Genomic DNA, 54,852 nt, shown 5'->3' on the forward strand with positions numbered 1-54,852 from the left:
GGGGTATCCTGTCCTCCCTCGCCTGTGTTTGGTCCCAACAAAAGGGGGGGAGGGGGGGGGAGGGGGGGGTCCGCCCCCTGCTGCGGGGAAGGGGGGGGCCCGGCACCGTCCGTTTCCCCGCACATGCCCGACCCCCGACCCGACGTTCCGACGGGAGCTCCGACTTGCCCCGCCGCCCCACCGGCTGGACCCTCGCACTCGGCATCGCCCTGCCGGTCGGGGCCGCCACCACGCTCGCCCTGCCCGCCGCCCTCGCCGCGGCCGTCGACGCCGCCCTCGGCCACCGGCCCGAGTCCGGCGCCTTCGTGCGGCTCGCCCTCGTCCTGGGCGTGGCCGCCGCGGCCGACGCCACCGCCGCCGCGGCCGCCCCGGCCTGCTCCGCCGAGGCCACCGCCGCCCTGCGCGGGCGCCTCGTCCGCCACCTGCTCGCCCTCGGACCCGGCGGCCGGCTCCGCCACGGACCACCGCCCGGCGACCTCGCCGCCCGCCTGCTGGGCTCGGCCGGCGACGCGGGCGGCCGGCTGCCCGCCGTCCTCGGCGCGGCCACGGCGCTGCTCACCTCGGCGGGCGCGATCGTCGGGCTCGGGCTGCTGTCACCGTGGCTGGCGCTCGCCTTCTTCGCGGGCGTCGTCCCCGGCGTGGTGCTGATCCGGCTCTTCCTGCGCGAGGCCGGGCCGGTGTTCGCCCGCTACCAGGAGGTCCAGGCCGACCTTGCTGCCCGGCTCGGCGGCGCCCTCACCGGACTGCGCAGCATCCACGCCGCCGGCGCCGAACAGCGTGAGGCGGCACGGGTGTTGGCGCCGCTACCGGACCTGTCCGCCGCCGGGCTCGCGCTCTGGGCGGCGCAGCGGCGCACCGCCTGGCAGGCCACCCTGCTGATCGCGGTGGTCGAGGTCGCGGTGCTCGCCACCGCCGGGGCGCTCCTCGCGGGCGGCACCCTGGCTCCCGGGGCGCTCGCCGCCGCGGCCGGCTGGGCGGCCCTCGGCGCCGGGCTCTTCGAGCAGGTCGAGGCGCTGGTCGCGGTGGCGCACGCCCGCGCCGGGCAGGCCCGGGCCGACGAACTGCTGGCCGTCCGCCCGGCCGAACCCGGCCGGGCGGCCCTCCCCGCCGGCGGCTACGGGGAGGTCGTCCTGCGCGGCGTGGTGGTGCGCGACGGCGACCAGGTGCTGCTCGGCCCGCTCGACCTGACGATCCCCGGCGGCCGCACGGTCGCGCTGGTGGGACGCTCCGGCTCCGGCAAGTCCCTGCTGGCCGCGCTGCCCGGGCGGCTGCGCGACCCCGACGAGGGCGCCGTACTGATCGACGGCGTCCCGGTGGACGCGCTGGCCCCGTCCGAACTGCGGCACGCGGTCGGCTACGCCTTCGCCCGGCCCGCCCTGATCGGCCGTACGGTCCGCGACGCGCTGGCCGGCGCCGGCCCCGCCGAGGCGGCGGCCGCCCGCGCGGACGGCTTCCTCCAGCGGCTGCCCCGGGGCTGGGACACCCCGCTCGACGAACTCCGGCTCTCCGGCGGCGAACTGCAACGCCTCGGCCTGGCCCGGCTCCTGGCCCAGCCCGCCCGGGTCGTCGTCCTCGACGACGCCACCTCGGGTCTGGACCTCGCCACCGAGCACCTGGTCACCGAGGCCCTCGACCGCGCCACCCTCGGTCGCACCCGGCTGGTGGTCGCCCACCGCGCCGGCGTCGCCGCCCGCGCCGACCTCGTCGCCTGGCTCGACGCCGGCCGCCTGCGCGCCCTCGCCCCGCACGCCACCCTCCTCGCCGACCCCGACTACCGCGCCGCCCTGTCGGACACCGCCCTCCAGACGGCCGCCGTCTGATGGCCCGCCACCGCACCCCGCCCGACGGCGGCGCGGGAAGTCGGCCCTCTCGACTTCCCACGCAACCGCCCGCCCCGGCGCCCGGCACGAGGAGTCGGCATCGCCGACGGCCCGCAACAGCCGGAGCCCCGCACCGGCCCGGCGCGGGCCGACCGCCCGGCACCGGAAGTCGGCGTCGTCGACTTCCGGCGTCCGCCTCCCCCGGGTGGGTGCTGCTGTTCCGGCAACTGGCCGTCACGCGCGGGCCGCTGCTCCGGCTGCTCGGGTGGTCCGGGGTGGAGGCGCTGCCGCCGCTGCTGTCCGGGCTGCTCGTCTCGGCCGCCGTCGACCAGGGGTTCCTGGCCGGGCGGCCGGGGGCCGGGGTGGCCTGGCTGGCCGGGTTCGGCGCCTCGATGGCCGTCCGGGCGTACGCGGCGCGGGCCGGGTTCCCGCACCTGGCGGGGGTGGTGGAGCCGCTGCGGGACGCCCTGGTCGAGCGGGTGGTCCACAGCGCGCTCGCCCGGCCGTCGGCGGATCCGGCCGAGGTCGCCCGGCTCACCGAACAGGTCGAGTCCGCAAGGCAGTTGACCGCCACCCTGCTGCGCACCCTGCGCGGCGTCGGGGTCACCCTGGTCGCCGCCCTGGCCGGTCTGGCGCTGCTGGCGCCCGTCGTCCTGCCGCTGGTCCTGCTGCCGCTGCTCGCCGCCGGGTTCCTCTTCGCCCGTCTGCTGCGCCCGCTGGTGGCGCGGCGGCACGCGGTCGTGCTCGCCGAGGAGCGGCTGGCCGCCGAGGCGGGGCGGGCGCTGCACGGGTTGCGCGACGTGCAGGCCACGGGCACCCGGGAGCAGGTCGCCGAGGCACTGACCGGGGCCGCCCGGGCGAGCGCCGCTGCCTCCCGCGCCCTGGGTCGGGCCTCGGCCCTGCGCGCGCTGGTCGTGGCCCTCGGCGGCCGGCTGCCCGCCCTGGCCGTCCTCGCCGCCGCGCCGTGGCTGCTCGCCCGCGAGGCCCTGACCCCCGGCGAACTGCTCGGCGTCGCGACCTATCTGCTGCAGCAACTCGACCCGGCGGTGCGGACGTTGGCGGGTACGGTCGGCGGCTGGCTGCTCAACCTCGCCGTCGTCCTGGACCGCCTGGCGGCCACCACGATCGACCCGCCGGCGGACACCGCCCCCAGCGCGCTGCCGGGGAGAGCCGCGGGGCAGGAGCCGGAGGTACGGGTCAGCGGGTTGAGGTACGGGCACGGCGGGGCCGGGGCGCCGGTGCTGGAGGGGCTGGAGTTCGGGTTCGCGCCCGGGGAGCACGTGGCCGTGGTGGGAGTGAGCGGGGCGGGGAAGTCGACGCTGGCGGCCCTGCTGGCCGGGGTGCTGACGCCGACGGGCGGGGCCGTGTCGGTGGGCGGGGTGCGGCCGGACGGGCTGGCGGGGGCCGCGCGGGCGCGACTGGTGGCGTTGGTGCCGCAGGAGGCGTACGTGTTCCCGGGGCCGGTGCGGTCCAATCTGACCTGGCTCTCCCCGGAGGCCACGGAGGAGCAACTCGCCCGTGCCGTCCGCGTACTGGGGGCCGATCAGGTGGTCGCGCGGCTGGGCGGCCCGGAGGCCGTCCTGCGCGATCCGGGCGTGCTGTCGGGCGGGGAGCGGCAGTTGCTCGCGCTGGTGCGGACGTATCTGTCGCCGGCGCCGGTCGTGGTGCTGGACGAGGCGACCTGCCATCTGGACCCGCATGCGGAGGAGCGGGTCGAGCGGGCGTTCGCCGCCCGGCCAGGGACTCTCGTCGTGGTCGCGCACCGGATCAGTTCGGCCCTGCGCGCGGACCGGGTGCTGCTGCTGGACGGCGGGCGGGGGGTGCTCGCCCGGCACGGCGATCTTCAGGTGCTGTCCCCGCTGTACCGCGAGTTGGTCGGTCACTGGCTGGGTTCGACGGCGGGTCGCGCGTCATGATCTCGATAGGATCTCGTCCGTTCCGGCCGTTATGGTGGCCGGGGCACGGGCCGCGATCACCGGCTGTGGCGCGTACCGAGCGCCCGATCGGGGACCCGACCGCGCGCCGCCAAGCGCCGGCCGGGCGCCGATGACCTGCACCCTCCGCACGGAAAAGACGATTTCTGATGTCCGACACCCTCACCGCCTCCACCGGACCCGCGGCCAACGGGACCGACGCCGACGAGAGCACCGCCGGGTACACCTCGTCGCACGGCCGGCACCGGGGCCGTTCCGCCGCCGACGACAAGCCCGAGGCCGACCCGCACGGCCGGCACCGCGCCGCGGCGGACCGGGGCTGAGCACACCCGCACCGGAAGGGCCCGTCAGGGGGAGCACCCCCCGGCGGGCCCTCGTCGCGTTCGGGCAGGGCCCGCGGCTCAGCGCCCCAGCGTCACGACCGTGCGCAGCGCCTCGCCGCTGCGCATCTGGGCGATCGCCTCGTTGACGTCCGACAGGTCGACGCGGTGGCTGATCATGCCGTCGAGGTCGATCCGCCCGGCCCGCCACAGGTCGACGACCAGGGCGATGGTGCGGGCCACCTGCGCCCCGCCGTAGAGCGAGGGCAGCAGGCGCTTCTCGTTGAAGAACAGCTCGCCCATGGTGAACTGCGCGAGGTCGTCCTGCGCGCCGGCGCCGATCACCACGACCGCGCCGCCGCGCCGGGCCGCGTCGTAGCCGGCCCGGACGGTGGCGGACCGGCCGACGGCCTCGAAGACGTAGTCGAAGCCGCCGCCGGGCAGGCCCTTCGCCGTCGCCCTGAGGTCCTCGGGGGCGATCGCCTCGGTCGCGCCGAACGCCAGTGCCCGCTCGCGGCGCGAGACGACCGGGTCGACGACGGTGATCCGGGCGGCGCCGCAGACCCGGGCACCCTGCACGGTGGCGACCCCGACCCCGCCCGCGCCGATCACCGCGACGGAGGCGCCGGGTTCGACCCGGGCGGTGTTGACGGCGGCGCCGACGCCCGTGGTCACCCCGCAGCCGATCAGCGCGGCGGCCTCGTACGGCAGGTCGGCGGGCACCTTGATGACGGCGTCCGCAGCGACCACGACCTCCTCGGCGAACGCCCCGGTGCCGTAGAACCCGGAGGCCTCGACCGCCGCGCCGCCGTCCTCGAAGCGGAAGCCGGGCGCGCCGAGCCGCCGCAGGCTGGCGATGCACAGGTGGCCGCGGCCCCGCTCGCAGTGCGCGCAGCGGCCGCAGGGCGCCATCCAGCAGAGCACCACGCGGTCGCCGGGGGCGAGGCCGGCCACGCCCTCACCGACCTCCACGACCTCCCCGGCACCCTCGTGCCCGGGGACGAACGGCGCGGGCTGCGGCAGGACGCCGCTCATCGCCGAGAGGTCGGAGTGGCAGAGGCTGGCAGCGCGCATCCGGACCCGTACGGCGCCCGGCCCGAAGCCGACGGCCGTCACGTCCTCCCGGACGTCAAGGGTCTCCTGGCCGGTCTTGTGCAGGACGGCTGCGCGCATGGGGCTGCTCCCGGTGTGCCTCGTGTGCTCGGTTCTCCACGGTCGGGCCCGATTCTGACACGGGCGACCCGACCCGACTAGAACACGTTCCAGGGCCGCTGTGGTCCGCCCCTCTACCGTCGAGTAGGGTCCGGGGCGAACGCGTTCGCGCACGTCCCGAGCCCGAGGAGCACCGTCATGTCCGACCTGCTGGAGAGTGTCCGCCCGGCGGCCGAGGTGCTGGCGGCGTTCGAGGCGGCCACCGGATTCATGCCGGTGGACGAGGGGCTGGCGCTGTACGCGGCGGCGGTGACGGCGGCGCGGCGCACCGGGCTGCCGGTGCTGGAGATCGGCACCTACTGCGGTCGCTCGGCGGTCCTGCTGGCGGCGGCCGCCCGGGAGACCGGGACGACCGCGCTGACGGTGGACCACCACCGCGGCTCGGAGGAGCAGCAGCCCGGCTGGGAGTACCACGACCCGACGCTGGTGGACCCGGAGGTGGGGCTGATGGACACCCTGCCGCGGTTCCGCCGGACGCTGCACGCCGCCGGGCTGGAGGAGTACGTGGTGGCGCTGGTGGGCCGCTCGCCGCGGATCGCGGCGCTGTGGGGCCGGCCGCTGGCCCTGGTGTTCATCGACGGCGGGCACACCGACGAGCACGCGACCGGCGACTACGAGGGCTGGGCCCCGCACCTGGCGCCGGACGGGCTGCTGGTGGTGCACGACGTGTTCCCGGACCCGGCGGACGGCGGCCAGGCCCCGTACCGGGTGTACCTGCGGGCGCTGGCCGAGGGCTTCGAGGAGGTCTCGGTGACGGGCTCGCTGCGCGTCCTGCGCCGGACCGCCGCGAGCTAGCGCTAGCCGCTCACCACCCGCCGCCCACCGCCCGATCCGCCGGCCGAGCCGCCGCCCGATCCGCCGAGCGGCCCCACAGTCCTGCACGGATGCTCTAACGTCGTGCCGGAGCTGTCGGGCGGAGGTTCGAACGGTACGGTGTCCGCGCAGCACCAGGCAGAGCATCGGCGGACGGTGGGGGCTAGCGGCACATGACGGACCAGCACAACACCGCTCCGGCAGTCTGGGACCCCACCGCGCGCGGCGGCGCGGGCGGCTGGGTGCGCGGCCCGCAGCGACCCGCCGAGCCCACCCCGGCGCAGCCCGCCCCCGCCCAGCCCGCCGCACCGCGCCCCGGGGCCGCACCGCAGGACGGGGCCGCGCTGCCGCCCGCCACCGGCGCCGTCGGGGACCAGGGCCCGCCGCTGGGTGCCCGCCCGTACCTGGCCGCCCCGAAGCCGCCGTCCGTGCCGCCGCCGGCGCCGTTCCCCTCCCACGCGTCCGCGCAGACCCCGGGGCCCGGCTACGTGTCCGGCGAGGCCCCCGGCCCCGGCTACGTGTACCCGCCGCAGCCGCCCGCCGGCCCGCAGCAGCCCCCGTACGTCCCGTACCAGGGACAGCCCGACTACCCCGCCGACTACCCCTCCGGTTACCCCGCCGACTACGAGGACCCGGACGACGGGGACCGCCCGAACAACCGGAAGGCACCGCTGCTGATCGGCTTCGCGCTGCTCCTGGTGGTGGCGGTCGGCGGCGGCCTGCTGGTGGCCGCCCAGAACAGCGGCGACAAGAAGGACCAGGCCTCGCCCGCCCCGCCGTCCGCCTCCGCGACGTCCACCGGGAACCCGCCGACGGGCCCGGCGCCCACCGGTACGGACGCCGCGCCGAACGGCGCCACCGACCCGGCCTCGTCCGCCGCGGCGCCGTCCCCGACCGCGAGCGGTGCCGGCGCCAACGCCAAGACGCAGGCACAGGCCCTGGACGGCCTGCTCACCGAGGGCGAGAGCGCGAAGGCCCCGATCGGCAGCGCGGTCGCCAAGGTGAGCAGCTGCCCGGCGAAGGCCGACATCGAGAGCGCGGCGCAGGTGTTCGACAACGGCGCCAAGCAGCGCGACGAACTGCTGCGCAAGCTCGCCAAGCTGAGCGCCTCCGACGTGCCGGGCGGCGCGGACGCGATGGCGTCGCTGAAGTCCGCCTGGCAGCTGTCGGCCGACATCGACCGGGCGTACGCGAGCTGGGCGCGGGCGGTCGCCGGCCAGGGCTGCTCGGGCTCGGCCCCGAACACCGCCGACAAGAAGCGGGCCGACGAGCTCAACCCGCAGGCCACCCAGGCGAAGAAGGACTTCGCGGGCAAGTGGAAGCCGATCGCCGACACGTACGGCCTCACCCCGCGCACCCAGGACAGGATCTGATCCACCCGTGACCGGCCCGAACTCCCGACCGCCCCGCCGTTCCACCCTGCTGCGCGCCACCACGGCGGTGGGCGCGGCCGTTCCGCTCTGCCTGGCGGGCTGGCTGGGCTGGCAGTCCCTCGGCCACTCCGCGGCGGTGGGCGGCACCGCCGCGCCGGCCACCTCCCCGGCCGGAACCGCCACACCGGGCACCACCACCCCGGGAACCACCGCACTGGGAACCACCGCACCGGGAACCCCGGCCCAGACGCCGACGACCCCGGTGCCCCCGACCACCCCGACGACGCCCGCCCCGTCGAACACACCCGCCCCGTCGGACGCCCCGGTCTCCCCCACCGCGCTCACCGGCCGCACCATCCTGCTCGACCCCGGCCACAACCCCGGCAACTCCGCGCACACCGCCGAGATCAACCGCCTGGTCGACATCGGCAACTCCCGCAAGCAGTGCGACACCACCGGCACCGAGACCAACTCCGGCTACACCGAGGCCGAGTACACCCTGGACGTCTCCCACCGGGCCCGCGCCATCCTGGCCGCCCGCGGCGCGACGGTGGTGCTGGCGCAGGACGGCGACCGTCCGTGGGGCCCCTGCATCGACGAGCGCGCCCGGGCCGGCGCCGACGCGCACGCCGACGTGGCCCTGTCGGTGCACGGGGACGGCGGTCCGGCGGGCGGCAGCGGGTTCCACGTGATCCTCCCGGCGAAGGTGGCGGCCGGGAAGACGGACAACTCGGCGATCGTCGAGCCGTCGCGCCGGCTCGGCCTGCTGCTGCGCGAGCGCTTCCGCGCCGCGACGGGCGAGCCGTACGCGGACTACACCGCGAGCGACGGCCTGGACACCCGCTCCGACCTGGGGGGCCTGAACCTGTCCACGGTGCCGAAGGTGTTCATCGAGTGCGGTAACATGCGCAACCCGGTGGACGCCAAACGGATGACGGATCCTCAGTGGCGGCAGCGGGCGGCCCAGGGGATCGCCGACGCGCTGACGGCGTATCTGACCACCCGGTAAGGAAGTTGGGCCGGGGCGGCCGACGGCGTGCGCGCCGCCCGGGTCGCGCCTTTGGCAACGACTTCGCCCCATTCCCGGTCCCGCCGTGCACCGGCGGTGCGGTTGGGCCTAGGCTTCTGGTCCGTTCGGGAGTTTCGGCCGGTCAGCCCGACCGCACGAACCGCCGTCCACGACACGTCAACGAGGGGAACGTTAGTGAATCTGCGCGCTCTCACCAGGGGAGACGCCGCCGTCGCCGGCGCGGCCGTCCTGCTCTTCATCGCCTCCTTCCTGCCCTACTGGACGGTGGACTGCACCGGCCGGTACTGCGGCGACACATCGCAGAACGCGTGGAGCACCCAGCTGTTCCCCATCCTGCCGTCGATCTACCTGCTCGGCATCGCCGCCGCGGTGCTGATCCTGCTGCACCGCTTCCAGGGCGAGGCCGCGGCCGGGCGCCAGGTGCTCGGCCTGCGGCTGGACCAGTGGGGCATCGCCTTCGCCGTCGTCGCGCTGTGGACGGCGCTGTGGTCGCTGGGCGGCGGCCCGTCCGGCGGCAGCTTCGGGCACGGCTTCGGCGCCTGGCTCGGCCTCATCGCGCTGATCGTGCTGGCCGGTGCGGCCGCGGCCGCGCCGCTGGTGCCCGCGCTGAAGGCCCCGCTGGTCGCCGACCGTCCGGCGGCCGTCCCCTACCAGGGCGGCTACCCGGCCCCGGGCCAGCCGGTGCAGCCCGGCCAGTACGGCTACCCGGCCCCGGGCCAGGACCCGAACCAGGCCCCGGCGTACGGCGCCCAGCCCGGTGGCTACGGCTACCCGGCGGCCGGCCAGCCGCAGCCGGTGCAGGCCGGCCAGCCGCAGGACACGGCCGCCGCCCCGCAGCCGGTCCCGGCCGCGCAGCCGCAGCCGACCCCGGCCGCCCCGGCGGCCGACTTCGCACCGTTCTGGTTCGCCGTCCCGGCCCCGCGCTCGCTGGCGTCGAAGGACAACCCGGCGGGCGCCCCCGTCGGCGAGCTGGTGCCCGGCACCTGGTACCTGGCGGTCGAGCAGCGCGGCAGCGCGCTGGTCGCGCAGTTGCAGGACGGCACCGTCGGTCTGCTGGCCGACACCTCGGGCATCCAGCGCGGCTGACGCCCCCGCCGGTACGACGAAGGGGTGGGACCGGATCTCTCCGGTCCCACCCCTTCGCGTTGCCCGTACGAGCCTCAACCGTCGTACGGGCCTCAGCCGTCGTGCGGGCCTCAGCCGTTCGCACCGGCATCGGCCACGGCTACGGGCCTCAGCAGCAGTCCTGGACCACCAACCCGGCGGGCAACTGCTCCCCGCCGAAGACCGCGACCGTCGCCGGGTCGCCACCGAGCGCGGCGACCGCGAGCAGCAGCGCGCCGGCCGTCCAGGTGGTGCGCTCCTCCGGCCAGACGGCGTCGTCCTCGAAGACGTACCCGGTCCAGTAGGAGCCGTCCTCGTGCCGCAGGTGCTTCTGGATCCAGCGCAGGATCTCCACGGCGCGGTCGGAGCGGCCGATCGCCCAGAGCGCGAGGGCGAGTTCGGCGCTCTCGCCGCCGGTCACCCACGGGCGGTCGCTGACGCAGCGCACGCCGAGGCCGGGGACGACGAAGCGGTCCCAGTCCCGGTCGATCCGTTCCAGCGCCGCGTCGCCGCGCAGTCCGGTGCCGAGCACCGGGTAGTACCAGTCCATCGAGTAGCGGCCCTTGTCGAGGAACCGCTCGGGGTGGTGGGTGATGGCGTGCCCCAGCCGGCCGGCGGCGAGCTCCCAGTCGGGCTGCGGCTCCTCCAGGTACTCGGCGATGGCCAGCCCGCAGCGCAGCGCGTGCAGCATGCTGGACGAGCCGGTGAGCAGCGCCTCGTCGGTGGCGGTGCCGTCCTCGTCGAGGCGCCAGGCGATCGGGCCGCCGGGCAGCCGCTGGCCGACGATGAAGTCCAGGGCGCGCCGGACGACGGGCCAGATCCACTCCAGGAAGGCGTCGTCGCCGGCGCTGAGGTGGTGGTGCCAGACGCCGACGGCCACGTAGGCGCAGAAGTTGGTCTCCTTGGCCCGGTCGGTGACGGCGCCGTCGGTGTAGGCGGCGTACCAGGAGCCGTCCGGGTTCTGGGTGGCGGCGAGCCAGCGGTAGGCGGCCTCGGCGGCGGCGTGCTCGCCGGCGGTGTCGAGGGCCATGGCGGCCTCGGTGTGGTCCCACGGGTCGAGGTGGTGGCCGGCGAACCAGGGTATGGCGCCGTCGGGAAGCTGTTCGGCCAGGATGCTGCGGACGGTGCCGGCGGCCTGCTCGGCGTCGAGCACCCCGTCGAGCAGCAGTGCCTCGGGGACGGCGGCGGTCATGCGTCCACGCGCCCGGGCTCGGTCCGCCGCGGCTTGGACGCGTAGGCGACGAAGCTCTTGCCGATGACCGGGTTGAGCGCCCGTTCGGCGGCCTTGGTGAGGGTGCTGATCACCGGGGTGCCGACGATGTCCCAGACCAGCAGCTGGTGGTAGGCCTTGACCGGCAGCGCCTTGTCGTTGTTCACGCCGACCGCGCACTTGATCCACCAGTACGGCGAGTGCAGCGCGTGCGCGTGGTGGGTGCCGTAGGGCTCCAGGCCGGCGTCCTTGAGCTTGCCGAGCAGTTCGTCGCCCCGGTAGATCCGGATGTGGCCGCCCTCGACCTCGTGGTACTCGTCGGACAGCGTCCAGCAGATCTTCTCGGGCAGCCAGCGCGGCACGGTGACGGCGAGCAGCCCGCCCGGCTTGAGCACCCGGAACATCTCGTTGAGCACGCCCTTGTCGTCCGGTATGTGCTCCATCACCTCGGAGATGATGATCTTGTCGAAGTAGTCGTCCTCGAACGGCAGCGCCAGCGCGTTGCCCTCCATCGCGACCGCCGACGCGCCCTCCGGGGCCTCGCCGGCCTGCTCCATCGCGGCGAACCACTTCTGGACCTCGGCGATCTCCTCGGCGTTCTGGTCGAGGGCGATCACGTTGGCGCCGCGGCGGTAGCACTCGAACGCGTGCCGGCCCCCGCCGCAGCCCAGGTCGAGCACCCGGTCGCCGGGGGCGAGCGGGAAGCGCGAGAAATCGACGGTCAGCACTGCAGGGCTCCCATTCCTTTTGCTACCAAGCGGACTTGACGCCGCGTCAGTTCGATCCGCTACCGCTCCGCACCGGGCGGCCGGGGCCGCCGGGCGGGCGCCGCGCAGGGCGGCCGGAGCGACTCAGGGCACGTACCGCCAGCCCGGCCCGGAGCGGGCCCGGGCGCCGGCGCCGGTGGCGATCGCCGCCCGGTAGGCGTCGGCGGTCAGCTCGGCGGCCCGCGCCCAGGTGAACCGGGCCAGCACCCGCTCCCGGCCGGCCGCGCCGAGCCGGGCGCGCAGCCGCGGGTCGTCCAGCAGCCGGCCGAGCGCCGCCGCCAGCCGGTCCGGCTCCCCCGGCGGCACGGCCAGGCAGGTCTCCCCGTCCGGCCCGGCCACCTCGGGGATCGCGCCGCCGGTGGTGGCGACCAGCGGGGTGCCGGTGGCCATCGCCTCGGCGGCGGGCAGCGAGAAGCCCTCGTACAGCGACGGCACGCAGGCCGCCTCGGCCGAGCGGTAGAGGTCGACCAGCTCCTGGTCGGTCAGACCGCTGCGGAACTCGATGTGGTCCGCCAGCCCGAAGCGGCGCACCGCCTCCGCCACCGGGCCGTCCTCCTTCTGCGGCTTGCCGACCACCACCAGGTGCGCGGGGCGCTCGGTGCGCACCTTCGCCAGCGCCTCGACCAGGAACACCAGACCCTTGAGCGGGACGTCCGCGCTGGAGGTGGTGACGATCCGTCCGGGGACGCGGGCGATCTCCTCGGAGGGCGACCAGAGCCGGGTGTCGGCGCCGATCGGCACCACCGAGATCGCGCCCGGCGCGGCGCCCAGGTGCTCGGCGATCTCGCGCTGCGAGGTGCCGGAGACGGTGATCACGTGGTCCAGCCGGGCGGCGACCCGGCGCTGCATCCGGGTGAAGGCGTACCAGCGGCGCAGCGACAGCCGCTTGACCCGGGTGGTGGCCGCGTCCAGCTCCAACTGCCGGTCCACGGTGATCGGGTGATGGATCGTGGTGACCAGCGGGAAACCGTGCCGGGCCAGGCCGAGCAGGCCGTAGCCGAGCGTCTGGTTGTCGTGCACCACGTCGTAGCGGCCCTTGTGCCGGGCCAGGTACTGGCGGGCGCGCAGCGAGAAGGTCAACGGCTCGGGGAAGCCGCCGGTGCGCATGGTGGCGAACTCCAGCACGTCCACCGGGCTGCGGAACTCGCCGCGGGCGGGCGTGCGGAACGGGTCCTCGGCGCGGTAGAGGTCCAGGCTGGGCAGCTCGACCAGGCGCACCGAACCGGGGCCGTCGACCTCGTCCAGCACCGGGTACGGCTGGGCACCGATCACGTCCACGTGGTGGCCGAGCCTGGCCAGCTCACGGGAGAGGTGGCGCACGTACACGCCCTGACCGCCGCAGAAGGGGTCCCCGCGGTACGACAGCAGGGCAATCCGCAGCGGCTGCGCGGTCATCCTCGGGCCCTCATCTCTAGCTGCTATTCCTGTGCTGCTGCTGTCTCTGCGTTGGCGACGGCGCTGCCGCCGGTCGCTAAAGTAGATCAGGTTTCAGTGGCTGTGGAACTCGTCATCGACCATGTGAACAATGAGAGACCTCGAAGATACCGGCCCGTAGCTTTCCCTCAGGAGCCAGGGCTGGTGATTCCCGCCACGCCGACCCTGCCGACCTTGTGGAGCACGCCGCCACCCACGCGCCCCGGGAGCACTCCTTGCCGCCGCCGACCACCTCCACGAGCCCCACCACCCCGCCCCCCGCGCAGCCGGGCGAGCCGCCGCTGACCGCCCGCCAGGCCGAACGCCGGCGCCGGATCCTGCGGGCCGCCACCGCCCTGGCCGCCCGGGGCGGGTACGAGGCGGTCCAGATGCGGGAGGTCGCGGAGACCGCGCAGGTCGCCCTCGGCACGCTCTACCGGTACTTCCCCTCCAAGGTGCACCTGCTGGTCGCGGTCATGCTGGAGCAGTTGCAGGGCCTCCAGGAGCACATCCGGCGCCACCCGCCGACCGACCCCGAACCGGCCCCGCGGGTCGCCGACACACTCACCCGCGCCTTCCACGCGCTCCAGCGCGAGCCGCTGCTCGCCGAGGCGATGGTCCGGGCGCTGTCCTTCGCGGACCGCTCCGTCGGCGCCGAGGTGGACCAGGTCAGCACCGCCACCGGCCAGCTCATCCTGGACGCCATCGGCCAGTCCGGGCCACCCAGCGAGAGCCAGCGCGCGGCCGTCCGGGTGATCGAGCACACCTGGCACTCCGCCCTGGTCGCCTGGCTCTCCGGCCGCGCCTCGATCGCCGAGGTCCGGGCCGACCTGCACACCGCGGCCCGGCTGCTCACCCTGCCCTGACTGGAACCTGTTCCTGCCCGGGCGGGAGGGGCCGGCCGCCCCCGGCGGTTAAAGTCGACGGACAGCACAACTTCATCCCGTCCCTCCCCCGGGGGAAGCCGGTGCGAATCCGGCGCTGACCCCGCAACCGTGAGCCCGGCCCCCGTGACGGCCCGGGCGAGTCGGACCGCCCGTGGAGGGGCGAGCGGCCAGCCCGGGCCCGCCACGCGCACCGCCCGGCACCGTCGAGGACTACGGAACGGCCCCGCCGGGCCACCACCGCTCACCGAAAGGCACACCTCCACCATGCTCACCGCCGCCCGTCTGGGCGCCGCCGCCCTGTCCGCCGCGCTCCTCGCCGGCGCCACCGCCGGACCGGCCCTCGCCGACAGCCCCGCGCCCACCGCCGCCGCCGTCCCCGACGGCCTCTACGGCAAGGGCGACCCGACGTACGACGGCGTCTGGCGGCAGTCCCTCGCGCTCACCGCGCTCGCGGCGGCCAAGGCCACCCCGGCCGACTCCGCCGTCGGCTGGCTCACCGGACAGCAGTGCGAGGACGGCGGCTGGCCCTCCTTCCGAGCCGCCGGCGCCGCCTGCGACCCCAAGACCGAGGACAGCAACGCCACCGCCGTCGCCGTCCAGGCCCTCGTCGCCCTCGGCGGGCACCAGGAAGCCGTCGACAAGGGCGTCCAGTGGCTCAAGGCCACCCAGAACGCCGACGGCAGCTGGCCCTACAACCCCGGCAGCCCCGGCGACGCCAACTCCACCGGCCTCGCCGTGAACGCCCTCTTCGCCGCGAAGACCGACCCGGCCGGAGTCGCCAAGGCGGGCAAGAACGCCTTCGACGGGCTCGCCCTCTTCCAGCTCGGCTGCGCCGCCCCCGCCGACCAGCGCGGCGCCTTCGCCTACCAGCCCGACCCGTCCGCCCCCAACGCCCTCGCCAGCGCCCAGGCCTCGCTCGCCGCCGCCGGCGGCCACCTCCCGGTCGCCACCACCGCCCGCACCGACGCCGCGCCCAAGGCCCTCGGCTGCGACTCCGCCGCCGCCTCCACCGCGGCTGCTCCGGTCGCGCACGCCGACTCCGGCGAGGCCGCCGGGGCGTACCTCACCGCCCAGCTCGCCGCGGGCGGCAACCACCTCACCCTCACCACCCCCGGCGCCGCCCCCACCCCCGACTACAACGCCACCGCCTGGGCCGCCCTCGGCCTCATCCAGAGCGGCCACCCCCAGCAGGCCGCCGGCGCCGTCGACTGGCTCGCCAAGGAAGGCGCCGGCTGGACCAAGGGCGGCACCGACGCCGCCGCCACCGCCAGCCTCCTGCTCGTCACCCAGGCCGCCCAGCGCGACACCGCCCCGCTGACCGCCGAGCTCACCGCCCTCGGCCCGGCCCTCAAGGCCACCGCCGGCACCGCCCCGACGACGGCGGCGCCCAAGAAGGACGACGGCATCGGCCAGTACTGGCTGATCATCGTCGGCCTCCTCGTCGGCCTCGGCGGCGGCCTCCTCCTCAGCCTCCAGCGCAAGCGCGGCCAGAGCCTGTGACACCCCGCCCCGCGCGCCTGGGCCGCCTGGTCCGCCGCCGTGGCCGCCGCGCTCTCGGCTCGCGGCTCGGCTCGCTGCTCGGTGCGATGCTCGGTGCGGTGCTCCTGCTGGTCGCCTCCGCCGGGGCGCCGGCGGAGGCGGCGACGGGATACCGGTACTGGTCGTTCTGGCGTGCCGGCGGCGACGGGTGGCTGTACCAGCAGCAGGGGCCGGCCGTCGCCGTGCCGCCGGACGGGGCCGTGGACGGGTGGCGGTTCGCGGTGAGTCCGGACGGCGGGCAGGATGCGGCACGGCCCCGGACGGCGGGCGACTTCGCCGCCGTCTGTGCGGACACGCCCGCGCAGGCGGGCCGCAAGCGGGTCGCGGTCGTGCTGGACTTCGGCACGGCCACCGACTCCGGCTCCGGCTCGGCTTCGGGCTCGGGCTCGGGCTCGGCTTCCGGTTCCGGTTCCGGTTCGGGCGAGGCGCCGCCCGAGCAGCGGAGCGCGTGCGCCAGCGTCGTCTCGAACGCCACCTCGGCCGAGGTGCTGGCCGCCGTCGCCCCGCCGCTGCGCTACGACGCCAACGGCCTGCTCTGCGCCATCGCGGGCTTCCCGAAGGCCGGGTGCGCCGACCAGCTCGGGTCGGCGGCCAAGCCGGCCGACCCGTCCGGCGACGGCGGCGGCTCGGACTCCGGCCCGGACTCCGGCCCGGACTCCGGCCCGGACGTCGGCCTGATCGCCGGTGGCGCGCTGATCGCCGTGCTGGCCGGCGGTGCCGTCTGGCAGGCGCGCCGCCGCCGCACCTCCTGACGCCTCCCGAGCCCTTCTTCCCCCCTCCCGCACCCCTCCGGACCCCTTCACCTGGACTGACCCATGAGCACCGCCCGCACCACCCGACCGCCCACCGGACCCCGGCAACTGCACCCCGGGGCCTGGTGGTTGTGGGCGCTCGGGCTGGGCGCGGCGGCGACCCGCACCACCAATCCGGTGATCCTGCTGCTGCTCGCCGCCGTCGCCGGGTACGTGGTCGCGGCCCGGCGAGGCGACGCGCCCTGGTCGCGTTCGTACGGCGCGTTCCTGCGACTGGGCCTGCTGGTGCTGGGCATCCGGCTGGTGTTCGCGGTACTGCTCGGCTCGCCGATTCCGGGCACGCACGTGCTGTTCACACTGCCCGAAGTGCCGCTTCCCACCTGGGCGCAGGGAGTGCGGATCGGCGGCCGGGTGACCGTGGAGGGACTGCTCGCGGCGCTGTACGACGGGCTGCGCCTGGCCACCCTGCTCGCCTGCGTGGGCGCCGCGAACGCGCTGGCCAGCCCAGCCCGACTGCTGCGCGCCCTGCCCGGCGCGCTGTACGAGGCGGGCGTGGCGGTGGTGGTGGCGATGACCTTCGCGCCGAACCTGGTCGCGGACGTCCGCCGGCTGCGGGCGGCCCGCCGCCTGCGCGGCCGCACCGACCGGGGGATCGCCGCCGTGCTGAGCGTCGGACTGCCCGTCCTGGAGGGCGCGTTGGAGCGTTCGGTGGCGCTGGCCGCGGCGATGGACACCCGCGGCTTCGGCCGCACCGCGGACGTCCCGCGCCGACTCGCCCGGGCGACGGCCGCGCTCACCCTGGCCGGCCTGCTCGGGATCTGCCTGGCCGCGTACGGGCTGCTGACCGCGGGCGGCGCGGGCTGGGCGCCGCCGGTGCTGCTGCTGGGCCTGGCCGCCGCCTTCGCCGGACTGCTACTCGGCAGCCGACGATCCGTCAGGACACGCTACCGGCCCGACCCTTGGGCACTGCCCGAGTGGCTGACCGCCGGATCGGGCGCCGCCGTCGCCGGGTTGACCATCTACCTGTCCACGCGCGACCCGGCCGCCTTCGCGCCCACCGTCGTCCCGCCGACCGTCCCCGCACTGCCGCTGGCCGCCGTGCTGGCCGTACTGCTCGGCCTGGTACCGGCATTCGCCGCCCCGACCCCGCCCCGGAGGGCTTCGTGATCACCTTCGAGCAGGTCTCCGTCCGGTACGCGGACGCCGCCGCCCCCGCCGTCGCGGACGTCGACCTGACCGTCCCCGAAGGCGAACTCTGCCTGCTGGTGGGCCCGTCGGGCTCCGGCAAGTCCACCCTACTGGGCGCGGTGAGCGGGCTCGTCCCGCACTTCACCGGCGGCACCCTGCACGGCCGGGTCACGGTCTGCGGCCGGGACACCCGCGAGCACCGGCCGCGCGAACTCGCCGACCTGGTCGGCACGGTGGGCCAGGACCCGCTGGCGCACTTCGTCACCGACACCGTCGAGGACGAACTCGCCTACGGCATGGAGTCCCTGGGCCTGCCCGCCGACGTGATGCGGCGCCGGGTCGAGGAGACCCTCGACCTGCTCGGCCTCGCCGACCTGCGCGACCGCGCCCTCACCTCCCTCTCCGGCGGCCAGCAGCAGCGCGTCGCGATCGGCTCGGTGCTCACCGTGCACCCGCGCGTCCTGGTCCTCGACGAGCCCACCTCGGCGCTGGACCCGGGCGCCGCCGAGGAGGTGCTGGCCGTCCTCCAGCGGCTGGTGCACGACCTCGGCACCACCGTGCTGATGGCCGAGCACCGGCTGGAGCGCGTCGTCCAGTACGCCGACCAGGTGCTGCTGCTCACCCCGGGCGCCCCGCCCGTCCTCGGCGAGCCCGCCGAGGTGATGGAGCACTCGCCGGTGCACCCGCCGGTGGTCGGCCTCGGGCGGCTCGCCGGCTGGCGGCCGCTGCCGCTGTCCGTCCGTGACGCCCGCCGCAAGGCCGCCGGGCTCCGCTCCCGGTTGGACGGTCTGCACCCGGACGCGGCCCCTGTTCCAACCGTTTCGACCGACGCACCGATCGCCGCCGCCGAACGCCTCGCCGTCCGGCGCGGCCCCGTCCAGGCCCTGCGCGGCGTCGACCTGGCGCTGCACCCAGGCGAGATCACCGCTCTGATGGGCCGCAACGGCGCCGGCAAGTCCACCCTGCTGGGCAGCCTGGTCGGCCTGCACGCCCCCGCCTCCGGCCGGGTGACGGTCGGCGGACGCACCCCGCACCGCACCCGCCCGGCCGAACTGATCCGCCAGGTCGGCCTCGTCCCGCAGGACCCGCGCGACCTCCTCTACGGCGAGAGCGTCACCGCCGAATGCGCCGCCGCCGACACCGACGCGGACGCCACCCCCGGCACCTGCCGCGCCCTGGTCGAACGGCTGCTGCCCGGCATCGCCGACACCGCCCACCCGCGCGACCTCTCCGAAGGCCAGCGGCTCACCCTCGCGCTCGCCGTCGTACTCACCGCCCGGCCCCCGCTGCTGCTGCTCGACGAGCCGACCCGCGGCCTCGACTACGCCGCCAAGGCCCGGCTGGTGGAGATCCTGCGCGACCTCGCGGCGGAAGGCCACGCCGTCCTGCTCGCCACCCACGACGTCGAACTCGCCGCCGAACTCGCCCACCGCACGGCGATCCTGGCCGAGGGCGAGATCGTCGCCGACGGCCCGACGGCCGACGTCGTCGTCTCCTCCCCCGCGTTCGCCCCGCAGGTCGCCAAGGTGCTGGCACCCGGCCCATGGCTCACCGTCCGCCAGGTCGCGGAGGCACTGAGCGCATGAGCCGCCCCGCTCCTTCCGGTGCTCCTGCCGGTCGCCCCGTGCCCCTCGGCCGCCGATCCGTAGCGGTCCTGCTCCTGACCTCCCTCGTCGGCGTGGCGGCCTTCGGCTGGCCGCTGCTCGCCTCCACCAAGTCCGCCCTGGTCGGCCACGCCACCGACGCCCCCTGGCTGTTCGCCCTCCTGCTGCCGCTGCTCCTCGCCGTCGTCATCGCCCAGATCTCCGAGGGCCGCACGGCGGGCGGCGGCGCGCCCGGCCTGGACGCCAAGTCCGTGGCCCTGCTCGGGGTGCTGGCGGCGGCGGGCGCGGCACTACGGCCGCTCGGCGCGGGCACGGCGGGGCTGGAGCCCATGTTCTTCCTCATGGTGCTGTCCGGCCGGGTGCTCGGGCCGGGCTTCGGCTTCGTCCTCGGTTCGCTGTCGATGTTCGCGTCCGCGCTGCTCACCGGCGGCGTCGGGCCCTGGCTGCCGTTCCAGATGCTCGCCATGGGCTGGGTCTGCCTCGGCGCCGGCCTCCTCCCGGGCTCCGCGCGCCTGCGCGGCCGGCGCGAGCTCTGGCTGCTCGCGGGCTACGGCGCGCTGGCTTCCGTCCTCTACGGCACGATCATGAACCTCCAGGGCTGGCCGTACATCGCCGGGCTCTCCGGCTCCATCTCCTTCGTCCCCGGCGACCCGCTGCCCGCCAACCTGGTCCGCTTCGCCGCCTACTGCCTCACCACGTCGCTGGGCTGGGACCTCCCCCGCGCCGCCCTCACCGTCGTCCTCTGCCTCACCCTTGGCACCGCCGTCCTGCGTGCCCTGCGCCGCGCCACCCGCCGGGCCGCCTTCGACGCGCCGGTGACGTTCCGGCCGCCGGACTCCCGGCCGCCGAGCAGGTGAACTCCGCAGCCCCGCCCCCTGGTCGACTACGGCAAGGCCCGCGACACGCGCGGAGCCCGGCACTCCCCGCAGACCTGCCCGACACCCGCGACGGGCCGCCCGCACAAGCCGTCCCGCCCGGGGCACTCATGCCGACGCGGCCCCGACCCGCCGCCGCCCTGCGGGGTCAACGGAACGGGCGGCACCTTCGCCAACCGCCCCGCCAGCACCGCCCCCACGCTGTGCGTGACCCTCTCCGGCAAGGGCGCGGCCAGAATCCCCGCCAGCGCCTCCCTACTCCACCCGCCCGCGAGCAGCCCCTCCACCCGCGCGGCCTGGTCGCACAGCGGCTTGCCCGCCAGCGCCATCCTGGGCTCCCTGCGCCCGAGTTCGAGCAGCAGCGCCATGCCCGCCGTCAACTTCCCGGACGGAGGGACGGAGGGAACTTCCGCTTCCTTCCCCATCACCTTTCCGGAAGGGCTTCCCGCCTTCCCGGCGTACGTCACCCCAGCTCCGGGCCCACCGGCGGCCGGGGACACGGGAAGCGGCGGCACGGTGTGAACCGCCTTGCCCGTCACCGGCACTTCGTGCACCGAGACGATCGTCCGCACCTGCCCCGTCACCGGATCCCGCTGCGTCCGCCGCACGTAGTGCCCGGCCGCCTCCAGCTCACGGAGCGCCCGCGCCACCGTCGCCCGGCCCTCGACGCTCTTCGCCGCCAGCGTCCGGATGTCCTCCCGCGCACCGTCCGGCAGGCTGAGCAGGTAGCTGAGCAACCCACGCGCCGCCCAACTCAGCGAGTGCTTCCGGACGACGTGGCCGTTGTCGAGGATCGTGTACCCGGGCGAGTGCTTCGGGATACGATGAATGTGCATTCGGGAGCCCTTTACTCCTAGTGCCATTCCCCGGGGTGTTAGCGCACCGCCGGGGCTCACTTTTGCCGCGCACAGGCCGTCCCTCCGAACGCCCGCGCCGACCCAATGATCACCGTAATGCGCTAACTGAGCGTCAAACTCCCCACCACATCACCCAAACGGGCGGCGCAAGCGCACACCCCCCAGCGCGCCCCAGGCCCACAAGCCCGGAACACGCCCCACATCATGGGCGAGTTGCTACGTTCGACTCATGGCCGACTACGAAACCACGTTCCGGTCACTGGACGGCACGGAACTGTTCGGCACGGTCACTCCCTCCCCAACTCACCCAGCAGCACTCGCCGTTCTCACCCACGGAGCTGGCGTCACCCGCGAAGAGGGCGGGTTCTTCGACCGCTTGGCGGCCGGCCTCGCGGCCGCCGGCATCACCTGCCTGCGCTTCGATCTGCGGGCCCACGGCGCGAGCGCCGGGCGCTTCTCCGACATCACGATCGCCGCCATCGCCAACGACATCCGGGCGGCATCCGAGCACCTGACAGAGATCGCGGGTCGCCCCGGGCCTGTGCACGTGATCGCAGCATCGTTCTCCGGCGGGGCTGCGGCCCTGCACGCGGGCCATCGACCAGACGACGTCGACAAACTCAACGGCACCGGAGTAGTCGAACCGGGCCGCGGACTCCGCCTCCCGAACGGCCAGTTCGGCGCATTGCGCACAGTCGCCGACCGGCCCCGAAGCGGTATCGCGCCCCGCCTCCATCAGTTCCACCGGGACGCCCAGTTCGCCTCACGTACGCGGGCTTCCAGGTGCTCACGCCGCAGCCACAGCCACTCGCTGTTCGCGGCCTCGAACCGTACGAAGGCCCGAATGGTTCCGTCGCCGTCCCGCAACCACTCGCCACCCTGCTCGTCACGTACGCGGTAGCAACGCGCCGCCGGGTCCCAGCGGATGCCGTACCCGTGCGTGGCGGCCGGATCCAGCTCCCGCACCTCCTGCCGCGACAGCCTGGCCGCCCTCGCGGCGGCGATTCCGTCCTGCGCCATTCGCACACTCCCTTACGCACCGAACCCGAACGTCACTCAACGCTACGGGTTCGTCACTGTGCGAAGGGGTAGGGTTTCTGCCACCAACTCCGGCAGCCCGCTATGCGGCCATCCCGATCGACTCGGCGAGTCGACGCCCGGCCTCCTGGACCGGCGAACGGCCATCAATCAACCCTCGGACCATGGCCCGCGCCTCCTCGTTCCACCGGGCCGTCTCGGGCGCGACCGCAACGGCGTCCGTGAGCAGTTCCACCACGGACGCCGATTCCCCGCGAAGGGCGTGTGCCCGCGCAACCTCGATCAGATGGCGACCACGGCGCGGAATCGCCGTGACCTCGGCCACCGGCAACCGTCGGGCCCACCGAAGCGCGGTACCGGTCTGGCGAAGCTCGACCGCCACAGTGACCGAGTGCAACCCGACCGCCTGACGGGAGCCCGACGTCGGGGCGCTCCAGAAGCCTGCGGGAAGGCGCTCGGCAACGGCTGCCGCACGGTCGATCCAGCCCCAGGCCTCACCGGCCTCACCGGCGACCGCATGCGTGATGGCGGCGTGGAATGCCATGTCCGCCCACGCCGAGGCCAGTTCCGGAGAATCCCCGCGGACGGGGTCGAGCAGGCGAAGAGCTCCCTCGGTCAGTGACTGGGCGCTGTCCCACTGGCCGGACTTCCGGAACGCCTCCACCAGGAACCAGCACGCCTGCGCGATCGCCCGCAGGTCGTCCGATGCCCGTGCGGTGGCCAGCGCCCGTTCGGCGACCCGCCAGACCAGGTTGCCGTCCCCTTGGAAGGCCGCATACATCTGCGTCAGGTTCAGTGCGCCGGCGTACATCACCTCCGCCCGACGCCGATCGGCGCAGTCCTGATGCGCAGCTGCCAGGGAGGCCGCCGACACGAGCGCCGGCAGCAACTCCGCCAAGGCGGTCCGGTGGTCGCCTCTGGTCATCCTGGTCCGCCAGGCGTTCGCCAGCTGGACCTCGATGTGGTCGAGGTTGGGCACCGGCCCACCGGCCGACCCGAGCTGCGCACCGTCAACCGCCCGCCGGACGGAGTCCAGCGCCGCGTGTTCCACGCCTGAGTACAGCGCCCTGGGCATGCTGCCGTCGCCCGTCAACAACGAGAGATCATCAACCCCCAAGTGCTGAGCGATACGCACGAGCATCGGCAGGCGCGGCGGCAGCAACGCCCCGTTCTCCACCTGCTTCAGCCAACTCGGCGACCGCCCCAGCAGCGCGGCCAACACCGGACGAGACTTCCCTGCACGCTCCCGGTAGTACTGGATGCGCCGGCCAACGGGCAGAGCGGGATCCACAGCCATGCCACCAGCGTAGGGCCGCCGGGTCTCCTCGGGCAGCCAGAGAAAAGAATTGAGCACGCTCCGAATCCAGGCCTCCGGAGGGCGGGGTGGCCCCTCCTGCACCGACGCATCCCCGGTCCAGAGCGACGGGTCGCACTCTGGGTGGAGTCCGCACGGGCGTACAGCCGACACGGCAGACTGGCCGTGGGATGCGGGGCGCCCAGAATCGCGAAGAGCTGTGCGCCGGAAGACATCCGTCGGCGCTGTCCCGGAACTTCGCTGCTTCTGCCAGGAATTGGGAGTCCAGACTTGACCGACCAACGCGAGCCGTTCCTCTATGTCGTCGTCTGCGCCTCGGGCATCGCGGACGACGTCGGCACCTTGATCAGCGCCGCCCACGCCGAAGGCTGGAAGGTCGGCGTCATCGCCACCCCCCATGGGCTCGGGTTCATCGACCCGGAAGCCGTCGAGCGCCAGACCGGGTACCCGATCCGCTCGGCTTGGCGCACTCCCGCAATTCCCCGGCCCCTTCCCCCGGCGGACGCCATCGCCGTAGCGCCCGCCACGTTCAACACCATCAACAAATGGGCCGCTGGGATATCCGACACCCTTGCGCTCGGCATTCTCTGCGAGGCGTACGGGCTCGGCATCCCCACTGCCGTTCAGCCCTACGTCAACTCGGCCCAAGCAGCCCACCCTGCGTACAGCGAGAGCCTGGAACGACTCCGCTCGATGGGCGTCCTGATCGGCGACTACATCCCCCACAAGCCGAAATCCGGCGGAGGTCGCGACAAGTACAACTGGACCCACGTCCTCGACCTGCTTCGCCCCGTACTGGCCCCGGTCACAGAGCAGAACTGACAACGTGCGCCCCGGGACCAAGCCCCGGGGCGCACAGGCCGGAGCTGAGACAGCTGAAGCGCGCGGCACCCGCCCGGCCGGGCCCGCGCAGCGCCGGCCAACGGGCAGAGCGGGATCCACAGCCATGCCATCAGCGTAGGGCCGCCGGGTCGATCAAGGCAGCCGGAGAAGGGAATTGGGCACGCCTCGCATCCAGCCGCCCAGGGGATTCCGTCACGGCGACTACAGTCTCGCCGTGACCGACTCCCCGCACGAAGCCCTGGCCCAGCCGCGCACCGCCGCCGGTGTGCTGTTCTTCGACGAGGAGAACCGCATCCTCCTCGTGAAGCCGACCTACAAGCCCGGTTGGGAGATCCCAGGCGGCTACCTGCACGCGGGCGAGACCCCCAGCGAGGGAGCGGCCCGGGAGGTCAAGGAAGAGCTCGGCATCACTCCGCCGATCGGCCGCCTGCTCGTCGCCGACTGGGCACCCCACCCCGCCGAGGGCGACAAGCTCCTCTTCGTCTTCGACGGAGGGGTTCTTCCGACCGCCGAACTCGACCGCATCACCGTCGACCAGGTCGAGATCGGCGAGCACTCCTTTCACCACGTCGACCAACTCGACGTGCTCCTCATCCCCCGGCTCGCCCGCCGAGTCCACGCCGCATACGCCGCCCGGGCACAGGGCGAGACCGCCTACCTTGAGCACGGAGAGCCGCACGCGTAAACCAGGGGCCTCTGCGGCAACACCTTTCAAGAGGCACCGAGCCATCGCGACTCGACACGGCAAACCCGCCGTCCGCTACGAAGCGACCGCGCCGGTCACAGCCATCGACGAGTGGCCATGACCAGCTCGGTCATCGCTCGACGCCCGGCTCGTACAAAGGCAGGAAGTGGATGACCGGTTCCTCATACGGATGAGCCGCGCGCACTGCTCGCAGCACAGCCTCGGCCGACCCGTCTCGCGACCTTCCATGCGAACCTCCATGTGATCCTCCGCACCGGCCGATCTTCGGCCGAACCCCACCCCTCGTCACCGCAACGACTGCCAACGTTACGTACTGTTCTGAAAGGCGAGTTGACGACGAGTCAGCCAGCCGAACGCAGACGCCTAGCGACATACGAGGAGAGGGCCCGACATGTCCCGACCAGCACACATCGCCATGGTGAACATCCCGGCGCACGGCCACGTCAACCCCAGCCTGGAGGTGATGCGGGAGCTGGTCGCCCGCGGCCACCGGGTCAGCTATGTCAACGACCCGTCGTTCGCCGGGCAGATCGAATCCACCGGCGCCCAACTCGTGCCCCACGACACGACCCTGCCGATCGCCAAGGGCGGGGTCGACCCCAACATCGGGGCCGGTGTGCACACCATGATCTTCGAGGAGGCGCAGGCGATGCTGCCGCGACTGCGCGAGGCCTTCCACGACGACCGGCCCGACCTCGTCCTGTACGACTTCATGGCGTACGCGGGCCGGGCGCTGGCCGACGGCTGGGGCGTGCCGTCCATGCTGATCTCACCGTCCATGATCATCCGGGAGGACTCCCACCTGGCGCGCTTCGAGATGGCGCGGGAGGCCTTGGAGGCGGAGAAGATCCCGGAGCGGTTCGCGCAGTGGCTCGCCGACAACGGCGTGCCGGCGGGCGAACCGTTCGGGTACATGCTGCGCCCGGATCGCGGGCTGGCGCTCATCCCGCGGGTGCTCCAGCCCGAGATCGAGCTGGTCGATCCCCAGATCTTCTCCTTCGCCGGGCCCTGCCTCGGCGCCCGCGAGCACCAGGGCGGTTGGACCCGTCCGGAGGGGGCGCAGAAGGTGCTGCTGGTCTCGCTCGGCTCCACCTTCACCCACCAGCCCGACTTCTACCGCGCGTGCCTGGAGGCCTTCGGCGACCTGCCCGGCTGGCACGTCGTGCTCCAGGTCGGCCAGGCAACCGACCCGGCCGAACTGGGTACGATCCCGGCCAACATCGAAGTGCACCAGTGGGTGCCGCAGTTCGCCGTGCTCCAGCAGGCCGACGCGTTCGTGACCCACGCCGGAATGGGCGGGTGCAGCGAGGGCCTGTACTGCGGGCTGCCGATGGTCGCGGTACCGCAGGCCGCCGACCAGTTCGACAACGCGGACCGGCTGGTCGAACTCGGCGTCGCCCGCCGGCTGGACACCCCCCAGGCCACCCCGGAGGCGCTGCGCTCCGCCGTACTGGAGCTGACCGGCGACCCGGCGGTGACCGCCCGGCTGGCCGAGCTCAGCCGCGAGGTCCGCGCCGGCGGCAGCGCGGCCAGGGCCGCCGACCTGGTCGAGGCCGCCCTCATCTGAACCACCCGTCCGCCACCGCCCCGCCGCCTGGGGCGGTGGCGGACACCGCACCGGCCGCCGGGCCCGCACCGCCGCTCCCTCCTCCCCAGGAGACCCTGTTGACCGAGATCATCCTCATGTCCGACCCACAGGTGGCCGCCGTCCTCGTCCAGGACTGCGGCGACCGCCTCCTGGACGTACGCGAGCACGAACTCCTGCTGGACGGCCGCAAGCGCGACGACGCCGGGGCGTTCGCCCACCTGCGGTCCGGCGTCCTCGACCGGCTCCTCGACGCCCAATCGCACCTCCCGGACGGCCTGCGGCTGCTCTTCGTCGAGGGCTACCGCCCGCCGGCCCTCCAGCGCCGCTACTTCGACGACTACGCCGCCGAGTTGCGCGCCGCGCACCCCAACTGGCCGGCCGCGCAGCTCCGCTCGGCCACGAGCCGCTACGTCTCCCCGCCCGAGATCGCACCACACAGCGCCGGCGCCGCCGTCGACCTCACCCTGGCCGACGCCGACGGCCACGAACTCGACCTCGGCACCCGGGTCAACGCCAACCCGGAGGAAAGCGCCGGAGCGTGCTACACCGACGCCGCCGACCTCTCCCCCGAAGCCCGCACCAACCGGCAACTCCTCAGCCACACCCTCACCCGCGCCGGCCTCGTCAACTACCCCACCGAGTGGTGGCACTGGTCCTACGGCGACCGCTACTGGGCCCTCACAACAGGCGCACCCGCCGCCCTCTACGGCCCCCAACACCGATAGCCCTCACGCGACTGCCCTCCCACGCCCGCCGCAAGCTCCGCCCGACCCGCCGACGACAGGACGGGCCACCCAGAGCGCCCCGGGGCTCGGAAGCCCCGGGGCGCGTCGGTCACTCGGTGAGGCGTCAGGCCTTGGGGCCGGCGGACTGGACGACCTCGAAGGACCAGAGGGTGGAGCCGGAGGCGGCGGGGCGCTTGGGGGCCTCGCCCTCCGGGGCGGCGGGGCGGTGGGCGGCCTGCATGGGGCCCTCCATCCACGCCTTGAAGTCCTCCTCGCTGCGCCAGCGGGTGTAGACGAGGTACTGGTCGGTGCCCTCGACGGGGCGGAGGAGCTCGAACCACTCGAAGCCGTCCGAGTTCTCCACCGCGCCGGCGCGGGAGGCGAAGCGCTGCTCCAGGACCTCCCGCTGCTCGGCGGGAACCGTCAGTACGTTGATCTTGACGACGGACATGCCGCTCCTTCTGCTCCGCCGGGGCCGCGGGTGCGGCCGCCGGTCCGGTGACTGTCTGCGGTCAGCAGTCTCCTACACCTCACACCGTACGGGTCGGGCGATCCGGGGCCTGTCGATCGTGACGCCCTGCGGCAACTTGCCCGAAGTGCAGGCGGAGAAGGTGCGCGCAAGCCTGGTTGGAGAACCCGAAATCCAACCGAATGGGGCACAGCCATGGGTATCGGCGACAAGTTCCGGGACAAGGCCGAGCAGTTGGAGGAGGAGGCGAAGTCGCGCCTCGGCAGCAAGGCTGGGCGTTACGGCTGTCCCCAGCGCTCCTGAGAAGAGTCCCCGCACCGTCCCATCCCTTATCGGGTGAGGTCAGATGCGAGCACTCTTCCCCGTCTGCACTGTGAGGCGGGCTACGCCTCCGGCGGCACGCTGTAGCGGCTCAGGACGTCGTCCGCCGTGGACTTGTCCAGCAGGCGCAGTTCCCACGGCCCGGAGTTGACGTCGAAGTCCTTGCCGAAGCCAACCCACTTGCCGGCCATGCGGCGGCCGGTCGGGTCGACCAGCAACTGAATGGCGCCGTGGTACCTCGCCCCCTGGTAGTAGCCGTCCTGCGCGGTCTGTTCCACCCAGGAACCCGTCACGACGTTCCGATCAACAGTGAGATCGAATGACAGTGGCGAGTCAGGGTTGGACGACGCACCGGGCAGGGATCGCCCCGTGATCCGGTTCCCGCTCTGGGACAGCACGACGTGATGCAGGCCGGTGAACGTGTTCTCCCGACTGCTGCTGTAGAACTCGTAGTGGCTGACCCATACCCCCGAGTAGTCCTCACCCGTAGGAGTGGGCGCGGCCTGCACGGGCACGCCCGGTTCATCACTGGTCACGTCGTGCCCTCCCGTACCGTCCACGCTGACCCTTGGCGGCAACTGTGGCGAGTCGAAGCCGAGGCGGTCAACGGGAATCTTGGTGACAGCTTCAAGGGCTCGAACGTACACCGGGCGGGGATACCGCACCTCTCCCGACTCCCAGCGCTGAACAAGGCGCTTGCTGGCGTCGTTCGGCTCCCCTTGGTCGTCCCCGACCGCCCGCAGCCGCTTCGCGAACTCGTCCTGACTGAGACGGAGCCCGAGGCGTACGGCCCGAAGGGTCTCATTCGGCGTAGTCATGGCTAGACGATAGGCCCAAACGTCGCCCAACGACGCCGAAGTGACGTCTTGCCACGACTCCGGAGTGACGCCCTCACGCCGTCGCAATGGCTCACAAGGTCGGGGCACGATCAGCCTGCTGACAGTCGGAGGACCACGGAATCGGAGTCGGAGAGCGGTGACGATGACACGCGAGGACCACGAGGCCGATCGACACAGGCGACCGCCCGGCAAGGGCGCCAGCCCGGCCTTGATCGCCGCTTGCCGCGCCGACTACCGCGAGGCCAAGGCGGACGACGACCGGCGTCCCCCGGACCCCTTCAAGTACGCCCCGCTGGGGTGGGAGGACGTGACCAGTGGCGCCGCCTGACAGCCGGCCGAGGTGCGCCGTGTGCGCATCCTTCGACAAGATCGACCACGCGTTCGCGGAGTCGCCCCAGCTTCCGGATCAGTCGGTGCTGCGCGAGATCGAACTTCGCCGCCTGGCGCACGAACTCATCTGCAAGGCGGTGGCGCGTGTCGCTTCGTGAGATCGCTCGGCGGAGACCGGACACGCCCGCCCCAAACGCTGATCAGTGCCCCGGCTGCCAGTACTTCGACTTCGCGCAAGCGCAGTACCCGGCCGAGGATTTCCCCACGATCGCGCGGAACTTGGCGCGTAGGCGGGCGCAGCACATCGCGGACGGCGAATGCCCGGTAGTGCACGATGCCGACGAGTGAGCCGGAGTACCTGCCGCCGGACTGGACGAGTTTCCTGGGCGGACCAGTGCCGTACCCGGTTGACCAAGGCGACCAGGACAGCGCCGAGGAGGACGCCTTGCCGCCCTTGGGGCCCGTCCCCGACTCGCCGACCATGGCCCGCCTCAGGATCGCGACGGCGATCGCCAACGCCCGCTCCCGCTGGGGGATTTGAGACTCCCACTCCAAGAGGGTGGGGACCGCAAGGGAAGATCGAGAGAGAGGACAGTGCAATGACCGCCCGTCCCGAATTCGAGTTCGTCACCATCGCGGCGTGCCAGAACACGGTGCGCAAGGCGTGCCCGCAGGTGGCCACCAACATCCCCGGCGTCGTCGCCTTGCGCGACAGCGAGCGGCCCGGTGAGGTGGTCACCATGACCCGTGAGGCGTGGGCGGAGTTCACCGACGCCGTCAGGTGCGGGGAGTTCGACCTGAGCGCGTAGGAGAGTAGTGGACTGTCCGCTGTGTGATCAGCCCGTCGCGTTCGACCCGGAGACAGGCCAAGGCTTCTGCTTCCGGTGCGACCAGTGGGCGACCGTCTACCCGGATCAACCGGACCCGTACCGGTACACGCCCAAGAATCGGCCCTACCGGCCGAGAAAGCACGGGCCGAACGACCACCCGGGTAGTCACGGTGGGCAGTCCACACCCGCATGACCCCGAAAACGGCCCCGCCCATACGTCGTCCCCCGTGACGCATGGGCGGGGCTTCGCCGTCCGGCACTTCCTGCGACGGCCGGTCAGCGCTTATGTGAGTGGCTTGACACATTCGTTGATCTTGACGACGGACATGCCGCTCCTTCTGCTCCGCCGGGGCCGCGGGTGCGGCCGCCGGTCCGGTGACTGTCTGCGGTCAGCAGTCTCCTACACCTCACACCGTGCGGGTCGGGCGATCCGGGGTCTGTCGATCGTGACGCTCTGCGGCAACTTGCCCGAAGTGCAGGCGGAGAAGGTGCGTGCAAGCCTGGTTGGAGAACCCGAAATCCAACCGAATGGGGCACAGCCATGGGTATCGGCGACAAGTTCCGGGACAAGGCCGAGCAGTTGGAGGAGGAGGCGAAGTCGCGCCTCGGCAGCAAGCCCCCGAAGGGGGACGACGCCCAGCAGAAGGCCGCCCAGACCCAGCAGCAGGGCCAACAGCAGGGTCAGCAGAACCTGGACGACCTCCAGGACGACATCGACGACCAGAAGTAGCGGCGAGGACCGGGCGGGGACGGTCAGGGGTAGGCCCTCGACCGTCCCCGCACCCGTGCCCGGACCGCCGGACCGCCTCGCGGTCAGGCGATCCACGGCGGGAGGAGGCGCTCGGCGTCGCGGGGGGCGAGGCCGCAGGCGCCTTCGGGGGTGACGGCGTCGGGGTTGTAGGCGTGGGCGGGGGACGGGCCGGCGACGATGGCGGTGAAGCCGTCGGCGGTGGTGATCTGGCGGGCGAGGTCGGCGGGGAGGACGAGGGTGTCGCCGGCGGTGAGGGGCACCGGGCCGTCGGGGAGGGTGACGGTGGCGGTGCCGGTGAGCAGCGTCCAGATCTGTTCGACGTCCATGGCGTGCAGCGGGCCGCTCTTTCCGGCCGTCATGTCGACCTGCCACAGGGCGAGGGCGGTTGAGCCCTGGGTGGGTGAGGCGTAGGTGGTCATGACGGCGTTCGGCGTCTCGGTGCGACGGGCGTCGGTGTGGCGGATCACGGGCATGGCGAGGGAACCCCCTAGGATGGTCAATGGCGTTGTCTATATGGTCAATGAGGTTGTCTACCTATGTCAAGCGAGCCCGTGAGCACACCCACCAGCGCACCCACGAGCGAACCCGCCCCGCCCGGCTTCGAGTTGCCGCTGCGCCTGCTGCTCGCCTTCCGGACGATCATCGACGAGCTGCACGAGCGCATCGCCCGCGAGGGCCACCCCGACCTGCGGCCCATGCACGGCTTCGTCTTCCAGGCGATCGGACCGCACGGCACCACCGCCGTCGAACTCGGCCGCCGACTCGGCGTCTCCAAGCAGGCCGCCGGCAAGACCATCGAGAACCTGGAGCAGCTCGGCTACGTCGAGCGCGGCGGCGACCCGGCCGACGCCCGCCGCAAGGTGGTCCGGCTGACCGCCCGCGGGGTGGACTGCCTGGTCCGGTCGGCCCGGATCTTCGACGAGCTGCGCGCCGAGTGGTCCGCCACCCTAGGCGAGGAGCGCCTGCGCGAGGTGGAGACGGCCCTGCGCCTGCTCGCCCCCGGCGACCCGTTCCGCCTCGACACCCCTCGCTGGTTCGGGAGTCCGTGAGGGAGGATCAGGAGCGACACGAACCAGGGGCAAGCGGAGGGAGAAGCGGATGAGACGGCTGGGACGGACGGTTGCGGCGGCGGCCGTACTGGTGCTCGCGGCGTGCTCCTCGCCGGCCCCCGAGTCACCGGCCCCCGAGTCACCGACCCCCGAATCACCAGCCCCCGAGCACATGTCCCCCGAGGCCCGCGGCTACCTCTCCGAGGCCCTGGACCTCATCCAGCAGAAGTCCCTCAACACCGCGAAGGTGGACTGGCCGAAGCTCCGCACCCAGGCCTTCGCCCAGGCGGCCACGGCCCGCACCCCGGCCGACACCCACACCGCGATCAGGGCCGCCGTCACCGCCCTCGACGACCACCACAGCCGCTTCTACCCGCCCGACCAGGCGGCGAGGGTCGACGCCGACCCGGAGGCAGTGAACGCCCCGACCACCCGGCAACTCCCCGGCCGAATAGCCCAGTTGACCCTCCCGGCGGTGAACGGATCGGAGCGCACCTACGCCGAGTACGTCACCCGCGGCCGCGCCGCCGTCGCCGAAGCGAGCGCCTGCGGCTGGGTGGTGGACCTGCGCAACGAGACCGGGGGCGGAATGTGGGCCCCGCTGGCCGTCGCGGCGCCGGTCCTCGGCGACGGCCCGCTGGGCGCCTTCGTCACCGCGGACGGCACCCGCAGCACCTGGTCGGTCCGCGACGGCGTGCCGTACCTGGACGACGCCCCGCAGGCTTCCCCCGCCACCCAGCACGACAAGGCGCCCACCCACCACGACAAGACGCCCGGAACGCCCGTCGCCGTCCTCACCGGCCGCGCGACCGGCAGCGCGGGCGAGGCGGTCGCCATCGCCTTCATCGGCCGCCCGGCCACCCGCAGCTTCGGCCAGCCCACCTACGGGGTGCCCACCGGCAACGCCGCCCACCGGCTGTCGGACGGCGCCGTCCTGCTGCTCACCGGCGCCGCCGAGGCCGACCGCACCGGCAGGGTGCACGAGGGCCCGATCGAGCCGGACGAGGCGGTCGAAACGGCCGACCCCCGCAAGGACGACGACCCCACGCTCGCCGCCGCCGTCACCTGGCTCTCCCACCAGACCCCCTGCGAGGCGGGCTAGAACGACCGCCCCTCGCCCCGGTACGGCGGCTCGTGGGCCGGTCGGTCGGGGCGGTCGCGCCGGTCGGCGCAGAGGGTGGAACTGAGGCGGGTGAGCAGGTCGGCGAGGTCGGCGTACTGCTGCTCGTCCCAGTCGCCGAGCAGGTCGGCGAGTTGCGAGCGCCGGGCGGCGACCAGCTTGACGGCCGCCTCCGCCCCCGGTTCGGTGAGCCGTAGCGGCAGCCCGCCGCTGCGGACGGCGAGGCCCCGGCCCTCGACTTCCCGGACGGCGCTCTCGATGACGGCGATCGGGATGATCCGCCGTTCGGCGAGTTCGGCCGGCTCGACCGAGCCGTGGTGGTGCATCTGCAACAGCAGCCAGCTGGAGGCGGGTTGGAGGTCCAGCCCGGCCCCCTCGGTGATCCGCCGGAAGAGGTCGCGCCGGGCCTCGCGGGAGCTCAGCACCGAGAGCGCGCGGGCGATCTCGTCCAGCGACGAGCGTTGGACGGGGTTGAGGCCGATGGATCCGCTCAGGTCGGGCGCGGTGGCGGTGGAGCGCAGCTTCTGCTCGCGCAGGAACAGCGACAGCACGAAGGCGACCATCGCGACGGGCACCGCGTACAGGAACACCCTGGTGATCGACTCGGCGTACGCGTGGTGGACGGCTTCCTGCGCGACGGCGGGCAGCCGGGTGATCACCCGTGGGTCGGAGGTGACGGCCTCGGGGTGGAAGCCAGGCGGCAGCGGCAGGCCGGTGAGGGCGTCGGCGAGCCGGTCGCGCAGCCCACTGGCGAACAGGGTGCCGAAGATGGAGACGCCGAAGGAGGCGCCGATGGAGCGGAAGAAGGTGGCGCCGGCGGTGGCGACGCCGAGGTCCTGGTAGCCGACGGAGTTCTGCACGATCAGCACCAGTACCTGCATGACCAGGCCCAGCCCGAGGCCGAAGACCAGGAAGTAGAGGCTCATCTCCGTGGTGCTGCTGTGCTCGTCGAGCCGGGAGAGCAGCAGCAGGCCGACGGTGGTGACGGCCGTCCCGGCGATCGGGAAGATCCGGTAGTGGCCGGTGCGGGCGACGATCTGGCCGGAGCCGATCGAGGTGAGCAGCATGCCGAGCACCATCGGCAACATGTGGATGCCGGACAGGGTGGGCGAGACCTGCATGACGACCTGGAGGAAGGTCGGCAGGTAGGTGAGGGCGCCGAACATCGCGAAGCCGACCACGAAGGAGATCACCGCGACCAGGCTGAACGTCCGGGAGCGGAACAGCCGCAGCGGCAGCACCGGTTCGCTGGCCGTCCGCTCGACCAGGACGAAGGCGAGCAGCAGCACCAGGCCGAGCACGCCGAGCCCGACGATCTGCCAGGAGGTCCAGCCCCAGGTGGTGCCGCCGAGGGAGGTCATCAGCACCAGGCAGGTGGCGACGGCGGCGATCAGCACGGTGCCGAGGTAGTCGATCCGGTGCCGGCGCCTGACCTCCTGCCCGTGCAGGACGGCGGCGATCACCACCAGGGCGACGATGCCGATCGGCAGGTTGATGTAGAAGACCCAGCGCCAGCTGAGGTTGTCGACGAACAGGCCGCCGAGCAGCGGCCCGAGGACGCTGGTCACGCCGAAGACGGCGCCGAAGAGGCCCTGGTACTTGCCGCGGTCCCGGGGGGAGACGAGGTCGCCGACGATGGCCTGGGTGAGCACGATCAGCCCGCCGCCGCCCAGGCCCTGCAGCGCGCGGAAGGCGATGAGTTCGCCCATGTTCTGGGCGATGCCGCAGAGTACGGAGCCGAGCAGGAAGATCACGATGGAGGCCTGGAAGAAGCGCTTCCGGCCGTACATGTCGCCGAGCTTGCCCCAGAGCGGGGTGGCGGCGGTGGAGGCCAGCAGGTAGGCGGTGACCACCCAGGAGATGTGGTCCAGGCCGCCGAGGTCGCTGACGATGGTGGGCAGCGCGGTGGAGACGATGGTCTGGTCGAGGGCGGCGAGCAGCATCGCCAGCAGCAGGGCCCCGATCGGCACCCAGAGGTTGGGGGCGGTGACCTCCGGCGGGCCGGGCTCGTACGCCGGGCTGCGGTCGGACGCGGCGCGCGAGTCCGTCATGGCGGCTCCGTAGGGTCGCGGGCCCCGGCCGAGGCGGCGGGCCCGTGCGGATGATCACTCCCAGCTCACCATGCTGTCAGAAATGCCCCGGTTTGCTCCCTCGGATTGAGCCGAACGTAGCCTCCGGGCCTGCCCGAGCGGACCCTCCGGGCCTGCCGACCCAGGACGCACCGAGCCGAGCCGACCACACCCACCGCACCGACCCGGCCGCCGGCGCCGGGGACATCCGCCGCCCCCCGACCGTTCCTCGGGAGACAACCGCCACCAACCGGCACAACACCCCCGCCCGGGTCCGGACGCCCCTGTCCCCCCTCCGGGACGTCCTGCATAATCAGGCGCGATCGTGAGCCCGGGAACCGCCCCGGGGCACGGAGACCGCCCGAGAACCGAGGAGGACCGGCCGATGCCGGACCAGCACTGCCCGACGTGCGGCACCGCACGCTCCACCGGGTGCGGCTGCGTCCCGGACCCGAGCCTCACCGAGACGGCCGTCCTCCCGCACCTCGAAGGCCCGCCGCTGGTCCGCCCGTACGTGCCGCAGGCGGTCGGCCAGGTCGCCGAGGAGCCCGTGGCGGACGTCCCCGCCGTCGACCCGTTCGCGACCGCCGTCCTGCCGCCGGTCGCCCCGGGACAGCCGGCCCCCGTCCACCCCGCCGCGCCCCCGCCCGCCGCTGCCCCGCCCGTGGTTCCCCCGCTGGGGCCGGACGCCGACGCCTACGCCACCACCGTGCTGCCGCCGGTGCCCGCCTCCGGGCCGGGCGCTTACGCGGTGGCGACGGCCCCGCAGGCCGCGTCCGGCGGCGACCTCGGAGTCTTCCCCTTCGACCACGCGACGCCCGGGCCCGAGCCGGAGCCCGTCAGCGGCCGGGCCGCGCGCAGAGCCGCCGAGCAGGCCACGCAGAACCCGCTGGCCCGGCACAAGCTGCTGCTGGCCGGGGTGGGCGCCGGCCTGGTCGCGCTCACCATCGGCATCGCGTACGCGGTGACGCCCTCGCCCGCGCCGACGACCCGGCAGGCGCAGCCGCTGCCCACCACCCTGGCGCCCGCGCCGGTGGAGCCGACCGCCCCGGCACCGACGGACCCGGCCACCCCGCCGCCGACCAGCGAGGCGCCGAGTCCGACGTCGTCCCCCACCCGCAAGCCGAGCCCGACGAAGACGGCCACCCCGGCGCCGACGCCGACCACCCAGGCCCCGGCCGCCGCTCCCCCGGCCCCGGCTTCCGCCCCGACCGCGCCCCCGACACCCACGCCCACCCCCACCACCGCGACGCCCACGCCGACTCCGACGCCGACCCCCACCCCGACGCCGACCCCGACCACCCGGGTGCTCCAGATGGGGATGACCGGCGCTGACGTCAAGGACATGCAGCAGCGGTTGTGGGCGGCCGAGTGCGGATACGTCGACAAGTCGATGATCACTGGCACCTTCGACTTCTGGACCAGGTCGGTGCTCGGCGACTACCAGACCAGCAACCGGATCAAGGGCGAGACCTACGTCTACGGCCCGAAGACCCGGGCCGCCCTGGAGGCCGACCCGGGCTGCTGAGCCCCGCGAACAAGGGGTCAGCCGGTGATCGCCCCGAAGATGCTGATGCCCGCCAGCACCACCATGATCGCCGCCGCGACCCGGATGATCAGCTTCATCGGCACGTACTTGAGCAGCTTCTGCCCGCCCACGATGGCGAGCCCGCCGACCGCGCACAGCGCCAGCCAGGCGCCGAGGCCGACGGCCAGCGGATCGGCGTACTTGGCGGCCAGGTTGGCGGTCATGATCTGGGTCAGGTCGCCGAACTCGGCGACCGCGACGACCACGAAGCTGGCCCCGGCCACCTTCCAGAAGCTGTTCGAGGACGGCTCCTTGGCGGCGTGCCCCTCCTCGTCGTCGCCCCCGCCGTGGAACAGCAGCATGGCCGCGCCGGCCAGGAACAGCACGCCGGTGACGCCCTCCACCCAGCGGTGCGGCAGCAGCGAGAGCAGGTGCCCGGCGGCGAGGGCGAGGACGACCTGAACGCCCATCGCGGCGGCGACACCCGCGAAGACGTAGCTGGCACGGTACTTGGTGCCGAGTACGAGGCTGGCCAGCGCGGTCTTGTCCGGCAGTTCGGCCAGGAAGATGATGCCGAACGTCAGCGCGGCCACGGTCAAACTCATCAGAAAGGGTCCCTCGGTCGGGCTGCCCGGCCTCCGCAGGTCCGTCAGGGGACGCTTCGGCCCGACAGCACTGGTCATGGTCACAGCACTGCGGCCGAAGGTCTCGCCGGCACCGACCCCGGAGGATCGGGTGCCCCGGGCGCCGGGCCCGTGAGGGCCAGTATGTCGACGGTCCGGTGGAGGGCTACTCCCCTTCAACGTGCTCAAGGGTACCCGACCGCGTCCGGTGCCCAAGGCGGCCCGGTCCCCGCCCCCGTCCGGCACCCGCCCCGGCCCGGTACCCCACGCTCACCAACCCACGCTCACCAACCCACGCTCACCAGCCCGCGTTCACCAGCCCCCGGCCGACCAGCTCCAGCACCACCACGATCGCCACCGACTCCACCGCCAGCAGCCCGACCAGCACGAACAGCTGCACCGCCCCCGCCTGGACGGGCGAGGCGCCGCCGAGCAGCATGCCGACGAAGGCGCCGGGGAGGGTGACCAGGCCGACCGTCCGGGTCTGGTCGAGGGCGGGCACCAGCGAGGTCGCGGCGGCGGTGCGGCAGATCTCCAGCCGGGCGTCGCGGTCCTCGAAGCCGAGCGCCAGGGCCGCCTCCACCTCGCCGCGGCGCTGCCGCAGCTCGTCGAGGGCGCGCCGCCCGGCCAGCGAGGTGGCGGTGAGCGCGCCGCCGATCAGGATGCCCGCGACGGGGATGACGGACAGGCCCTTGGCCGGCAGCAGCCCGACGGCCAGCAGCAGGGCGAGCACCGGCAGCACGCCGGCGCCGATCGGCGCGGCCGCCCAGACCCAGCCGGGGCCGGGGGTCATCCGCCGCCCGGCGGTGCGCACCGCGACGGTGAACATCAGCAGCACGAACAGCGCCGACCACCAGAGCGAGCCGACCACCCAGCTGATCACCGCGGCGACGGCGGCCAGTTGCACCACCGCGCGCAGTCCGGCCCGCAGCACCGCGTGCCCGTGGCCGAGCAGGCCCCGGCCGGCGACCGCGACGGCGGCCAGCAGCAGGGCGGCGGTGACCACCCCGAGCATCGGGGTGACGGGTAGCAGCTGGCCGCCCGCGGCGGACAGGGTCACCGGTGTCAGATCCAGCTGGTGAACCACATCCGGTCCTGCCAGGACGTCATCGGGATCACCTCCGCCGTGTACAGCGGGTAGAAGAAGGCGAAGCAGGCGACGATGGCGAGCACGATCAGCCCGGCGCCGGCCGCGCCGATCCGGCGGCGTTCGGGGCTGCATCCGGCCGGGCCGAGGATCGCCCCGAGCATCTGCGCGACGGCCAGGCACAGGAACGGCACCAGGACGACCATGTAGAAGGAGAAGACGGTCCGCTCCTGGTACTGGAACCAGGGCAGGTAGATCCCGGCGACGGCGCACAGCACGGCGCCCGAGCGCCAGTCCCGGCGGAAGAACCAGCGCCACAGCAGGTAGACCAGGGCGAAGCAGGCCGTCCACCAGAGCAGCGGGGTGCCGAGGCCGAGGATCTGGGACGCGCAGCCGCCGGTGGCGGTGCAGCCGTGCTGCCCGTTCGGGACCTGCTCCCAGTACATGGAGACGGGGCGGCCGACGACCAGCCAGCTGAAGGGGTTGGACTGGTAGGTGTGCGGGGTGCTCAGCCCGGTGTTGAAGTCGTACATCTGCGAGTGGTAGTGCCACAGGCTGCGCAGCGGCGCGGGCACCCAGCTCATCGACACCTGCGGCAGCGGGACGCCGAGGAAGGTGTCCGGGGACAGGCCGGGGCGGCCGTCGGCCCAGTGCCGGTCGTACCCGCCCTCGCCGTTGCCGCCGCCGGCGAGCCAGCCGGCCCAGGCGCCGACGTACACCACCAGGGCGGAGCCGACCATGGCGAGGAAGGCGGGGACGGCGTCGCGGCGCAGCATCGAGCGCCACGGGCGGCGGGCGCCGGCCCCGCGGCGGCCGGACTGGTCCCACAGGACGGTCAGCAGGCCGAAGGCGGCGAGGATCATCGCGCCGTTCCACTTGACGGCGCAGGCGGCGCCGAGGAGCACCCCGGCGGCGATCCGCCAGGGCCGCAGGCCGAGCCGGACGCGGTCGCCGTCGGTGACGCCGGCCAGCCGGGCGCGGACGTGGTCGCGGTCGATCAGGAGGCTGCCGAAGGCGGCGAGCACGAAGAACATCTGGATGCCGTCGAGCAGCCCGACCCGGCTCATCACCAGCTGGAGGCCGTCGACGGCCATCAGCAGGGCCGCGGTGCAGCCGATCAGGGTGGAGCCGAAGAGCCGGCGGCCGATCCGGGCGAGCATCAGCACGGTGACGGTGCCGAGCAGGGCGGTCATGAACCGCCAGCCGAAGGGGTGCAGGCCGAACAGCTGTTCGCCGATCGCCATCACCCATTTGCCGAGCGGCGGGTGGGCGATGAACTCGGGCGCGGAGGTGAGCGGGATGTGCTGCGGGACGGCCAGGACGTCGGCGTTGGCGTGGTCCGGCCAGCTGCCCTCGTAGCCCTGCCGCAGCAACGACCAGGCGTCCTTGGGGTAGTACGTCTCGTCGAAGACGAAGGCGTTGGGGTAGCCGAGGTTCCAGAACCGCAGCAGGCCCGCGAAGAGCGCGACGCCGATCGGCCCGAGCCAGCCGGACCAGTCGGCCGGCAGGCGGAGCAGCCGGCCCCGGGCCGGTGCCGGGGCGGCGGGGGCCGGGGCCTGGGCCGCCGGGGGGTGCGTGAGCGCCGCTTGCGTCATTGCCTCGCCGATTCGCCTGTCTCCTGTGCCGGCCGGGTCTCCTGTACCGACCGGGCCGGGCGGCCAACAGCCACTGACACTATGTGGCGGTGGTCGCGAAGCCAAGCGCGACGGGCGCCGACCAGGTGACCCGGTCGGCGCCCGTCGACACGCCTGTTCGATCGGCGGTCACGCCGCCGTCTGCAACTCCCGGACGACCGTGGTGCGGACCACGGCCGGGGCCGCGTTGTCCTGCTCCGGCGTGAGGTACGGGCGCAGCCGCAGCGCCAGGACGACGACCAGCAGCGTGGAGCCCGCCATGGCCGCGAGGTAGAGCGGCCAGGTGCCGGAGCCGACCAGCAGCACGCCGACGGCCGGGCCGACCGCGATGGCGATCTGCTTCACCAGGGCGTACCCGGAGTTGTAGGTGCCGAGCAGCCGGGCCGGGGCGAGGTCGGCGACGATCGGGCCCATGGTGGGCGCGAGCAGCGACTCGCCGACGCCGAACAGGGCGTAGATCGAGACGATCGCGACCGTGGCGGCCATGGTCTCGGTCCGGATCAGGCCGGCCACCAGGGCCATCGCCCAGGCGCCGAGCCAGACCACGCCGGCCGCGGCCATCGCGGTGGTGCGGCGGCGGCGCGCGGTGATCCGCACCATGAACATCTGCAGGACGACGATGGTCAGCGCGTTGGCGCCGATCGCGAAGCCCAGGGTGGAGGGCGCGGTGCCGACGGTGTCGGTGGCGAAGGCCGCGACGCCGGACTCGAACTGGCCGTAGCAGGTGAAGAAGATCAGCCCGGCGAGCACGCAGAGCCGCAGCATCGCCTTGTCGGCGACCAGCGCGCGCAGGCCGGTCGGGCCGTCGCTCTTCTCCTGGAGCGGGATCAGCGGGTTGGCCGGCATCCGGGCGGTGCCGGTGACCAGGGCCAGGCCGAGGAAGGTCGCCGCCTCGATGGTGAACAGCCGGGTGAGGCTGGCCGGGTCGGCGACGTTCACGATCTGGCCGCCGACCAGGGCGCCGATGCCCATGCCCAGGTTGACCAGGGTGAACTGGAGCGCGAAGGCGTGCGAGCGGGTCGCGGCCGTCGAGCAGCGGACGATCATCGTGGCGAGCGCCGGCTGGCAGGTGGTGACACCCGCGCCGAACAGGAAGGAGGAGACCAGCAGGGCCGGGGTGCCGGTGGCGTGGCCGAAGGCGAACGCGCCGGTGGCGGCGAGCGCCGTACCGGCCAGCAGGACCGGACGGGGGCCGTACCTGTCGATGCCGCGACCGGTGAACGGCAGGACGGCGAGCGCCGCCAGCGCGAAGACGGTGAACACCATCCCGGCCGCCAGCGAACCCAGCCCGCGCACCTGGTCCACGTACACGAACATGTACGGCATCGTGAAGCCGCTGCCGAACGCGCTGAGCGCGTTGCCGATCTGGACGCGGCGCAGCGGGCCGCCCGCCCCGCGTCGCTGCCGCCCCTGCTGCTTCACCGTGCCGGTCACCGTGCACATCCCTTCCTGGATTCAACTGGATACTCTTAAGTCCAGAAGATTTCAGAGCTAAAGTTTGACAAGATAAATTCTTAGCACTGGAAGAGTGTGGAGTCAAAGGCTTAAGAGATGCACGCCCCCGTGCGACACTGGTCCGCATGACTACGGACAAGCCCCCGCCGGCCACCGCCAGGGAGCTCGGCATCACCGAGCAGGTGGCCGTCTACCAGCGGGAATTCCCCACCGTCGACCCCCAGGTGGAGACCATCGTGCAGACCCTGTCCCGGGTCGCCCGGCGGATGGGCGTGGCCTACGACCGGCAGCTGACTGTGCTGGGAATCACGGCCGCCGAGTGGGAGGTGCTCAAGGCACTGGTGGTCTCCGGCAGCCCGTACCAGCTCGGACCGGGCGAGCTGGCCAAGCGGCTCGGGCTCACCCCGGCCGCGATGACGCACCGGATCGACCGGATGGTGACCGAGGACCTCGTCACCCGGGAGCGCGACGAGACCAACCGGGTCCGGGTGATCATCGAGCTGACCGAGAACGGCCGCGACAAGTGGCTGGAGTCGATGCGGATGGCGGCGGTGTTCGAGGAGGAGCTGCTCCAGGACGTCACGGGCGAGGAGCGGGCCGTGCTGTCCGCGATGCTGGCGCGGATGCTGCGGCGGATCGAGGAGAGCCAGCCGGACGCGCTCGGGCGCACCGCCGACCTGGCCTGAGCCGCGCGCCCGGGTCGCGCCCCCGGGTCGCGCCCCCGAAACGCAACGAGTCCGGCCCGCCGGGGGTGCTCCCCCGGCGGGCCGGACCGCTTGGTTCAGGTGCTGCGAGGGTCCGTCAGGCCCTCAGTCCGTGCCGCCCGAGGGGTCAGCAGGCGCCGTTGTCGGTCCAGACGCCCCACTGGCCGCTCTGGCTCGGGTCATCGCCCTTGGTCCACCACTTGTTGGTGTAGTAGTGGCCCTTCCACGAGACCTTGGTGCCGCCGGCCGCGTAGGTGGTGTTGGCGTCCCAGCTCGGGGCGGCAGGGCAGCCGGCCGGCGAGGTCGGGGTGCCGGTGGGGGTACCGGTCGGGGTACCCGTGGGGGTGCCGGTCGGCGTGCCCGTGGGCGTGCCGGTTGGGGTCTGGGTCGGGGTCGCCGTGCTGCTCGGGGTGCCGGTCGGCGGGGCCGGGCAACCGGCGGCGGAGCCGTTGGTGGCGTTCACCATCGTGTCGAACAGGCCGGTCTTGGTGCCCAGGTCGTACAGCGAGAAGGCGAAGGAGCCGCCGAGGCCGTTGCAGTGCGCGTAGTCGAGCTTGGCCTGGATCGACCGGGTGTCCTCACCGCTCCAGAAGGTGTTGCCGTCGTAGAAGTACGTGGCCTTGGCGTCGTCGTCCCAGAAGGTCCTGGACGGGTTGTCGACGAAGCCCGCGAGCTCCTTGTACATCTGGATGCCGGGGACATTGCCGGACATCGCCGCGCCGGTCGCCGGGCTGGCGGCGGGCTGGAACAGGCCGTTCTTGCCGTTGTTCTGGACGCCGGTCCAGCCGCGGTAGTAGAACGGCACACCCATGTTGATCTTGTTGGCGGGGAAGCCGCCGGGGATCCCGTAGTCCGCGTCGCCGACCGTCCACGCCTTGATGGCGTTGTCGATCGAGTACTTGCCGTGGCCCGGCTTGACCGGGGTCGACGGGTCGTTCGGGCCCGCGTAGAGCGCGGCCTGGTGGTTGGTCGGCCCCTGGGCGTCCCAGCCGCCGTGCATGTCGTAGGTCATGACGTCGAGGAAGGTGAGGTACTGACCGATCTTGTCGGTCTCGACGTTCATGATCTTGTCCTGGCCGGCGCCGACCGCCGCCGACAGGGCGTAGGTCTTGTTGTCGGCCTTGCCCTGGGCGTCCAGCTGGGTGCGGAACTCCTTCAGCAGCGCCGTGAAGTTCTGCTTGTCGGCCGGGCTGGAGATGTTGCCGGTGTGGCCGCCGCCGCCCGGGTACTCCCAGTCGATGTCGATGCCGTCGAAGATGCCGGCGCCGGAGCCCGGGCCGCCGTAGCCGGCGTCGCTCGGGAGGTTGCCCTTGATGAACATGTCGAGGCAGGACGAGACCAGGTGCTTGCGCGAGGCGTCCGTGGCGGAGGCCGGCGAGAAGTACTTGGAGTAGGTCCAACCGCCGATCGAGAGCAGGATCTTGAGGTTGGGGTTCTTCGCCTTCAGCTTCTTCAGCTGGTTGAAGTTGCCCGCGATCGGCTGGTTCCAGACGTCGCCGACGCCGTCGACCGAGATGTCCGCGCCGAAGCTCTTCTGGTAGTCGGCGAACGCGTCGGCCGCGCCGTCACCCGCGTTGGGGTTGTTGTCGTTCGTGTCGGCGGCCTTGGTCGCCTCGAAACAGCCCAGGTCGGTCGGGTGGATGTTCGCGAAGTCGTAGATCAGGTAGTCGAGCTTCCCGGCCACGCCGGTGTCCTGGATCGTCTTCGGGTAGTACGCGTTGGCGTAGACCGACCACTGGTCGTAGTAGGCGACCTTGATGCCGCCGCTGGTGGCGGCCGCGCCGGTGGTGTTGGTGGTCGCGGCGTTGGCCGCGGCGCCGCCGGTCAGCGCGAGGCCCGCGCCGAGCAGCACGGAGGCGGCGGTGCCGGCCGCGACGGCGGCCAGGCTCTTCGGGCGGCGTCGACGGCCGCCCGTCGGAGCCGGGGTCCCGGCCCTTTCAATGCGTGAACGCAGCATGGGTGCGTGACTCCTGGTTGTGGGGGTTTTCCGTCGTCCCGTGGGGGTGCGCCCGAGGTGGGGTCGGGCGACCGGGACATGACAGCTCAGTGCGGGGAATCGTGCGGGATCAGCGGGATCGGGCCTGGACGGACACCGGGATGTGCCGAACCGGCGCCCGCGGCACGAGGCCGTTGACGCCGGTTCAGGGGCTCCCTGCACCTGGGCAATAAAAATGGACTAGACCAACTCCCCCGTCAAGGGGTCCCGTTGGGCCTTGAGCCGCGCTTAAGGTTCGGCCCCCGCCCGGCACCCGCGCTGACCTGCGAGCCAGCAGCGGGAAGTCAGTGGGGGAAGTCAGTGGCGGGGAAGTCAGTAGCGCAGCGCGTTCGCCACCACGGCCTTCAGGCTGCCCGAGAGGTCCCGGTTGCTGCGCGCGGTGGCCTGGGCGCTCCGGCCGGCCGCCACGTCCTGGACCGTCACCGCGGTCGCGTCCTGCACCGTGCCGGAGTCGTCGGTGAAGTCGACCTGGATCACGTACCGGTACGACTGCTGCCCGTGGTTGGTGACGGTCAGCTCCACCTGCGCCCTGCCGTCCGAGCCGGTGCTCACCGCCCCGACGGCCACGTCCCCCTTGGCGTCCAGCCCGCCCTTGATCCCGGAGACCGCCGAGGAGGCCGCCGACACCGCCGCCGAGGCCCGCGCCTCCGCCGAGGCGATCACCGCCCCCGCCCCGCCCGCCACCGAGGCCAGCGCCGAGGCGGCGGAGGCCGCGGCCGAGGCGCCCCGCTCGATCGCGGCGGAGGCCGAGGTGGCCACGCTGCTCGCGCTCTTTCCGGAGGAGCAGCCCGCCAGCGCCGCCGCGGCGACCATGGTGGCGGCCAACACCCCGGCCACCGCCCGGCGTTGGCGGCGCACCGGCGGCGCGTCCAGCTGCCGCGCGGTGACCCGCGGCCTCGAACCGATCCGGGTGAGCGGCTGGCGGTCCATGCGGTCCAGGCGGTCCATGCGGTCCCTCGTTTCTGCCCCGGCGCCGGGCTGCCCGGCACGCCTTCCCGACCACCCTCCGAGGGCCGCCCGGGGGCCGCCAGCAGGACTGGTGCCTCCGGGTGACCGGGGCGAGCAGGCCGGCGAGGGCCGCCCGGGGGCCGCCGGCGCGTCAGGACAGCCCCGAGCCCTCCTGCTCGTCCGCCTCCATCGCGGCCCGCTCCTCGCGCAGCCGCACCACGTGCCGGCGCCGCGCCACCACGCCGTACGCCCCGGCGACGGACCCCGCGAAGGCCACCAGGCCCATCCACGGCTGGTCGAGGACGTGGCAGGTCAGGTGGTCCAGCGAGTACCGCCCCGGACCGGCCAGGCCGAGCGCCAGCCCGGCCGCGCCGAGGAAGGCCGGGTACTCGTAGCCGCCGGAGGTCGCGAAGAAGCCCCCGGGGGCGTGCACCGCCACCGCGCCGGCCATCGTCCCGGCCACCACCGCGCCGGCCGCGCCGGTGGCCAGCCCGGCGACCAGCAGCACGCCGCCGCCCGCCTCACCGGCGCCCGCCGCGATGGCGCTCTGTCGGCCGGGGTGGAAGCCCATGTGCTCCATCGCCTGGGCGGTACCCTCCAGGCCTCCGCCGCCGAACCAGCCGAACAGCTTCTGGGTGCCGTGCGCGATCAGCACCCCGCCGACCGCGCCGCGCAGGGCCAGCAGGCCCAGGTCCTTACGGTTCAGACACATGTCGCATCCTCGTTCCCGGGGAGGTGATCCGACTTCCATGGGAGCCGAGAGCGCGCACCCGTTCGAGCCAGGACGGCCATCCGGGCGAATTCGTCGGCGACCGGGAATGAACCGCTCCCCGGCGAGATTCACGCCACGCCCGACCGCGGGGCGTGGCGTGGCGGAGCGGCCGCACCGGCCACCGCGGTCATGCTTGGCGCATGTTCGTCTTCAATCTGAGCAGCGCCTTCATCACCTTCTTCGCCGTGGTCGGCCCGCCCAAGGTCCTGCTGGCCTTCGCCCGGCTGGCCTCCACCCGGAGCACCCGGGAACTGCGACGGCTGGCGGCGTGGAGCACGATCATCTCGGCGGTGATCGGCCTGGTGCTCGGCTTCACCGCGGACGAGGTCACCACGCTCTTCCACATCAGCGACCAGTCGCTGCAGCTCGCGGGCGGGACGATCTTCTTCATCTACGCGGTCGCGCTGGTCTTCGGCGTCCACCTCGGCGGCGAGAACGAGGACGACGACCACCTGCCGAACCCGATGGTGGACGGCATCCGCGAACTGCTGCTGCCGTACATCGCCAGCCCGCTCGCGGTCACCGCCGTGCTGGTCGCCTCGCTCGCCCGCAACGACTGGGGCTGGAAGGCCACCATCGGCGGGGCCTACCTCGCGGTCGTGGTGATCAACTACGTCTGCGTGGCTCTGCTGGCGCCGCTGATGCAGCGCACCCACCGCACCTCGCTGGAGGTGCTCTCCCGGCTGCTCGGGCTGCTGCTGGCGGCGGTCGGCGTGGAGCTGTTCCTGACCGGCCTGGCCGGGCTCGGGGTCCACCTGCCCGAAGGGCACTGAGCCCGACCGCCGCCCGTCAGGCCGCCACCCGTCAGACCGCCGCCCGTCAGACCGCGGCCGCCGCCAGCCGGGCCAGCACCTCGCCGATCCGCTCCCGCACCAGCGGATCGGCGACCAGCCCGTCCGGGCCGACCGCCCCGCGGTCCAGCGGGATGCGGACGCAGGCCCCGTCCACCACCGCCGCGCCGGTGTAACCGAGGACGGTGCGCAGGGTGGCCTCGGCGCCCTGGCCCCGGCCCGGGCCCGCCGCGTTGATCCAGCCGGCGGGTTTGTCCGCGATCTCCGTCCCGCCGACCGTCCAGTCCAGCAGGTTCTTGAAGGAGCCGGGCAGCGTCCCGGCGTACTCGGGGGTGCAGACCAGCAGCGCGTCGGCGGCCCTGACGGCGGCGCGCAGGGCGGCCACCGGCCCGGGCAGCGGGTCGGTGTCGTGGTCCGGGTTGAAGTGCGGCAGGCCGGCCAGCCCCGCGTAGTAGGTGGCCCGCAGGCCCGGGGTGGCGGCGGCCACGGCGGCGGCGGTGCGCAGCACCGTCTCGTTGGCGGAACCGGCCCGCAGGCTCCCGGGCAGCAGCAGGATGTGGCGCTCGTTCGGCATGCCGAGGAACCTACCGTTCCGGCCCCGGGCCGCACTGCGGTCGCGACGGCGCCATCGCGCTGTGGCGCTGTGGCGCTGTGGCGCTGTGGCTCCTACGCCCCGGCGGGCGCGACCACCGGCCGCCAAGGCACCGGGCTGGAGAGGATCATCGAGCTGGACGGCTGGCCGTAGCCGCCGAGCCGGTCGCACAGGGCCTCGAAATCGGCCATCGTGGGCACCGCGACCAGCAGCGCGCAGCAGGCCCCTCCGGTGACCCGGTGCAACTGGAGCACCTCCGGCCAGGCGGCCACCTGGGGGTCGCGCAGCACGCAGCGCGGGCCGTAGCACTGGATCTGGACCAGCGCGGTGATCGGCAGTCCGGCCCGGCTGAGGTCCACGTGGGCGTGGTACCCGGTGATCACGCCGTCGGACTCCAGTCGGCGGACCCGTTCGGCCACCGCAGGTGCGGACAGGCTCACCCGGCGGGAGAGTTCGTTGTAGGAGAGCCGGGCGTCGGTCTGCAACTCGGCCAGCAGGCGGCGGTCGACGGCGTCCATGGCGGCTCCCGGAGTGACTGGAATGGGTGGTTTCGCGATCGTAAAGCGAATCGGCCGAACGCCTCGCGAACAACAGCCCGGATCGCGGTTGCGGTGTCCGTCGACCATTCAACCGGGGGGTCGCACCGCCGCACAATGGGCACCCCGGTGGAACCAGGCCATCCGTCTGGTCGCCGGTCCGGGCGACGGGCCCGGGTGGATCAGGAGGAATCGGGATGGGGCACGACACGGTGGAGACGCCCAGCCTGTCGTTCGGTCGGCGCGGGGAGCCGGATCGGGGCACCCCGTACGCCCGCTACGTGTGCCTGGACGAGCTGCACAGCCTGCAGCACCCGCGCAGCAAGGTGCCGGCCGAGCTGTCGTTCATCGTCACCACGCAGGTGATGGAGCTGCTGTTCGACCTGTTGCGGCACGAGTGGACGCTCGCCCAGCGCGCGCTGCGCGAGGACGACCTGCCCGCCGCACTGGCCGCGCTGCGGCGCGGCACCCACGTGCAGGACGTGCTGGTGGAGTCCTGGGACCTGCTGGCCACCATGACGCCGCAGGAGTTCAACGGCTTCCGCGCGGCGTTCGGCCAGGCCTCCGGCTTCCAGTCCGCGGCCTTCCTGCACCTGGAGTTCCTGCTCGGCAACAAGAACGCCGCACTGCTCACGATGTACGACGGGATGCCGCGGACGCAGGCCGAGCTGACCGAGGCGCTGCGCTCCCCCGGCCTGTACGACGACGCGCTGGCCCTGCTGGCACGGCGCGGCCTGCCGCTGCGCCCGGAGCCCTCCGAGGAGCGCTACCGCGCCAGCGACGAGGTCGCCGCGGCCTGGCGCCTGGTCTACACCGACCCGGAGCACGCCGGACTGCGGCCGCTCGCCGAGGCGCTGCTGGACGTCGCCGAGCGGGTCACCCGCTGGCGCCAGCGCCACCTGTCCGCGGTCAAGCGGACCATGGGCGGCAAGCCCGGCTCGGGCGGCTCCAGCGGGCTGAGCTGGCTGCGCAGGTCCGCCGAGCAGGACGTGTTCCCGGAGCTGTGGACGATCCGGGACGAGCTGTGAACGAGGGGATGGGCATGGTCACGCGCGAGGAGTGCGCGGCGCTGGACGCCGTCGACCCGCTGGCGGCGTTCCGCAAGGAGTTCGCCCTGCCGGACGGGGTGGTCTACCTGGACGGGAACTCGCTCGGCGCGCTGCCGGTGCGCACCGCGGAGCGGGTGCGGCAGGTGGTCGAGGAGGAGTGGGGCCGGGAGCTGATCCGCAGCTGGAACGACGCGGGCTGGTTCGAGCAGCCCTACCGGCTGGGGCGGCGGATCGCCCCGCTGGTCGGGGCCGGGCCGGAGGAGGTGGTGGTCTGCGACACCACCTCGGTGAACCTGTTCAAGGTGCTCGTCGCCGCGCTGCGGCTGCGCCCCGGGCGGCGCACGGTGCTGGGCGACGGCGAGGCGTTCCCGACCGACCTGTACATCGCCGAGGGCGCCACCGGCCTGGTCGAGGGCGCGCGCAGCGTGCTGGTCCGGCCCGAGGAGCTGGACCGGCACCTGGACGGCGACGTCGCCGCGGTCGTCCTCTCGCACGTGGACTACCGCACCGGCGAGCTGCTGGACCTGCCCGGGATCACCGCCCGGGTGCAGGCCGCGGGCGCGCTGATGATCTGGGACGTCTGCCACTCGGTGGGCGCGCTGCCGGTCGGACTCGGCGCCGCGGGAGCGGACTTCGCGGTCGGCTGCACCTACAAGTACCTGAACGGCGGCCCCGGCTCGCCGGCCTTCCTGTACGTCGCCGAGCGGCACCTCGCGGCCGGCCCGCGGCAGCCGCTGAGCGGCTGGTTCGGGCACGCCCGCCCGTTCGCCTTCGAGCCCGGGTACGACCCCAAGCCGGGCATCGGGCGCTTCCTGACCAGTTCGCCGTCGCTGCTCGGGCAGGCCGCGCTGGGCGCGAGCCTGGACGTCTGGGAGCGCGCCGACCCGGCCGCCGTCCGGGCGAAGAGCCTGGCCCTGACCGACCTGTTCATCGGACTGGTCGAGGGGTTGGACGGGATCGAGGTGGTGACCCCGCGCGAGCACGCCCGGCGGGGCAGCCAGGTCGCGCTGCGGCACGCCGACGGCTATCCGGTGGTGCAGGCGCTGATCGCGCGCGGCGTGATCGGGGACTTCCGCGCGCCCGACCTCATGCGGTTCGGCTTCACCCCGCTGTACCTCTCGTACACCGACGCCTGGGACGCGGCCCGGGAGCTGGCCGAGGTGCTGGCCGGCGGGGAGTGGCGGGAGGAGCGGTTCTCCCTCCGGGGCGAGGTGACCTGAGGCCCGGCGCCGCGCCGCGGCCCGCCATGGAACAGTGACGCACGTCATGCCCAGGTAAAGTTCGACCCTCATCACCCTTGGGAAACCTCCTGATTGACTCACCGTCAGCCACAAGGGGAGGTTTGCGTGAACATCGAACTCGGACCGCTTTCGCCCGAACCCTTCATGCTGGCCCTGGGGTTGACCCTGTTCTTCCTGATCACGTGGACGCTGGGCCACCGCATCCTCCCCCGCGTCGAGCGGATTCAGGCCGAGCGGTGGGACGCGACCGAGGGCCGCGCCGAACGCGCCGAAGCCATCCGCGCCGAAGCCGAGGCCGCCCACGACGCCGGCCGGCAGGAACTGGCTCAGGCCCGGCACGAGGCGGCCCGGATCCGACAGGAGTACGCCGAGCAGGGCGCGGCGGCCGTCGCCGCGGCCCGCGCGGAGGGCATCCGCGACCGGGACCGGCTGGTCACCGCCACCCACGCGCGGATCGCCGCCGACCGGGCCGAAGCCGCCGAACAACTCCGGCAGGACGTAGGAGAGTTGGCCGTGACGCTGGCCGGCCGGGTGGTCGGTGAACCGGTGCACGCCGTCGCCGCCGGCCGCCGCACGGTGGACCGCTTCTTCCGCTCCCGCTGAGCCGCCGTCGGCCCCTCGCCCGTGCTGGGCGAGGGGCCGACGCATGCCTGCGGCGGGCCGTCGACACGGCCCAGGCCGCCCGGTCGGGGTCGACACGGGCGGCCTGGGCCGTTGTTGCTGCTCGGGCGTCCTTGCGCTGGGCAGGCCCTAGCTGTGGCGACCGCGACGGCGGGCGGCCAGGACGGCGAGACCGCCGAGGCCGAGCAGGCCGACGCCGGCCAGGCCGAAGACCACCGGGGCGTTGCCCGCGCCGGTGGAGGGCAGCTCACCACCGCCACCGGGGTGGTGACTGGTCGGGTGCTCGGACGGGTGGTGGCTGGTCGGGGCCGGACCCGAGCTGGACGGACTGGCCGAGGGCGAGGAGGACGGTGACGACGACGGCGAGGAAGAGGGCGACGACGACGGCGAGGAGGACGGGGAGGAAGAGGGCGAGGAGGACGGTGACGACGACGGCGAAGAGGAGGGCGACGACGACGGCGAGGAGGACGGGGAGGAAGAGGGCGAGGTGGACGGCGACGGGCTCGGCGTCGTCTGGCAGTCCGGCAGGTCCCCGTCGAACGGGTAGCTGTGGATCTCGTAACCGCCGGTGCCGGTGTGGATCAGGTTGCCCGCGAGGTACACCCGGCCGTTCATCCCGGGCTGGGCGATGGTCGTGGTGCCGCCCGGGTTGCCGGCCAGGACCGAGCCCTGGAACTGGGCGCTGCCGAGGATCTGCGCCGAGGTCGCGGTCGGGAAGTTGTACATCAGCTTCGACCGCATGTCGGTGGTCTGGTCCCCGGCCAGGCCGGTGCCCGTGTAGGTGTTGATGATCGGGCTGTCCCCGAGCATGTTCACCACGACGGTGGCCCCGGCCGGGATGTTGTTGAAGACCAGTCCGATCTGCCCGCCGCTCGGCGAGGCGAGGTTCTGGGTGACGTTGAAGACCTGCTTCAGGCTGGTCCCGTCACCGGTGAGGGTCGCCTGGCTGGAGGAGATGTCGACGGTGCCGGTCGCGGCGGCCTTGCCGACGCAGTCGGAGATCTCCTCGATCTGGGTGAGCACCGTCTGGTACGGGGCGGCGGCGTTCGGGTCCTGGATCGACTGGCCGGTGGGGTCGATGCTGACGGTGCCGGTGACGCTGCCCGCGTGGCGCAGGTTGCCGAAGGCCGGGCCGTGGGAGTCGCTCCCGCCGATCAGGATCGAGTTGCCGGTCACGACGTCGACGTTGCCGCCGGTGGTGACGAAGTCGCTGCCGTTGGGCGGCACGACGCGCGAGCCGACGCCGACGACGCCCATGTTGTAGATGCCGCCGCCGTTCTTCTCGACGGTCAGGTTCCCCAGCGCGACGATCTTGCCCTCGGCCTCCGCGGCGCGACCGGTCACGGTGTAGTCGCCGCCGGTGAAGACGTTGATGCTGGCGTCCCGGCCGGGGAAGTCGCCGTTGTTCGGCGGCGGCCAGGTGGCGGGGCAGTCGGGGCCCGTGCAGGCGCCCAGCGGCGGGGCGAGCGGCGCGGCCGAACCGACCGTCAGCACGGCCGCCAGCGGCAGCGCCGCGACGACGGTCGCCACGGCGACCCGGACGGTCCGACGCCTGCGGGTGGCGGGTTCTCTTCTCACGGCGGTCGTTCTGTGATCCGGCGTACCGGTGCCCTGACCCATCGACACATTCCTCCGCGCATAGGAAAAGGAGCAGGTGCGCACAACCTGCCCCGTTCGTACTATCTGCTGGCGATCCCGCAGATCCGGGACATCCAACATCAAATCGGGCGATTCCTACCCTACAGATCCTCAGATCCGATCCGAGAATCCACCGCGCGGCGCAGCAGTCGCCTCCCACCGGCCCTGCCCGGACGACCTCCGCGCCGCCCCCGCCCGACGCCCGCGCCCGTTAGGTTGGAGCAATGACCTCCGAGGCCCAGGACCAGAGCACGCCGCTCGTCGCCGTCGCGTCCGCCGACGCCGTACTGCGGCACCCCGAAGCGGGCGAGCACCTGCTCACCCCCCTCGAACTCGAACGCGCCGCCCGCTTCCGGCACGAGTCCGGGCGGATCGACTTCACCGCCGGCCACGTGCTGGTCCGGCTCTGCGCCGCCCGGCTGCTCGACGTCCCGGCGGCCTCGCTCACGCTCGCCCAGCAGTGCCCGGACTGCGGCCTGGCCGACCACGGCAAGCCGTACCTGCCGGACCACCCCGAGGTGCACGTGAGCCTGTCGCACACCCGGGGCGTGGTCGCGGCCGGAGCCGGCCACCAGCCGGTCGGGGTGGACGTCGAGCTGGCCGCGCGCGGTGGGTCGCTGGGCGCGGTCGCCCGCCGGGTGCTCTCCCCCGCCGAACTGCGCCTGGTCGAGACGGCACCGGAGCCGGACCAGGCGTTCCTGCGGCTGTGGGTGCGCAAGGAGTCGCTGATCAAGATCGGGCGGGCCACCCTGGACACCCTGGCCTCCGTCGACCTGTCCGACCTGCCCCTGGACGTCCCGCCCGGCGCCCCGCTGCGCAGCCGCCACCAGGACCTGCACCTGCTCGACTGGGCCGACCCGGAGCACGGCGCCGCCGTCGCGGCGGTCAGCACCGCCGCGCCGAGGATCGTCCGGCTGACGACGGCGGGCTGACCAGGGCGGAGCTCCGCCGTCCTGCGGAACGAGCACGCCCACCCGCGCGGCGGGCCCCCGGATAAGCGGTGTTAGCGTGCCTGATCGCGGGCGCGCCGCCACCGGACGCCCGCCGCACCAGCTGCCCACCGCCGGATGTAAGGGTGTCCCCGCCATGGCCAAGTTCCTGCTGAGCCTGCACGTCCTCGCGTCGGTCCTGTTCATAGGCCCGGTCGCGGTGGCCGTCAGCATGTTCCCGCGCCGGGCCAAGGCCGCGCTGGCCGGCGGGCCGGACCAGGCCTCGGACGCGGGCGTGCTGCGGATCCTGCACCGGATCACCCAGGTCTACGCCCTGCTGGGGGTCGCGGTGCCGGTGATGGGCATCGGCCTCGCCCAGGTGATGGACGTGCTCGGGCAGTCCTGGATCATCGTCTCGATGGTGCTCACCGCGATCGCCGCGCTCTCGCTGCTGCTCTTCGTCCTGCCCGGGCAGCAGGCCGCGGTGGACGCGCTCGGCGCCGACACCGCGCCGGGGCAGCACGCCAAGGCCGTCCAGGGCCTGCGGCTGCTGCCGATGACGGCCGGGGTGTTCAACCTGCTGTGGGCGGTGGTCGTGGTGCTGATGGTCATCCGGCCGGGGTCGAGCACCGGCGTCTGAGCCGGGCTCCCGAAGCCGTACCGAACGAGGGACTCCACCGCCCAGGCGTGCCGCCCGGAGCCACGCCGACCGGGCCGGAAGGCCCTCTCCCCTGGAGCGGGCCCGGTCCAGTACCGTCCTGGCCATGACGATCATGGCGGGCATGGGCAGCCCGACAGGTACCGGAGTCGGTCCGCTGCTGCGCGGCTGGCGCGAACGGCGACAGCTCAGCCAGCTGCAACTGGCCCTGCGGGCGGACTCCTCGACCCGGCACCTCAGCTTCGTCGAGAACGGCCGGTCCCGCCCGAGCCGGGAGCTGGTGCTGCGGCTCGCCGAGCACCTGGACGTCCCGGTCCGCGAGCGCAACACCCTGCTGCTCGCGGCCGGCTACGCCCCGCACTTCCCCGAGACGCCGTTGGACGACCCGTCGATGGACGCGCTGCGCGGCGGCCTGGAGCGGCTGCTCGCCGCCCACGACCCGTACCCGGCGCTGGTCGTCGACGGGACCTTCCGGGTGCTGGCGGCCAACCGCTCGCTCGGGCTGCTCCTCGACGGCGTCGCCCCGCACCTGCTGGAACCGCCGCTCAACGCGATGCGGATCGCCCTGCACCCCGAGGGGCTGGCGCCGCGCATCGTGAACCTGCCGCAGTGGCGGCGGCACCTGCTGGAGCGGGTGGAGCACCGGATCGAGCTGCTGCGCGGCGAGGCGCTGCGGCGGCTGTACGAGGAGGTCGCCGGCTACCCGACGGCGGCGGACGACCCGGGCCCGGGCGGGGAGCAGGCGGACGGCGCCGGGCTGTTCCCGTTCGCGCTGCCGATGCGGATCCGGCACGAGGGGCGGGTGCTGTCGTTCCTGTCCACCATCACGACCTTCAACACGCCGCTGGACGTGACGGTCTCCGAGCTGGCCATGGAGACCCTCCTGCCGGCCGACGCGGAGACGGTGCGGTTCCTCCAGGACGCGGTCGGCCCGGAGTGCTGACCCCGGTTCAGGTGCGGCGCCCCTCGGTGCCGCCCCCGACGCCCCCGACGCGGCCGACGCGACCGTCGCGTCGGCGCAGCGCGGTGAACTGGAGGACGGCGAACAGGGCCACCACCACCGCCTGCACCGGGATCCAGACGGCACCGGCCGTGGTCGGCTCCAGCCAGGCCGCCATCGCCACCAGGCTGAGCACCACCCAGACGGCGTTGAGGTCGATCACCGCCCGCACCGCGAGCCGCGGCGGCCACCGGCGGGCGGCCAGGGCGCCGACCCCGAGGGCGTAGCCGGTGAGGAAGAGCCCGAGGGCGAGCAGGACACTACGGCCGACCCCGAGCAGTTCGCCGACCGGGCCGGCGAAGGCCAGGTAGACGAGGCCGTTGCCGCCGGTGACCAGGGCGTCCAGGGCGAGCACGCCG

The 54,852-nt window shown here is 73.6% G+C and carries 55 protein-coding genes and 1 riboswitch (1 of these 56 only partly in view); of the genes, 34 read left to right on the forward strand and 21 right to left on the reverse strand.

Going from position 1 to position 54,852, the window contains the following annotated elements; all coding sequences use genetic code 11:
* Positions 1–164: 164 nt before the first annotated feature.
* From AC07AL_RS00205 to AC07AL_RS00215, 3 genes are all read left to right on the forward strand, one after another.
* Entirely contained in the window at positions 165–1,820 is a 1,656-nt protein-coding gene (locus AC07AL_RS00205; protein WP_478316160.1) for an ATP-binding cassette domain-containing protein, read from the forward strand.
* Between the two features lie 209 nt (positions 1,821–2,029).
* Entirely contained in the window at positions 2,030–3,736 is a 1,707-nt protein-coding gene (locus AC07AL_RS00210; RefSeq protein ID WP_400805546.1) for an ATP-binding cassette domain-containing protein, read from the forward strand.
* Between the two features lie 167 nt (positions 3,737–3,903).
* A complete protein-coding gene (locus tag AC07AL_RS00215) occupies positions 3,904–4,077 on the forward strand; it encodes a hypothetical protein (RefSeq protein ID WP_363580823.1) in 174 nt (57 codons plus the stop codon).
* Between the two features lie 78 nt (positions 4,078–4,155).
* Here AC07AL_RS00215 and AC07AL_RS00220 read toward each other — a convergent pair whose 3' ends face one another.
* Positions 4,156–5,247, reverse strand: coding sequence for an alcohol dehydrogenase catalytic domain-containing protein (locus tag AC07AL_RS00220; RefSeq protein WP_363628570.1), 1,092 nt, complete (start codon positions 5,245–5,247; stop codon positions 4,156–4,158).
* A 177-nt stretch (positions 5,248–5,424) separates the two neighbouring features.
* Between AC07AL_RS00220 and AC07AL_RS00225 the strand changes: the two genes are divergently transcribed.
* The 4 genes from AC07AL_RS00225 to AC07AL_RS00240 all read left to right on the forward strand — a co-directional run bounded on the left by AC07AL_RS00225 (position 5,425) and on the right by AC07AL_RS00240 (position 9,588).
* A complete protein-coding gene (locus AC07AL_RS00225; protein ID WP_363628572.1) occupies positions 5,425–6,081 on the forward strand; it encodes a class I SAM-dependent methyltransferase in 657 nt (218 codons plus the stop codon).
* A gap of 191 nt (positions 6,082–6,272) precedes the next feature.
* Positions 6,273–7,472 carry a hypothetical protein gene (locus AC07AL_RS00230; RefSeq protein ID WP_363580817.1) on the forward strand — a complete coding sequence of 400 codons (1,200 nt, stop codon included), beginning with the start codon at positions 6,273–6,275 and terminating at the stop codon, positions 7,470–7,472.
* 7 nt (positions 7,473–7,479) lie between these two features.
* Positions 7,480–8,481, forward strand: coding sequence for an N-acetylmuramoyl-L-alanine amidase (locus AC07AL_RS00235; protein WP_478316163.1), 1,002 nt, complete (start codon positions 7,480–7,482; stop codon positions 8,479–8,481).
* Positions 8,482–8,676: 195 nt separating this feature from the next.
* Positions 8,677–9,588, forward strand: coding sequence for a hypothetical protein (locus AC07AL_RS00240; RefSeq protein ID WP_363628577.1), 912 nt, complete (start codon positions 8,677–8,679; stop codon positions 9,586–9,588).
* A gap of 148 nt (positions 9,589–9,736) precedes the next feature.
* Here AC07AL_RS00240 and AC07AL_RS00245 read toward each other — a convergent pair whose 3' ends face one another.
* The 3 genes from AC07AL_RS00245 to AC07AL_RS00255 all read right to left on the reverse strand — a co-directional run bounded on the left by AC07AL_RS00245 (position 9,737) and on the right by AC07AL_RS00255 (position 12,978).
* A complete protein-coding gene (locus tag AC07AL_RS00245) occupies positions 9,737–10,798 on the reverse strand; it encodes a prenyltransferase/squalene oxidase repeat-containing protein (protein ID WP_350885009.1) in 1,062 nt (353 codons plus the stop codon).
* Positions 10,795–11,544, reverse strand: coding sequence for a class I SAM-dependent methyltransferase (locus AC07AL_RS00250; protein ID WP_363372252.1), 750 nt, complete (start codon positions 11,542–11,544; stop codon positions 10,795–10,797). Before AC07AL_RS00250 ends, AC07AL_RS00245 begins: the two co-directional genes overlap by 4 nt.
* A gap of 123 nt (positions 11,545–11,667) precedes the next feature.
* A complete protein-coding gene (locus AC07AL_RS00255; protein WP_478316166.1) occupies positions 11,668–12,978 on the reverse strand; it encodes a glycosyltransferase family 4 protein in 1,311 nt (436 codons plus the stop codon).
* 254 nt (positions 12,979–13,232) lie between these two features.
* Here AC07AL_RS00255 and AC07AL_RS00260 point away from each other — a divergent pair, with 254 nt between their 5' ends.
* The 6 genes from AC07AL_RS00260 to AC07AL_RS00285 all read left to right on the forward strand — a co-directional run bounded on the left by AC07AL_RS00260 (position 13,233) and on the right by AC07AL_RS00285 (position 19,823).
* Entirely contained in the window at positions 13,233–13,862 is a 630-nt protein-coding gene (locus tag AC07AL_RS00260) for a TetR family transcriptional regulator (protein ID WP_063351068.1), read from the forward strand.
* Positions 13,863–13,954: 92 nt separating this feature from the next.
* Positions 13,955–14,030: riboswitch (cobalamin riboswitch) on the forward strand.
* 117 nt (positions 14,031–14,147) lie between these two features.
* On the forward strand, positions 14,148–15,383 hold the full coding sequence (locus tag AC07AL_RS00265) for a prenyltransferase/squalene oxidase repeat-containing protein (RefSeq protein ID WP_478316168.1): 1,236 nt from the start codon (positions 14,148–14,150) through the stop codon (positions 15,381–15,383).
* An 86-nt stretch (positions 15,384–15,469) separates the two neighbouring features.
* Positions 15,470–16,174: an SCO2322 family protein gene (locus tag AC07AL_RS00270; RefSeq protein ID WP_363580976.1), complete on the forward strand. Its 705-nt coding sequence runs from the start codon at positions 15,470–15,472 to the stop codon at positions 16,172–16,174.
* A 63-nt stretch (positions 16,175–16,237) separates the two neighbouring features.
* Entirely contained in the window at positions 16,238–17,341 is a 1,104-nt protein-coding gene (locus tag AC07AL_RS00275) for a CbiQ family ECF transporter T component (protein ID WP_363580808.1), read from the forward strand.
* The gene (locus AC07AL_RS00280) at positions 17,338–18,948 is read left to right on the forward strand and encodes an ABC transporter ATP-binding protein (RefSeq protein WP_363580806.1); all 1,611 of its coding nucleotides are present in this window, start codon (positions 17,338–17,340) and stop codon (positions 18,946–18,948) included. The genes AC07AL_RS00275 and AC07AL_RS00280 overlap by 4 nt, the downstream gene beginning before the upstream one ends.
* Entirely contained in the window at positions 18,945–19,823 is an 879-nt protein-coding gene (locus AC07AL_RS00285) for an ECF transporter S component (RefSeq protein WP_363580804.1), read from the forward strand. The genes AC07AL_RS00280 and AC07AL_RS00285 overlap by 4 nt, the downstream gene beginning before the upstream one ends.
* Before the next feature lie 26 nt (positions 19,824–19,849).
* Here the strand turns inward: AC07AL_RS00285 and AC07AL_RS00290 are convergent, their stop codons facing one another.
* The gene (locus AC07AL_RS00290; RefSeq protein ID WP_478316170.1) at positions 19,850–20,704 is read right to left on the reverse strand and encodes a helix-turn-helix domain-containing protein; all 855 of its coding nucleotides are present in this window, start codon (positions 20,702–20,704) and stop codon (positions 19,850–19,852) included.
* 223 nt (positions 20,705–20,927) lie between these two features.
* Between AC07AL_RS00290 and AC07AL_RS00295 the strand changes: the two genes are divergently transcribed.
* On the forward strand, positions 20,928–21,599 hold the full coding sequence (locus AC07AL_RS00295; RefSeq protein WP_363580800.1) for an alpha/beta hydrolase: 672 nt from the start codon (positions 20,928–20,930) through the stop codon (positions 21,597–21,599).
* A gap of 219 nt (positions 21,600–21,818) precedes the next feature.
* Here the strand turns inward: AC07AL_RS00295 and AC07AL_RS00300 are convergent, their stop codons facing one another.
* Entirely contained in the window at positions 21,819–23,033 is a 1,215-nt protein-coding gene (locus AC07AL_RS00300; RefSeq protein ID WP_363580798.1) for a helix-turn-helix domain-containing protein, read from the reverse strand.
* Positions 23,034–23,321: 288 nt separating this feature from the next.
* Here AC07AL_RS00300 and AC07AL_RS00305 point away from each other — a divergent pair, with 288 nt between their 5' ends.
* From AC07AL_RS00305 to AC07AL_RS00320, 4 genes are all read left to right on the forward strand, one after another.
* On the forward strand, positions 23,322–23,873 hold the full coding sequence (locus tag AC07AL_RS00305; protein ID WP_363580796.1) for a flavoprotein: 552 nt from the start codon (positions 23,322–23,324) through the stop codon (positions 23,871–23,873).
* A 235-nt stretch (positions 23,874–24,108) separates the two neighbouring features.
* Positions 24,109–24,579 carry an NUDIX hydrolase gene (locus AC07AL_RS00310; protein ID WP_363580794.1) on the forward strand — a complete coding sequence of 157 codons (471 nt, stop codon included), beginning with the start codon at positions 24,109–24,111 and terminating at the stop codon, positions 24,577–24,579.
* A 412-nt stretch (positions 24,580–24,991) separates the two neighbouring features.
* Positions 24,992–26,167 (forward strand): macrolide family glycosyltransferase, encoded by a 1,176-nt coding sequence (locus AC07AL_RS00315; RefSeq protein ID WP_363580792.1) that lies wholly within the window; start codon positions 24,992–24,994, stop codon positions 26,165–26,167.
* 98 nt (positions 26,168–26,265) lie between these two features.
* Entirely contained in the window at positions 26,266–26,913 is a 648-nt protein-coding gene (locus tag AC07AL_RS00320; protein WP_363580790.1) for a M15 family metallopeptidase, read from the forward strand.
* Between the two features lie 124 nt (positions 26,914–27,037).
* Here the strand turns inward: AC07AL_RS00320 and AC07AL_RS00325 are convergent, their stop codons facing one another.
* Positions 27,038–27,364 carry an antibiotic biosynthesis monooxygenase family protein gene (locus tag AC07AL_RS00325; protein WP_363580788.1) on the reverse strand — a complete coding sequence of 109 codons (327 nt, stop codon included), beginning with the start codon at positions 27,362–27,364 and terminating at the stop codon, positions 27,038–27,040.
* Between the two features lie 401 nt (positions 27,365–27,765).
* On the reverse strand, positions 27,766–28,521 hold the full coding sequence (locus AC07AL_RS00330) for a helix-turn-helix domain-containing protein (RefSeq protein WP_400985354.1): 756 nt from the start codon (positions 28,519–28,521) through the stop codon (positions 27,766–27,768).
* A gap of 157 nt (positions 28,522–28,678) precedes the next feature.
* On the opposite strand from AC07AL_RS00330, the gene AC07AL_RS00335 reads away from it, so the two are divergent.
* The 5 genes from AC07AL_RS00335 (at position 28,679) to AC07AL_RS00355 (ending at position 30,432) form a co-directional block, all read left to right on the forward strand.
* The gene (locus AC07AL_RS00335) at positions 28,679–28,870 is read left to right on the forward strand and encodes a hypothetical protein (protein ID WP_363580784.1); all 192 of its coding nucleotides are present in this window, start codon (positions 28,679–28,681) and stop codon (positions 28,868–28,870) included.
* A 19-nt stretch (positions 28,871–28,889) separates the two neighbouring features.
* Positions 28,890–29,030 carry a hypothetical protein gene (locus AC07AL_RS00340; RefSeq protein WP_363580782.1) on the forward strand — a complete coding sequence of 47 codons (141 nt, stop codon included), beginning with the start codon at positions 28,890–28,892 and terminating at the stop codon, positions 29,028–29,030.
* A gap of 176 nt (positions 29,031–29,206) precedes the next feature.
* Positions 29,207–29,413: a hypothetical protein gene (locus AC07AL_RS00345; protein ID WP_363580780.1), complete on the forward strand. Its 207-nt coding sequence runs from the start codon at positions 29,207–29,209 to the stop codon at positions 29,411–29,413.
* A gap of 58 nt (positions 29,414–29,471) precedes the next feature.
* Positions 29,472–29,681, forward strand: coding sequence for a DUF397 domain-containing protein (locus tag AC07AL_RS00350; protein ID WP_478316173.1), 210 nt, complete (start codon positions 29,472–29,474; stop codon positions 29,679–29,681).
* Positions 29,682–30,243: 562 nt separating this feature from the next.
* Complete coding sequence (locus AC07AL_RS00355) at positions 30,244–30,432, forward strand: hypothetical protein (protein WP_400985353.1); 189 nt, start codon at positions 30,244–30,246, stop codon at positions 30,430–30,432.
* 83 nt (positions 30,433–30,515) lie between these two features.
* Here AC07AL_RS00355 and AC07AL_RS00360 read toward each other — a convergent pair whose 3' ends face one another.
* Positions 30,516–30,926, reverse strand: coding sequence for a cupin domain-containing protein (locus AC07AL_RS00360; RefSeq protein WP_400805516.1), 411 nt, complete (start codon positions 30,924–30,926; stop codon positions 30,516–30,518).
* 78 nt (positions 30,927–31,004) lie between these two features.
* On the opposite strand from AC07AL_RS00360, the gene AC07AL_RS00365 reads away from it, so the two are divergent.
* Both AC07AL_RS00365 and AC07AL_RS00370 read left to right on the forward strand, forming a co-directional pair.
* Positions 31,005–31,502, forward strand: a complete 498-nt coding sequence (locus AC07AL_RS00365; protein ID WP_400985351.1) for a MarR family winged helix-turn-helix transcriptional regulator — start codon at positions 31,005–31,007, stop codon at positions 31,500–31,502.
* A 49-nt stretch (positions 31,503–31,551) separates the two neighbouring features.
* Entirely contained in the window at positions 31,552–32,604 is a 1,053-nt protein-coding gene (locus tag AC07AL_RS00370; RefSeq protein WP_478316175.1) for a S41 family peptidase, read from the forward strand.
* On the opposite strand, the gene AC07AL_RS00375 is transcribed toward AC07AL_RS00370, so the two are convergent.
* Positions 32,601–34,673, reverse strand: coding sequence for an MFS transporter (locus AC07AL_RS00375; RefSeq protein WP_363628608.1), 2,073 nt, complete (start codon positions 34,671–34,673; stop codon positions 32,601–32,603). The two genes, AC07AL_RS00370 and AC07AL_RS00375, sit on opposite strands and share 4 nt — an antisense overlap.
* Before the next feature lie 403 nt (positions 34,674–35,076).
* Between AC07AL_RS00375 and AC07AL_RS00380 the strand changes: the two genes are divergently transcribed.
* Positions 35,077–36,219, forward strand: coding sequence for a peptidoglycan-binding domain-containing protein (locus AC07AL_RS00380; RefSeq protein ID WP_478316178.1), 1,143 nt, complete (start codon positions 35,077–35,079; stop codon positions 36,217–36,219).
* Positions 36,220–36,236: 17 nt separating this feature from the next.
* On the opposite strand, the gene AC07AL_RS00385 is transcribed toward AC07AL_RS00380, so the two are convergent.
* From AC07AL_RS00385 to AC07AL_RS00400, 4 genes are all read right to left on the reverse strand, one after another.
* Positions 36,237–36,827 carry a TMEM165/GDT1 family protein gene (locus AC07AL_RS00385; protein ID WP_350878273.1) on the reverse strand — a complete coding sequence of 197 codons (591 nt, stop codon included), beginning with the start codon at positions 36,825–36,827 and terminating at the stop codon, positions 36,237–36,239.
* A 313-nt stretch (positions 36,828–37,140) separates the two neighbouring features.
* Positions 37,141–37,857, reverse strand: coding sequence for an ABC transporter permease (locus AC07AL_RS00390; protein WP_363580974.1), 717 nt, complete (start codon positions 37,855–37,857; stop codon positions 37,141–37,143).
* A gap of 50 nt (positions 37,858–37,907) precedes the next feature.
* Entirely contained in the window at positions 37,908–39,524 is a 1,617-nt protein-coding gene (locus tag AC07AL_RS00395) for a dolichyl-phosphate-mannose--protein mannosyltransferase (protein WP_363628611.1), read from the reverse strand.
* Positions 39,525–39,692: 168 nt separating this feature from the next.
* Positions 39,693–40,997, reverse strand: coding sequence for an MFS transporter (locus AC07AL_RS00400; protein WP_363580764.1), 1,305 nt, complete (start codon positions 40,995–40,997; stop codon positions 39,693–39,695).
* A 146-nt stretch (positions 40,998–41,143) separates the two neighbouring features.
* Between AC07AL_RS00400 and AC07AL_RS00405 the strand changes: the two genes are divergently transcribed.
* Entirely contained in the window at positions 41,144–41,704 is a 561-nt protein-coding gene (locus AC07AL_RS00405; RefSeq protein WP_363580762.1) for a MarR family winged helix-turn-helix transcriptional regulator, read from the forward strand.
* 145 nt (positions 41,705–41,849) lie between these two features.
* Here AC07AL_RS00405 and AC07AL_RS00410 read toward each other — a convergent pair whose 3' ends face one another.
* From AC07AL_RS00410 to AC07AL_RS00420, 3 genes are all read right to left on the reverse strand, one after another.
* The gene (locus AC07AL_RS00410; RefSeq protein WP_363580760.1) at positions 41,850–43,679 is read right to left on the reverse strand and encodes a glycosyl hydrolase family 18 protein; all 1,830 of its coding nucleotides are present in this window, start codon (positions 43,677–43,679) and stop codon (positions 41,850–41,852) included.
* Between the two features lie 351 nt (positions 43,680–44,030).
* On the reverse strand, positions 44,031–44,666 hold the full coding sequence (locus AC07AL_RS00415; protein WP_363628614.1) for a hypothetical protein: 636 nt from the start codon (positions 44,664–44,666) through the stop codon (positions 44,031–44,033).
* Positions 44,667–44,817: 151 nt separating this feature from the next.
* Positions 44,818–45,378, reverse strand: a complete 561-nt coding sequence (locus AC07AL_RS00420) for a DoxX family protein (protein ID WP_363580756.1) — start codon at positions 45,376–45,378, stop codon at positions 44,818–44,820.
* Positions 45,379–45,578: 200 nt separating this feature from the next.
* Here AC07AL_RS00420 and AC07AL_RS00425 point away from each other — a divergent pair, with 200 nt between their 5' ends.
* Positions 45,579–46,211, forward strand: a complete 633-nt coding sequence (locus AC07AL_RS00425) for a MarC family protein (protein WP_400805506.1) — start codon at positions 45,579–45,581, stop codon at positions 46,209–46,211.
* Positions 46,212–46,257: 46 nt separating this feature from the next.
* Here AC07AL_RS00425 and AC07AL_RS00430 read toward each other — a convergent pair whose 3' ends face one another.
* Positions 46,258–46,803, reverse strand: a complete 546-nt coding sequence (locus AC07AL_RS00430) for an NADPH-dependent FMN reductase (RefSeq protein WP_363628616.1) — start codon at positions 46,801–46,803, stop codon at positions 46,258–46,260.
* A gap of 92 nt (positions 46,804–46,895) precedes the next feature.
* A complete protein-coding gene (locus tag AC07AL_RS00435) occupies positions 46,896–47,339 on the reverse strand; it encodes an Lrp/AsnC family transcriptional regulator (RefSeq protein ID WP_063347413.1) in 444 nt (147 codons plus the stop codon).
* A 215-nt stretch (positions 47,340–47,554) separates the two neighbouring features.
* Here AC07AL_RS00435 and AC07AL_RS00440 point away from each other — a divergent pair, with 215 nt between their 5' ends.
* The 3 genes from AC07AL_RS00440 to AC07AL_RS00450 all read left to right on the forward strand — a co-directional run bounded on the left by AC07AL_RS00440 (position 47,555) and on the right by AC07AL_RS00450 (position 50,250).
* Complete coding sequence (locus tag AC07AL_RS00440; RefSeq protein ID WP_363580750.1) at positions 47,555–48,385, forward strand: tryptophan 2,3-dioxygenase; 831 nt, start codon at positions 47,555–47,557, stop codon at positions 48,383–48,385.
* Positions 48,386–48,399: 14 nt separating this feature from the next.
* Positions 48,400–49,626 (forward strand): kynureninase, encoded by a 1,227-nt coding sequence (gene kynU / locus AC07AL_RS00445; RefSeq protein ID WP_363580748.1) that lies wholly within the window; start codon positions 48,400–48,402, stop codon positions 49,624–49,626.
* A 126-nt stretch (positions 49,627–49,752) separates the two neighbouring features.
* Positions 49,753–50,250, forward strand: a complete 498-nt coding sequence (locus AC07AL_RS00450) for a F0F1 ATP synthase subunit B family protein (RefSeq protein ID WP_363580746.1) — start codon at positions 49,753–49,755, stop codon at positions 50,248–50,250.
* 147 nt (positions 50,251–50,397) lie between these two features.
* Here AC07AL_RS00450 and AC07AL_RS00455 read toward each other — a convergent pair whose 3' ends face one another.
* The gene (locus AC07AL_RS00455; protein ID WP_363580744.1) at positions 50,398–51,846 is read right to left on the reverse strand and encodes a choice-of-anchor A family protein; all 1,449 of its coding nucleotides are present in this window, start codon (positions 51,844–51,846) and stop codon (positions 50,398–50,400) included.
* A 284-nt stretch (positions 51,847–52,130) separates the two neighbouring features.
* Here AC07AL_RS00455 and AC07AL_RS00460 point away from each other — a divergent pair, with 284 nt between their 5' ends.
* The 3 genes from AC07AL_RS00460 (at position 52,131) to AC07AL_RS00470 (ending at position 54,436) form a co-directional block, all read left to right on the forward strand.
* The gene (locus AC07AL_RS00460; RefSeq protein WP_363580742.1) at positions 52,131–52,838 is read left to right on the forward strand and encodes a 4'-phosphopantetheinyl transferase family protein; all 708 of its coding nucleotides are present in this window, start codon (positions 52,131–52,133) and stop codon (positions 52,836–52,838) included.
* Positions 52,839–52,992: 154 nt separating this feature from the next.
* Positions 52,993–53,475 (forward strand): DUF2269 family protein, encoded by a 483-nt coding sequence (locus AC07AL_RS00465; protein ID WP_400805503.1) that lies wholly within the window; start codon positions 52,993–52,995, stop codon positions 53,473–53,475.
* A 124-nt stretch (positions 53,476–53,599) separates the two neighbouring features.
* Positions 53,600–54,436 carry a helix-turn-helix domain-containing protein gene (locus AC07AL_RS00470; RefSeq protein ID WP_400805501.1) on the forward strand — a complete coding sequence of 279 codons (837 nt, stop codon included), beginning with the start codon at positions 53,600–53,602 and terminating at the stop codon, positions 54,434–54,436.
* A gap of 7 nt (positions 54,437–54,443) precedes the next feature.
* On the opposite strand, the gene AC07AL_RS00475 is transcribed toward AC07AL_RS00470, so the two are convergent.
* Positions 54,444–54,852, reverse strand: the 3' portion of a protein-coding gene (locus AC07AL_RS00475; protein WP_478316187.1) for a hypothetical protein. It continues 62 nt past the right edge of the window; 409 of the gene's 471 nt are visible here — the last part of the coding sequence; the start codon falls outside the window, past its right edge — the gene reads right to left on this strand; it ends in the stop codon at positions 54,444–54,446.

This window comes from Kitasatospora sp. NPDC043949, assembly GCF_056435365.1.

Excerpts from the sequence above, each read along its gene's own strand:
- AC07AL_RS00215 (WP_363580823.1), top strand. The coding sequence starts at position 3,904 with ATGTCCGACACCCTCACCGCCTCCACCGGACCCGCGGCCAACGGGACC.
- AC07AL_RS00220 (WP_363628570.1), bottom strand. The coding sequence starts at position 5,247 with ATGCGCGCAGCCGTCCTGCACAAGACCGGCCAGGAGACCCTTGACGTC.
- AC07AL_RS00225 (WP_363628572.1), top strand. The coding sequence starts at position 5,425 with ATGTCCGACCTGCTGGAGAGTGTCCGCCCGGCGGCCGAGGTGCTGGCG.
- AC07AL_RS00230 (WP_363580817.1), top strand. The coding sequence starts at position 6,273 with ATGACGGACCAGCACAACACCGCTCCGGCAGTCTGGGACCCCACCGCG.
- AC07AL_RS00245 (WP_350885009.1), bottom strand. The coding sequence starts at position 10,798 with ATGACCGCCGCCGTCCCCGAGGCACTGCTGCTCGACGGGGTGCTCGAC.
- AC07AL_RS00255 (WP_478316166.1), bottom strand. The coding sequence starts at position 12,978 with ATGACCGCGCAGCCGCTGCGGATTGCCCTGCTGTCGTACCGCGGGGAC.
- AC07AL_RS00265 (WP_478316168.1), top strand. The coding sequence starts at position 14,148 with ATGCTCACCGCCGCCCGTCTGGGCGCCGCCGCCCTGTCCGCCGCGCTC.
- AC07AL_RS00270 (WP_363580976.1), top strand. The coding sequence starts at position 15,470 with ATGCTCGGTGCGGTGCTCCTGCTGGTCGCCTCCGCCGGGGCGCCGGCG.
- AC07AL_RS00275 (WP_363580808.1), top strand. The coding sequence starts at position 16,238 with ATGAGCACCGCCCGCACCACCCGACCGCCCACCGGACCCCGGCAACTG.
- AC07AL_RS00285 (WP_363580804.1), top strand. The coding sequence starts at position 18,945 with ATGAGCCGCCCCGCTCCTTCCGGTGCTCCTGCCGGTCGCCCCGTGCCC.
- AC07AL_RS00290 (WP_478316170.1), bottom strand. The coding sequence starts at position 20,704 with ATGGCACTAGGAGTAAAGGGCTCCCGAATGCACATTCATCGTATCCCG.
- AC07AL_RS00295 (WP_363580800.1), top strand. The coding sequence starts at position 20,928 with ATGGCCGACTACGAAACCACGTTCCGGTCACTGGACGGCACGGAACTG.
- AC07AL_RS00300 (WP_363580798.1), bottom strand. The coding sequence starts at position 23,033 with ATGGCTGTGGATCCCGCTCTGCCCGTTGGCCGGCGCATCCAGTACTAC.
- AC07AL_RS00315 (WP_363580792.1), top strand. The coding sequence starts at position 24,992 with ATGTCCCGACCAGCACACATCGCCATGGTGAACATCCCGGCGCACGGC.
- AC07AL_RS00325 (WP_363580788.1), bottom strand. The coding sequence starts at position 27,364 with ATGTCCGTCGTCAAGATCAACGTACTGACGGTTCCCGCCGAGCAGCGG.
- AC07AL_RS00330 (WP_400985354.1), bottom strand. The coding sequence starts at position 28,521 with ATGACTACGCCGAATGAGACCCTTCGGGCCGTACGCCTCGGGCTCCGT.
- AC07AL_RS00345 (WP_363580780.1), top strand. The coding sequence starts at position 29,207 with ATGCCGACGAGTGAGCCGGAGTACCTGCCGCCGGACTGGACGAGTTTC.
- AC07AL_RS00350 (WP_478316173.1), top strand. The coding sequence starts at position 29,472 with ATGACCGCCCGTCCCGAATTCGAGTTCGTCACCATCGCGGCGTGCCAG.
- AC07AL_RS00355 (WP_400985353.1), top strand. The coding sequence starts at position 30,244 with ATGGGTATCGGCGACAAGTTCCGGGACAAGGCCGAGCAGTTGGAGGAG.
- AC07AL_RS00360 (WP_400805516.1), bottom strand. The coding sequence starts at position 30,926 with ATGCCCGTGATCCGCCACACCGACGCCCGTCGCACCGAGACGCCGAAC.
- AC07AL_RS00370 (WP_478316175.1), top strand. The coding sequence starts at position 31,552 with ATGAGACGGCTGGGACGGACGGTTGCGGCGGCGGCCGTACTGGTGCTC.
- AC07AL_RS00375 (WP_363628608.1), bottom strand. The coding sequence starts at position 34,673 with ATGACGGACTCGCGCGCCGCGTCCGACCGCAGCCCGGCGTACGAGCCC.
- AC07AL_RS00380 (WP_478316178.1), top strand. The coding sequence starts at position 35,077 with ATGCCGGACCAGCACTGCCCGACGTGCGGCACCGCACGCTCCACCGGG.
- AC07AL_RS00390 (WP_363580974.1), bottom strand. The coding sequence starts at position 37,857 with ATGCTCGGGGTGGTCACCGCCGCCCTGCTGCTGGCCGCCGTCGCGGTC.
- AC07AL_RS00395 (WP_363628611.1), bottom strand. The coding sequence starts at position 39,524 with ATGACGCAAGCGGCGCTCACGCACCCCCCGGCGGCCCAGGCCCCGGCC.
- AC07AL_RS00405 (WP_363580762.1), top strand. The coding sequence starts at position 41,144 with ATGACTACGGACAAGCCCCCGCCGGCCACCGCCAGGGAGCTCGGCATC.
- AC07AL_RS00410 (WP_363580760.1), bottom strand. The coding sequence starts at position 43,679 with ATGCTGCGTTCACGCATTGAAAGGGCCGGGACCCCGGCTCCGACGGGC.
- AC07AL_RS00415 (WP_363628614.1), bottom strand. The coding sequence starts at position 44,666 with ATGGACCGCCTGGACCGCATGGACCGCCAGCCGCTCACCCGGATCGGT.
- AC07AL_RS00420 (WP_363580756.1), bottom strand. The coding sequence starts at position 45,378 with ATGTGTCTGAACCGTAAGGACCTGGGCCTGCTGGCCCTGCGCGGCGCG.
- AC07AL_RS00425 (WP_400805506.1), top strand. The coding sequence starts at position 45,579 with ATGTTCGTCTTCAATCTGAGCAGCGCCTTCATCACCTTCTTCGCCGTG.
- AC07AL_RS00430 (WP_363628616.1), bottom strand. The coding sequence starts at position 46,803 with ATGCCGAACGAGCGCCACATCCTGCTGCTGCCCGGGAGCCTGCGGGCC.
- AC07AL_RS00435 (WP_063347413.1), bottom strand. The coding sequence starts at position 47,339 with ATGGACGCCGTCGACCGCCGCCTGCTGGCCGAGTTGCAGACCGACGCC.
- AC07AL_RS00440 (WP_363580750.1), top strand. The coding sequence starts at position 47,555 with ATGGGGCACGACACGGTGGAGACGCCCAGCCTGTCGTTCGGTCGGCGC.
- kynU (WP_363580748.1), top strand. The coding sequence starts at position 48,400 with ATGGTCACGCGCGAGGAGTGCGCGGCGCTGGACGCCGTCGACCCGCTG.
- AC07AL_RS00460 (WP_363580742.1), top strand. The coding sequence starts at position 52,131 with ATGACCTCCGAGGCCCAGGACCAGAGCACGCCGCTCGTCGCCGTCGCG.
- AC07AL_RS00465 (WP_400805503.1), top strand. The coding sequence starts at position 52,993 with ATGGCCAAGTTCCTGCTGAGCCTGCACGTCCTCGCGTCGGTCCTGTTC.
- AC07AL_RS00470 (WP_400805501.1), top strand. The coding sequence starts at position 53,600 with ATGACGATCATGGCGGGCATGGGCAGCCCGACAGGTACCGGAGTCGGT.